Source organism: Ruegeria sp. HKCCA4633 (assembly GCF_013034605.1).
Taxonomy (GTDB): domain Bacteria; phylum Pseudomonadota; class Alphaproteobacteria; order Rhodobacterales; family Rhodobacteraceae; genus Ruegeria.
The window spans coordinates 281,375-339,045 of the sequence record NZ_WQGJ01000005.1; the positions used below are offsets into that span (position 1 = coordinate 281,375).

Genomic DNA, 57,671 nt, shown 5'->3' on the forward strand with positions numbered 1-57,671 from the left:
TCCCGTCACTGGGGGCCATGTGAAGCTGCAATGGAAGCCGGACTTTGGCGCGCGTTGGGCGGCGTTGGGCGTCGATTTTGAGATGTACGGCAAAGAGCATGCGACGAACGAAAAGATCTATGACTCGATCTGCCGTGCGCTGGGTGGTCGTGCGCCCGAGCATTTCAGCTATGAGCTGTTCCTGGATGAAAACGGTCAAAAAATCTCGAAGTCGTCCGGCAACGGCGTGTCGATTGACGAATGGCTGACCTATGCGCCAACCGAGAGCTTGGCGTATTTCATGTACCAAAAGCCCAAAACGGCCAAGCGGATGCATTTTGATGTGATCCCGAAAGCTTACGATGAGTATCATCAGCAGTTGCGGGCCTATCCGGGGCAGGATCTGAAGGCGCAGTTGAACAACCCGGTTTGGCACATCCACGGCGGTGACGTTCCTGAATCGACGTTGATCGTGCCCTTTGCGATGCTGCTGAATCTTGCATCGGTGTCTGGCGCGGAAGACAAAGAGACGCTGTGGGGCTTTATTCGCCGCTATGCGCCAGAAGCGACGGCGGAAAGCCATCCTGATTTGGATCAGGCCGCAGGATTTGCTGTGCGCTACTTCAACGATTTCGTCAAACCGACACGCAAGCATCGCGCGCCTACAGATCAGGAACGTGAGGCGCTGGAGGCACTGAAGGCAGCGCTTGAAGCATATGATGGCCCCACCGAGGATGAGGCGCTGCAGTCGGTGGTCTACTCGATCGGCCGCGAGCGGTTCGACCCGATGCGTGGCTGGTTCACCGCACTCTACGAGGTGCTGTTGGGTGCCTCGCAAGGCCCGCGTTTTGGTGGCTTCATTGCCCTCTATGGCGTGCCGGAAACGATTGCGCTGATCGACAAGGCCCTGGCCGGAGAGCTGGTCTGATTTGACCTGATCCCGCAAGGGGCTACCGTTCCGTCAGGAGGTAGCCCCATGCGTCGTTTACTACTTGCCCTGTCCTTGAGTGCCGGTCTGGCCTCAGGTGCGTTTGCCCAGAGCGCCGAGATCGAGGCAAATATCGCGGCCCAGATGCAGGCCTTCAAGGCGGATGATTTCGCCACGGCCTTTACCTTTGCCAGCCCCAATATCCAGCGTCTCTTCGGAAACCCGGACAATTTCGGAGCGATGGTACGCAATGGGTATCCAATGGTTTGGCGGCCTGCTGATGTACGCTTTCTGGAACTGCGCGAGATTGCCGGGTCATTGTGGCAGAAGGTAATGATCACCGACGGAAACGGGCTGGTTCATATTCTGGACTATCAGATGGTTCCGTTGGAGAGTGGCTGGAAGATCAACGGGGTTCAGCTTTTGAGCAACTCGGATCCTGCGGTCTGACGCAACACCACCGTCACGGTGCGATGAACCGTGATTAATCCCCTTTCGGTATTCAAACTGGCGCGTTCGGGACGGACCTGAACACGAGGTTTGGACGCGTCGCCAAATTGGCGCGGCGCGATTGAGAAAGGGTTTTCTATGAACAAGGCAATCACCGACGGCATCGTGTTCATGCCACCTCAGTTTGCGAATGGCCTGACGGTCTGGTCTGCGGGGGACGGGACGCCCGGTTCGCCTACCTACGGCGGGTCCGGCACCGGCGTATTTGTACCATCAGATGCGGATTTTGGCGGATGTCTTGAGATTCTGAAGGTGAACACCACGCAGCAGCTGCGTTTTATGGGGCAGACGCCGATATTGCCCGGCTGCTATTTGCAGGTCAAAGCCCGAGTGAAAGCAATTAGCGGCCCGTTACCGTCTGTACGGGTCGCAGCATGGGCAGGCGGTGCGGGGGACGCGCACGTTGCGGGCGTTGTCGAGCAAGGACCGGCTACGCAGCTATCGGGCTATGGCTCGGTACATGAGATCACGGCCATTGTGGGCACCGGCCAGCGTCCGGGCGTTGATATGCCCTGGGAGCTTGCTGCGCTTTACGGGCATTTCGGTCTGGACATCGAAGGGGCCAATGGTGCTTTGGTGCGTGTTGATGATCTTGAGATCACCGACGTCACCAGTGTTTTCCTTCGTGAAATGATCAGCCTGGTGGACGTTCGGGATTACGGCGCTGTGGGAGACGGTGTAACCGACGATTCCACCGCATTTGAGGCCGCAGATCAGGCAGCTGGTGGTCGTCGAGTCTATGTGCCGCAAGGTACCTATCATCTTGGGGAAAACACCAGCATGGCCTCTGAGATGGAATTTGAAGGCACAGTCACGATGCCAGATGACAAGATGCTGTTGCTGACCAAAGACTTCCATCTGCCAAGCTATATAGCGGCCTTTGGCGATGAAGAATTGGCTTTCAAAAAGGCGTTTCAGGCGCTGCTGAATAACACCGATCATGAATCACTGGATCTGGGCGGTCGCAAAATTTCGGTGACAGCTCCGATTGACATGGCTGCAACGGTTCCGAACAAACAAGGCGGGTTTTCCACACGCCGCGTGATCCGCAACGGTCAGTTCGATGTCAAAAGCAGTAGCGCTTGGGATACCGAGACATTCACATCGGTGGCAACCTATGATCCTACGGACAAAACACGACTGACCAATGTCGCCAATGTTGCGAATATTCCTGTGGGCTCTTTGGTGCAGGGCAGTGGTGTTGGCCGCGAAATCTACGTGCGGTCAAAAAACGTTGGTGCTGGTGAGATCATCCTGAACGCACCAATCTATGATGCGTCGGGTACGCAAACCTTCACGTTCCACGCGTTCAAATACCTACTGGACTTCAGCGGATTTAACACGTTGCGCAAGTTCGGCATGGAGCAGATTGAATTCCAGTGCAACAGCAGGTGCAGCGCCATCCGTCTTGCGGCGTCGGGCAGCACATTTCAGTTGAAGGATTGTTTTGTCAGTCGCCCCAAAGACCGGGGGATCACCTCGATTGCGACAGGGTGCAAGGGGATGTTGATCGACAATTGTCAGTTCCTGTCAGCGGAAGAATCCTTCGATGTGACGGATCGTTCTTCGATTGGGCTGAACACCAATTCAAATGACGTAAAACTGCGTCACAACCAGGCAGTGCGTTTCAAGCACTTTGCCGTTCTGGGCGGCGACAACAACATGGTTTTGGGCAACCATTTTTTCCAGGGCGATGGCATACCGCAGGGCGTTCGCACGGCTGGGTTGATCATGATCGGCACGTATAACAGTTCCACTATTGCCGAAAACTATGTCGACAATTGTTTCATCGAATGGACCAACGAACGGGATGCCTCACCCGCTTTCACCAGCGGATTCTCGTTCAGCGCAATGAGCATCACCGATAATATCTTTTATTCAAGTCAAGCGCCGTCCTGGTTCAGTTTTTTCATTGTGCGTCCCTATGGGGCCGGGCATTTCCTGAATGGTTTGGCTGTGACTGGAAACAAGTTTAGGGCCACAAGCGGTTCAATAGATCGGGCGGAAAGGATCGACACGTCTTTAGCGGATTTGAACAACAACAAGCACGCGAATGTGACGTTCCAGAACAACACCTATCACGGTGTCACAAAAAAGACCGCGCATCCTCTGAGAGTCCGGCGTCAGCAAAACTCGGCCGCAAGTTTTTGGCCGGTTTTGTCAAATGGCGAACTGCCGTTCAACGGCAAAGCGCGCAGTTGCGATAGTGTTACAGTGCTCGGTGGGCTTACAGGGGTTTTCAATAACCAGGTTTTTGCGGCACCTCACGTTTTACCCGAGCAGGGGTCTCTTGGTGTTAATTTGACCCTTAAATGGCCTGAGCAAGTTAAGGGCGAAGTCACTGCTTTGATTCGGATGGACAAATAAAGACATCAGTGGCCGCCCTGAATAGGGCGGTCAATTCTTAGTGCTATGCCAGGCACAACTGGCGTTGCTTTACTGCGCTGGCAGGAAATAGGCGACCTTTTTGTTGGGTGTGCTAGTCTGAGGAAAACAAACGGAGAATCCCAATGCCGAAAATCGCCAAAAACGCCAGTGTTCAAACCGTAATCACAACCTTTGAAATGACGCCAGGCACCTGTCAGGATCTGTTGGAAGCCCTCACTGAAGCCTATGCCGATTTCATCTCAAAACAGCCGGGCTTTGTGTCTGCAGGGTTGCATGTGAACGATGCTCAAACCCGTATCGCCAATTACTCGCAATGGGAGCGTCGTGACGATTTCCTTGCCATGTTGAGGACGCCGGAGATGCGCGACCGCAATCGCAAGATCAACGAATTGTGCAAAAGCTTTGAGCCGGTCATGTATGACGTGGCCGAGACATTCTGAGATTCCTGACCTGAATCAAAGCCTGCAACAACAATATGTTTCAAAGTGAGCCTGCAAAACGGAGGCTCACGCTATGTATCACAACATTCTTGTCCCGATCTCATTCGACGCTGAAAGAGACACATCCGGGCCTTTGAAACTGGCTCAGCTGTTGGCCACGCCAGACGCCCAGGTGACGTTGTTGCATGTGGTTGAGCATATTCCGAACTATGCGATTTCCTACATGCCACCCGAATACCTGACCGAAGCGCGAAAGGCGATTCAGGCCGAGCTGGATGAATTGGCGTCGCAGGTTCCGAATGCACGCGGATTGGTGATCGAAGGGCATTCTGGTCGGACCATTCTGGACTGGGCCGAAGCCAATAAACCCGACCTGATCATCATGGCGTCGCACCGTCCGGGGATGCAGGATCTTTTGCTGGGCTCGACGGCTTCCCACGTCGTGCGACATGCAAGTTGCGCTGTCCACGTGGTTCGTTGACCATCAGAAATCGACCGTTGTTAGGCGATAGGCTTTGCCAAAACCGCCGTTCAGCAAACCATCCTTGATGGTGAACCTGACAAAACTGAAATCGGCGAAATCGATATACAGCTTTGCCTTGGGCCGCAGGCTTAGATACCGCTCACGCAGCGGAGCATACTCTGGCATGTCCCGGTGTACCCAAAGCGCCACCGCGTGAAGTGTCAGGCGGGGGTGTGTCAGCGGGTCACCCTTTTCTTCGGGCTCTCCGACCAGAAGGGCGCAGTTTGGATTGGCATTCAGGGCTTGAGTATGTTCGGCCAGTGACGAGATCAGCGTGACTGGGCGGCCATCCGTATCCGTAGCCAGCGCGATACGGGACAGTGTTGGCAAACCCGTCTGAGGGTGCAAAACCGCCAACGCAGCAAACCGCGCCTGCTCCAAAAGCTCTCTGGCCTGCGCGCGGACCGTTTCGTCTGGGGTTTGGTAGGGACTGGTCACGGTTTGGCTAGACCTCACAGTCAGGGTTTCGCAGTGACACTAGAGCGTAAGTCGGCGGCCCGCCAACCTTTCGATCCGATTGCCTCGGCTTTGCCACATATCCATCGTAAGACCCAGTCATGCTGTTCAAGAAACCCACGCAGGGCGCGCCTGACCTCAACCCAAGATCAACCCGTCGGCACCAGCGGGCCGAGGCCGCGCGCCGACAGGCACTGTCCCCGGTGCGCATTCTGGTTATGGTACTATTGCTGCCCCTTACGACTGTACTGATCGCGGTGGGCGTTTTCATACGGGTGTCCGAGTATAATAGGGACGAGGCCGTGATACACCTGATCGCGCTGGCGGGGTGCGACGCGACGCAGGCCATGGGAATCGGGCCGTTCCGTGAAGGCCAGCCGGGGTACCACACGCGCAATGACCCGGACGGAGACGGCGTTGCCTGTGGGTTTACCGAGACGCCTGCACCTCAGGCCGCGCAATCAGAAAGCCGCCCAGAGCCGCAACAACGTGCGGTCGGCAATGCCAAGTTTGTGCGTCCTTAGTGGATTTACTCAACGCATTCAGGACAATTGTGCGCCTGCACAGGTGCGAAAGATACGTACCTGCGGCGCTGCATCGTTCAGGGGAAACTCTGCGATCCCGTCTTGCGTGAACGCATAGGCGACCTGATTGTACTCCAGCCCATCCAGCACATTGCCAAAGCCGGTATCTGTCACCGTCAACGCGGACCCTCCGTCGGACAAGACATGGCGTGGGGTGGCGATTTCGATGGGGTTTCGTCCTTCGAACCGCATGGCAAACCACGGGGATTGGGCCCAGACCTGATCTTTCCGAGTGACCGTCAGCGTGTAGAGCGGCGCAGACGGGTCATAGGTCAGGAAAATCGTCGCGGCACCTGTGTCATGCGAAAGCGTGCAGATATCGCCCACCGTCGCCTCCCATGCCAAGGCTGGGGTGGCAAAGATCAGAGAGGTCAGGATTGCACGCATGAGAGGGGACATAGCCGCCGAACAGGGCAAGGCAAGTTCCGCGGGGCTCTAGGTTGCAACCCTGAAGTGTCAGATGCTTGCGCGCAGTGAGGCGCTTGGTTGAAAATGGCCGAAAATCCCACGTATCAATCTGAGATTCCAGTCCCCTGTGCTAGGATGCGCGCGGCGTGGCCGTTCTGGGTGCGCCGCATGACAGTTCTGTCACGTGAGGGAGGAAAGTAATGTTTGCACGTATTACCCAATTCAAAATGAAGCCTGGCACGCGCGAGGCCGCCACGGCAAAAATGAACGAATTGAAATCCGAGATCATGGGCATGCCCGGCATGCATTGCTTTACCAACGTGATGAACGAGGACGGATCGGGCTATGTGATCTCAGTGGTGGAAAGCGAAGAGACCTCGAACGCAAACGCGCCCAAAGTGGCCGAGCTGTGGGGCCATTTCGCCGAATTCATGGAAGGCCCGCCCTCACCGGTCGGATACGATGTGATTGCCCATTGGGATAAGGGGTAAAGGTTAGGGCGGGGAGTTACCCGCCCATTTTTTTGTGTAGTGCAGAATGGGGTTTTAACACATCATGCGTTTGGGTCGCTTCGGAGCAATGGTTTGGAAACCTACCCTACCCTTGGTGCTCCCATATACGTAATTGGTGGAATTTATTGAGTCCTAAATTTAAGCTTGCTCCACAATTTGGAAATAAATTCAGTCTGTGATAAACTTTTTCTTTTTTTAAAGGAGATTATCGTGCCAGTTGATCAGATTTCGGCATTAGAGAGATTTCTTACTTACAGGCCAATTGGACTAGCAGCTCTGATGCTCGTTTTGGTTATCATAGCGCTGACTCTATCGGAACTCACAGAAACTAGAGCGGGGCTATTGAAAATCTTTATGGGTGTGGGCGCCTTGTGTTTCTTTGCTATTTTGGCGGCGCAGTTTTTTGAGAAGGACGGCAAACACAATATGCGTGTGAATGTCTTGCCGGGAAATCTTAACGAAGTTGAGCACAGCGCTCCCCCAGACCTGTTGGTCGACGGTCAGAGTCTTTCTTCGGAAGCAATATACACTGTTGAAGACGACTTTGTGGTTGTGATTGATATGGAGCCGTCAATATCTACTGCAGAGACGGCTTTGGCGAATCTAGAACAAAGATTTGAAGATCAGCTTGAGATCGCTCAGGAGGAGCACAGTATTGCTTTGGAAAGACATAGGCTAGAGTCGCAAAAGTCTCTCCAAGAATTACAGGAGAAAATCTCTATCGTCACAATAGAGTTGGAGAAAGTGAAAGCAATTCAAGGTGCCCTCGCTAAGCTTCAAAGTAATTCAGCAAGTACTGATCAGCTTCGATTAACGAGAGAGTTAGAAAAAGGGTTTGAGACATTTCTTAGAAATGTATCTGGTGTCATGGAGCAATAGAAGAAACAATTTAACAGTTTGAGGAGTGTAAAGATCACGACAACCAGGCATTCTGCAGGGTGAACTGTGTGGCTACTACCGCTTCCGCCTCTTCACATTCCCGCCCCGCTGCCCCGGCCTGCCAGCCGTTGACCGTCCGCGCGACTTCACCGCGTCTTCCGAGGCTTTCTCGACCGCCCATTGCCGTGCCATGGGGTCGTCGGCGACGGCCAGATCGACCGCTTCCAGACGTTTGATCTCGTCCCGGATATTGGCGGCCTCTTCGAATTCCAGGTTTTCGGCGGCCTTACGCATCTTCTCACGCAGCCCGTCCAGGTGCGCTTCCAAATTCGCCCCGTGCATCGGTTTGTCGATGGTGGCGGTGACGCGGTTCATGTCGACGTCGCCTTCGTAGAGACCGGCCAGAACGTCCTCGACATTTTTCTTAACCGTCTCAGGCGTGATGCCGTGTTCTTCGTTATAGGCAAGCTGTTTGGCGCGGCGGCGGTTGGTTTCGTTCAGCGCGCGCTCCATCGAACCGGTGATCTTGTCGGCATACATGATCACCCGACCATCGGCGTTGCGCGCGGCACGACCGATGGTTTGAACCAGAGAAGTCTCGGACCGCAGGAAACCCTCTTTATCCGCGTCCAGAATGGCGACCAGACCGCATTCCGGGATGTCGAGCCCCTCGCGCAGCAGGTTGATGCCGACCAGCACATCGAACGCCCCCAGCCGAAGGTCGCGCAGGATTTCGATGCGTTCCAGAGTGTCGATATCCGAGTGCATGTAACGCACTTTGATGCCCTGTTCGTGCAGGTATTCGGTCAGGTCCTCGGCCATGCGCTTGGTCAGCGTGGTGACCAGCGTGCGGAACCCATTGGCGGCAACTTTGCGCACTTCGTCCAGCAAGTCGTCGACCTGCATGGAGACCGGGCGGATCTCGACCTCGGGGTCCAGCAGGCCGGTGGGGCGGATCACCTGTTCGGTGAAGACGCCGCCGGTCTGTTCGATCTCCCACTTGGCGGGGGTGGCCGAGACGAAGACGGATTGCGGGCGCATGGCGTCCCATTCCTCGAACTTCAGCGGTCGGTTATCCATGCAGGACGGCAGGCGGAACCCGTGTTCAGCCAGCGTGAATTTGCGCCGATAGTCTCCCCGGTACATGCCGCCGATCTGCGGAACGCTGACGTGGGATTCGTCGGCGAAGACGATGGCGTTGTCGGGGATGAATTCGAAAAGGGTCGGGGGCGGTTCACCCGGAGCGCGGCCCGTGAGGTAGCGCGAATAGTTCTCGATCCCGTTGCAGACGCCAGTGGCTTCGAGCATTTCCAGATCGAAATTGGTGCGCTGTTCCAGCCGTTGAGCCTCCAGCAATTTGCCTTCGCCCACCAGTTGGTCCAGCCGGATGCGCAGTTCCTTTTTGATCCCGATGATCGCCTGCTGCATCGTGGGTTTCGGCGTCACGTAGTGCGAGTTCGCGTAGACCCGCACTTGCTCCATCGTGGCAGCGCGTTCTCCGGTCAAAGGGTCGAACTCGGTGATCTGTTCCAGTTCCTCGCCGAAGAACGACAGTTTCCACGCGCGATCCTCAAGGTGGGCGGGCCAGATTTCCAGTGAATCGCCCCGCACCCGGAACGATCCACGCTGAAACGCCTGATCGTTGCGGCGGTATTGCTGGGCGACCAGATCGGCCATCACCTGCCGCTGGTCGTATTCATTGCCGACTTTCAGATCCTGCGTCATCGCCCCATAGGTCTCGACCGAGCCGATACCGTAGATGCAAGACACTGACGCCACGATGATCACATCATCGCGTTCCAGCAGCGCCCGCGTGGCCGAGTGGCGCATCCGGTCGATCTGTTCGTTGATCTGGGATTCTTTCTCAATGTACGTGTCCGAGCGCGGCACATAGGCTTCGGGCTGGTAGTAATCGTAATACGAGACGAAGTATTCCACTGAGTTTTCGGGGAAGAAGCCTTTGAACTCTCCGTAAAGCTGCGCCGCCAGTGTCTTGTTTGGGGCAAGAATGATGGCTGGGCGCTGGGTTTCCTCGATCACCTTGGCCATGGTGAAAGTTTTACCCGTGCCGGTTGCCCCCAGCAGAACCTGATCGCGCTCGCCGTCCAATACGCCGCCAGCCAGTTCCTTGATGGCCGTTGGCTGGTCGCCCGCGGGGTTGAATTCGGTGTGCATCACAAACTGCTTGCCGCCTTCCAGTTTCAGGCGCGCGCGCACATCTTCGGCGGTCAGTTGGGTTTTGTCGGAATGGGCGTAAGGCATCGGCAGGCTCCGCAATCAGGCCCCTACATTTGTTCTTATTTTGTCCGTCTGCAAGGGCTGATCCAGAATCATTGTGCTCTACGCGGCCTGATGTCTTGCGACTGATGATTCATCGAGATGCCTCGCCGTTTGATGTATCTCTGGTTTATCTTAGACTAATGACAATTTCTGACATCAGTGTGGGGGTAAAAGCCGCGACAATTGCAATCTTGCCCCCGGGCACGCTCTGACGCATAAACAGCTCAGCCAAGTGAGTACGGAGAGGCGACATGCGCGCACGGATTTACCAGCCTTCGCGAAACGCGATGACTTCGGGGATGGCCAAGACCCGCAAATGGGTTCTGGAATACGCCCCGGCCTCGGCCCGTGAAGTTGATCCGCTGATGGGCTGGACGTCGTCCAACGATACGCAGACTCAGGTGCGCTTGAAATTCGACACCAAGGAAGAAGCTTTGGATTACGCCAAGGACAACGGCATCGAAGTTCAGGTCAGCGAGCCGCACAAACGTAAGCCAAATCTGCGTGCCCGTGGCTATGGCGAGAACTTTGCTACCGACAGGCGCGGTCCCTGGACTCACTAAATGATCGACATTCGTAAGGCCGACCCGACCTCGGACGCGCTTCGCGCCGTGGTAGATGCGCATTTCTCCCATAGCGAAACGGCAGGCCCTGCCGAAAGCAACCATACAATGGATGCTGAGTCGCTGGCGGGGCCCGGGATTCGGTTTTGGGCGATTTACGAGGGTCAGCAGCCCTTGGGGTGTGGCGCGTTGAAGATGCTGCCGGACGGAACCGCCGAGGTGAAGTCCGTGCACATTCTGGCACAGGCGCGGGGTCGTGGGTTGGCGCGACTGATGATGCAGCACATGGCTGACATTGCGCGCGCCGAGGGGATTGAAGCCCTTGTTCTGGAAACCGGTGCCGCACATCTGGCGGAATATGATGCGGCACGTAAGCTCTACGAGGCTTTGGGTTATTCCTATTGCGAGCCGATCTTTGGGTACGAGGCCGATCCCAACAGCGCATTCATGCGCTTGCCTCTTGAACCCTGCGGGTAAAACCAGCAAGAAGGGCGTAGCGGTCCCTTAGCTCAACTGGATAGAGCAGCTGACTTCTAATCAGCAGGTTGAGGGTTCGAGTCCTTCAGGGATCGCCATTTTCACAAGTTGCGCACTGAAGTACGGCTGCATCTGCGCTTGCAGCCGTGAAAAAGCCCTATAGCAAGGCGGCTCTGACGTTTGCTGGCCTGTGTTCTTGCCAAATCAGAGTTAGCCAAGCCATCAATAGTTTAGGAAGAATAAAGGGGCTGGACGAGGGGGTCATGCCAGCCCCTTTTAAGGGGTCACAGAGTGGTAGTGTGTGTTCCTTAACTGAAACGTACCCTGATTCACCGCGTTCGGAAATTGGGGGATTCCCGTAGATGCGAAAATACGCGGATTTCGGCGTACACGGCATTGCATGAAGACTTCCCCAGGCCCCTTTAGGGCAATCGTTTCGAGAGTTCTGTCGCGAAATCTCAAGTCTGTTGAAAAAAAATATTGCAACCGGTTGCAAAGAGAATCATTGTTACGCCCAATACCAAGATTCGGGAGAGTTGCATGTTGAAGGTAGGTTTGCTGGGCGCTGGGCGCATCGGACGTGTACATGCGCAAGCCATTTCGGCCCATTCAAACAGCAAACTCTGTGCAGTCTCAGACGCTGTACCGGAAGCGGCAGAAAGCCTTGCTAACGAATATGGGGCGCAAGCGCGCGGATCGGATGAGATCATAGCAGACCCCCAAATTGATGCGGTTTTGATCGCAACCCCGACGGATACGCATTCCGACCTGATTGAGACGGCGACCGCTGCTGGCAAGGCGGTTCTGTGTGAAAAGCCAGTTGACCTGAGCCTGGACCGTGCCGTGCAATGTTTAAAAACAGTGTCCGGGCGGGGTAAGCCTGTGATGATTGGGTTTAACCGGCGATTTGACCCGCATTTTTCGGCGCTGAAAGAAAGTTTGGAGGCGGGCGAAGTCGGCACAGCCGAGCTGCTGTCGATTACATCATTTGATCCTGCGCCTCCGCCGGTCAGTTATGTAAAAGTTTCAGGCGGGCTGTTTCGGGACATGATGATTCATGATTTCGACATGGCGAATTTTTTGATGGGGGATGTGCCGCATACCATCTCGGCCGTCGGATCGTCGCTTGTCGACGCCGAGATTGGTGCAGCCGGCGATGTGGATACCGCTGTGGTGACAATGACTTACGCAGATGGTCGTATTGCTGTCATTAAAAACTCGCGCCGCGCGGCCTATGGGTATGATCAACGGGTCGAGTTACTGGGTTCCAAGGGCTTGTTGCAGGTACATAATGCGCTTGAAAATACCGTGGTCAAATCAACGGCCGAGGGCGTTGTTGGGGCGAAGCCAACCTATTTCTTTCTGGAACGCTATATGCCCGCTTACCGGGTAGAATGGGCTGCTTTTGTCAAAGCTGTTGCGAATGGGTCGGACGTGCCGGTTTCGTTGAAGGATGGCGTTGCCGCGCTTGCCATGGCCGAGGCCGCCACCCTGTCAATGCACTCCGGGAAACCGGTTCGGATGGAAGAAGTTTTGAAACCGGTTGCAAAATGATCGAAATTCTTCAAACTTACGTCAGCTCGGTTTTGCGCCGCAGCCAATCAGATTCGGCACAGCCGGATGATCGGGGCTGGTTCCCCGACGGAAGATCAGACTGAAATCATGGGAGGAACCTGAAATGAAGAAATTTGTGAAAGGCGCGCTTGCTGCCGGGGCTCTGGCCCTGGCCACTCCTGCGTTTGCGCAGGAAATCGTGGTTGTGTCACACGGCCAGGCCAACGATGCGTTTTGGAACGTTGTGAAAAACGGGGTCGAGCAGGCCGGTAAGGACGTCGGCGTGAATGTGGAATATCGCGCGCCGGAAACCTTTGACATGGTGGCCATGTCGCAATTGATAGATGCAGCGGTGAACCAGGAGCCTGACGGCCTGATCGTCTCGATCCCGGATGCGGATGCGCTTGGCCCCTCAATTGAACGCGCGGTTGCCGCCGGTATCCCGGTGATCTCGATCAACTCGGGTTCGGATGTCTCGAAAGACCTAGGTGCGCTGCTGCATGTGGGTCAGGACGAATTTGACGCCGGCAAGGCCGCTGGTGAAAAACTGGCAGCTATGGGTGGCAAAACGGCGATCTGTGTGAACCACGAAGTGGGCAACGTTGCGCTGGACCTGCGGTGTGCAGGTTTTGCGGAAGGTTTCGGTGGTGATGTCGAAGTTCTTCCGACCTCGAATGACCCGTCGGAAATCGAGTCGAAAGTTGCCGCTGCTCTGGCTGCAAACGAAGCGGTCGACACTGTGATGGCATTGGGTGCAAGCTCGGCCGGTGAGCCGACCGTTGCAGCCGTCAAAGGCTCGGGCCGGGATGTAAATGTTGCGTCCTTCGACCTGTCGGCCAACTTCCTGCAGTCGATCGCGGACGGCGATGCAGCATTTGCCATCGATCAGCAGCAGTATCTGCAGGGGTACCTGTCGGTGAACTTTATGGGCCTGCACGCGAAATATGGCCTGATGCCCGGCGGCAACGTTCCTTCGGGTCCCAACCTGGTGACTCAGGAGAAGGCCGCTCAGGTGATCGAACTGTCTTCGCAGGGCATTCGCTGACCCATTCCGGAACCTGAACAAATCGGGGCGGCGCAGCAGCGCCGTTCCCACCCAAATGGGAGGAAACGATGAGTGACTCAGCTCAAGTCGCCGGGGACGAAAGGGTCAAAAAAGAACCTTTCATGACCAAACTCATGAAACGGCCCGAACTCGGTGCGATGGCCGGTGTTGTCCTGGTGGTTATCTTTTTTGCCATCACAGCAGACGACTCGATGTTTACCCTGGCCGGGATCATGAACTTCATGACACCTGCGGCGCAGTTGGGAATTCTGGCCATCGGTGCCGCGCTTCTGATGATCGGAGGGGAGTTTGACCTGTCCATCGGCTCGATGGTGGCGTTTGCGGGCCTGTTCTTTGGCGTCTGTGTGGTCACTTGGCAGTTGCCACTGATCGTTGCGATCCCAATGACTTTTATCTTTGCAGCTTTTGTCGGGGCAATAAACGGAAACATCGTGATCCGGTCAGGTCTGCCATCCTTCATCGTGACCCTGGCTTTCCTATTCATTCTGCGCGGTCTGTCGTTGGTTGGCCTGAAGGCCGCCACCGGAGGATCGACGCAGTTGCGTGGCGTTCGTGACGTGGTTGAGAACGACTGGCTGGCTCCGTTCTTTTCAGGCGAGGCTTTCGGCGGCCTGTTTACCTGGCTGGCCGAGAAAGGCATGATCGATACCTTCAAAAGTGGTGCGCCCAAGGTGCCTGGCATCCCGGTTGAAATCCTGTGGTTCATTGTTCTGGCGCTTGCAGCAACTTACGTGCTGCTGCGAACCCCGGCAGGGAACTGGATTTTCGCGTCGGGCGGCGACAGCACGGCGGCGTCAAACTCTGGTGTGCCGGTGAACCGGGTCAAAGTTTCGCTGTTTATGCTGACCGCCTGCTGTGCCGCACTGGTCGCCATCATTACCGTGATCGACGCAGGCTCGACCGACGCACGTCGTGGCTTCCAGAAGGAATTTGAGGCGATCATCGCCGCCGTGATTGGTGGCTGTCTGCTGACAGGCGGTTATGGTTCGGCCATTGGCGCGTTTTTTGGTGCGATCATCTTCGGTATGGTTGTCATCGGTCTGACCTATACAGACTTCGATCAGGACTGGTTCCAGGTTTTCCTTGGCGCGATGCTGTTGATTGCGGTTCTGTTCAACAACGCGATCCGTAAGCGCGTAACCGGGGAGCGCTGATATGACCGAAGATACCAAGTTCCACCACGGCGATGCGGCAGCGGATGTGGCGCCCATCGTCGAAATGAAGAACATCGAAAAGCACTTTGGCAACATCATCGCTTTGGCGGGCGTCAGCTTTGACGTCAAACCGGGAGAATGTCATTGCCTGCTGGGCGACAACGGTGCAGGTAAATCAACCTTCATCAAGACCATGTCGGGCGTGCACAAACCCACCAAGGGCGAGATCTTCTTTGAAGGCAAGCCGCTGCATTTCGACACGCCTCGGGATGCGATGGAGGCGGGCATTGCGACCGTGTTCCAGGATCTGGCCATGATCCCGCTAATGAGTGTCACGCGCAACTTCTTCATGGGTCGCGAACCGACCAAGGGCAAAGGCCTGATGAAGCGGTTCGATGTCGAACAGGCGAATGATGTTTGCATGGAAGAGATGCGCAAAATGGGCATCAACCTGCGTGGGCCGGATCAGGCCGTGGGCACTTTGTCTGGCGGTGAGCGGCAGACCGTCGCCATTGCCCGCGCCGTGTATTTCGGTGCCAAGATTCTGATCTTGGACGAACCGACCTCGGCCCTTGGGGTGCGTCAAACCTCGAATGTTCTGGCAACCATCGACAAGGTGCGCAGCCAGGGGGTTGGTGTGGTCTTCATCAGCCATAACGTGCGCCACGCTTTGGCGGTGGGTGACCGGTTTACCGTGCTGAATCGCGGCAAAACGCTGGGCACGGCGACCCGTGGTGAGATTACCCCCGAACAGTTGCAGGACCTGATGGCCGGTGGTCAGGAAATGGCCGAGCTGGAAGGGTCTTTGGGCGGTACAGTCTAAACTTTGAAAACCTGGATGCCCCTCAGGGGGCATCCGACCGGGCGGTGACACCTGAGCTCACACTCAATTCAGGCTTGAGGCATTGGCCTGACATCTTCGTAAAAAAGCAACCTGTGGGCCGCTGGCAGCGGTTTCAAGTTGAAAGGGATCATGATGAGCAAGACAGTCCGACTGACCGCGGCGCAGGCTCTGGTGCGCTATCTTGGGGCGCAGATGAACGAGGCCGGAGAGCCCTTTATCGCAGGTGTCTGGGCCATTTTCGGCCATGGCAATGTTGCCGGGTTGGGTGAGGCGCTGCATGGTGTGAAAGACAGCCTGCCCACCTATCGTGGCCATAACGAACAGACCATGGCGCATTGCGCGATTGCCTATGCCAAGCAACTGGGCCGCAAACGGGCGATGGCTGTGACCTCGTCGATCGGACCGGGGGCGACCAATATGGTTACCGCTGCCGCTCTGGCCCATGTGAACCGCCTGCCTGTTTTGCTGCTGCCCGGCGACGTGTTTGCAACCCGTGGGCCCGATCCAGTGCTTCAGCAACCCGAAGTATTCTCGGATGGAACCATCAGCGCGAATGATTGTTTCCGACCGGTCAGCCGATATTTCGACCGCGTCACGCGCCCGGAACACCTACTGACGGCCCTGCCGCGTGCCTTTCGTACCATGACAGACCCGGCCGACTGCGGCCCGGCCACCTTGGCCTTTTGCCAAGATGTGCAGGCCGAGGCATATGATTATCCCGAAAGCTTCTTCGAGCCGCGCGTCTGGTATCAGCGTCGCATTCGCCCTGATGAGGGTGAGCTGGCGCGGGCTGTGGCGGCAATCAAGGCGGCCAAACGCCCTGTGATCGTCGCGGGAGGCGGCGTGCATTATTCGGACGCAACCGCCGCGCTACAAAGCTTTGCCGAGGCGCACAACATCCCGGTGGCCGAAACACAGGCGGGCAAATCCGCATTGGCATGGGATCATCCGCTGAACGTCGGACCCATTGGTGTGACCGGTGGCGAACCCGCCAACAACATCTGCGCCGAGGCTGACCTTGTGCTGGGCGTTGGTACCCGTTTTCAGGATTTCACCACCGGGTCTTGGGGCTTGTTTGCCAACCCCGAGCGGGCTCTGATCAGTTTGAACACCGCGGCCTACGACGCCGAAAAGCACGGGGCGATGCCGCTGCAATCTGACGCGCGCGTTGGTCTGAATGAACTGGCCGAAGCGCTGGGTAACCATCGTGCGCCGGACCTGCCTGCGACGTTGAAGTCCGATTGGTTTGGCAAGGTTGATGCGCTTACCGATGCACCAAAGGACAGCAACGCGCTGCCGACGGATATGCAGGTGATCGGCGCGGTACAGCGGGCGGCCGATGCAAACACCGTTGCGATGTGTGCCGCAGGCACAATGCCGGGTGAGTTGCACAAGCTTTGGAAAGCACCGGGCCCTGGGGCTTATCACATGGAATACGGTTTCAGCTGCATGGGCTATGAAATCGCGGGCGCGATGGGGATCAAAATGGCCCACCCGGACCGGGATGTGATCTGCTTTACCGGTGACGGCACCTATATGATGGCGAATTCCGAAATGGCGACGGCGGCGATGATGGGGATTTCCTTCACCGTTGTTGTTACCGACAACCGAGGTTTCGGCTGCATCAACCGCTTGCAGATGGGCACGGGCGGGGCGGAGTTTAACAACCTTCTCGACCACACAGTCCACGAAACGGCTTCTGCCATCGACTTTGCAGCCCATGCGGCAGCGATGGGGGCGACCTCGGTCAAGGTCAGCTCGATTGCCGAGCTTGAGGACGCGCTGGCCAAACGTTCAGACGTCAAAGGCCCATACGTTGTGGTGATCGACACCGACCCGTACCCCTCGACCGAATATGGCGGAACGTGGTGGGAAGTGGCTGTGCCCGAGGTCAGCATCCGACCCGAAGTGAATGAAAAACGCGCGGCTTATGAGGTCGCCATCAAGGAAAGAAACACGAAATGAGCGTGAAGATCGGTATCTCTCCGATTGCTTGGCAGAATGACGACCTGCCTGATCTGACTGCGGCCTATACGATGGAGCAGGCGCTGAAAGAAGCGCGCGAGATTGGCTATACCGGCGTCGAGCGCGGCCAGCGGATGCCCGGCGACACCGAAGGCTTGCGTGCCTATCTGGACGCCAACGACATCGCGCTTTGTGGCGGATGGTGTTCGGGCGCAACCTTAGTCAACGACTTTGATGCAGAGGTTGCGGCTGTTCGTGAGCAAGTTGAGCAGTTTGTTGCGCTGAACAGCCCGTGCATCGTTTATGCCGAATGCTCCAATACCGTTCAGGGGCAGATTGGAACGCCGGTTAATGCCCGCCCCAGATTGTCCAAAGACGAGGTTCTGGCCTATGCGGCCAAGCTGAGCGAGTTGGCCAAGTGGACGGCAGATCAGGGTATGCCGATGGCGTATCACCATCACATGGGCACGATCATCGAAAGCGAGGATGAGGTAAACTGGCTGATGGAAGGCTCGGGTCCCGAACTGAAGCTGTGTTTCGATACCGGCCATTTGCTGTTTGGCGGTGGCGACGTGATGGCTACGCTGAACCGCTGGGGTGACCGGGTGCATCACGTTCACTTCAAAGACATCCGCCCTGACGTTGTGCAGGACACGCGTGAGAACAACCGCAGCTTCCTTGATGCAGTGATCGCAGGTGCCTTTACGGTACCCGGCGATGGCTGCATCGATTTTCAGGCTGTGGCCAATGCATTGAAAGCGATGGATTACAACGGTTGGATCGTGGTCGAGGCAGAACAAGACCCCGCCAAGGCGCCGCCCTACGAGTACTCCAAAATGGGATACGATCACATCGTCGAGGTTTGCGGCAAAGCAGGTTTGGAAATCAGCGCTTAAATCATCGCCCCACGGGGCAACACCGAAGCCATGAGAGAGGAGTATGTCATGGTCCATCAAGAACTTGGGTATGTCGGCTATTTCGACCGGGAATCCTGCGATCTGGATGAATTCAAGGTGTTGACCTCACAAAACCTGACAGCCGATGCGGTCCCACACACGGCGTCGGTGGAAAAGAACGTGCCAGTCTACGATATGCACGCTCTGCGTCCTGCGTTGGAGAGGGCGGATGAAAGAAGATCTCTGCTGGCAGAATGGGCGCGCGTGCTGGACAAGTCGGCGGGCGTAGTTGTTCTTAAGGGCGCTTTTGCGGACACGTCCGTGATCGATCGGGCGACTGACGTTTTCCAACAGATTATTGAAGAAGAACGTCAGGGCGCGGGTGGGGAAGGTGACCATTTTGCGGCCTCGGGCGCAAATGACCGAATTTGGAATGCGCTGCAAAAACAGTGCTTTCGCGACCCCGAAGGCTTTGCACTTTATTTCGGGAATGTGGCCATTGCTGCGGCCTGTGAAGCATGGCTGGGGCCAAATTACCAAGTGACCGCGCAGGTCAATCAGGTGCGCCCGGGCGGTAAAGCACAGCAGGCGCATCGGGATTACCATTTGGGCTTCCAAACGGCCGAGAGCGCTGCGCGGTATCCGGCGCATGCCCATCTGGTGACAGCGTCGCTGACCTTGCAGGGGGCAGTTGCGCATTGTGACATGCCAGTGGAAAGCGGACCAACCAAACTGTTGCCGTTCTCTCAGCTTTACCCACCGGGATACCTGGCTTTTCACGACGCAGCTCACCGCGCATATTTCGAGGAAAACTACATTCAGTTGCCGCTTGAAAAGGGTGACGCCGTTTTCTTCAACCCGGCGTTGTTTCATGCGGCGGGTGAGAACAGCAGCGCGGATATTCAGCGGATGGCGAACCTTCTGCAGATATCATCCCCTTTCGGGCGCGCGATGGAGATGATTGATCGGCATGCCATGTCGCTGGCAGTGTTCTCGTCCCTTGCCGCTCTGAAGCAACGTGGAGAGCTGGGCACGGCAGAGTTGGATGCAGCGATTGCCGCAACTGCTGAGGGCTATCCGTTTCCGACCAACCTGGACACGGACCCACCGGTTGGCGGCAACGCGCCCGACAGTCAGGCTGATATTTTGCACCAAGCTGTATCGGATGGCTGGACCAAGGCACAGCTGTCTGACGCGCTGTCCGCCTTGCAATCACGACAGGCCGCCTAAGGCCTAAACGGGCGGGCCTGAAAGCCCGCCCCAATAAGGAGAAAAAGAATGGCTGACCTGCTCAAGAAACCTTTCGGAACCCGTGGCAAGGTGCATGACATCACGCCTGCCAGCGCCGGATGGCGGTACGTAGGTTTTGGGTTGTATCACCTAAAGGCCGGGGACCGGGCAGCCGAGGTCACGGGGGACCGCGAAGTCATTCTGGTGATGGTCGAAGGCAAGGCGAAAATCACCGGGGCAGGTCAGGATTGGGGTGTGTTGGGCGAGCGGATGAACGTATTCGAAAAGACGCCACCGCATTGTCTGTACCTGCCCAACGGCACCGAATGGGAAGCTGTCGCCGAGACCGATTGCGTTTTGGCCGTCTGCTCAGCGCCGGGCAAGGGCGGTCATCAAGCGCGCCGGATCGGGCCTGATGGCATCACGCTCACCGAACGTGGCAAGGGTGTGAACACGCGATATATCAACAACATCGCGATGGAGAACGAGGACTATACCGATAGCCTGCTGGTGACAGAGGTCTTCACACCAAACGGGCACTGGTCTTCGTACCCCAGTCATCGCCATGACGAGGATGATTTCCCCAGGATCACCTATCTGGAAGAGACCTACTACCATCGGCTCAACCCTGCGAACGGGTTCGGGATACAGCGCGTTTATACCGATGACGGTCAGCTGGATGAAACGATGGCCGTATCCGATGGCGATGTTGTGACCGTCCCGCGCGGTCATCACCCTTGCGGCGCACCCTATGGGTTTGAGATGTACTATCTGAACGTCATGGCGGGACCTCTGCGGAAATGGCGATTTGTACCGGCCCCCGAGGTCGAATGGATCATGGAGCGTGACGGATGAGCAAAGATTTCGCCAATTACCCATGCCTTGCAGGAAAGACGGTTTTCATTACAGGAGGGGCCGGGGGGATTGGTGCGGAAACTGTTCGGGCCTTTGCCGAACAAGGGGCAAAGGTCGGGTTTCTGGACCTCAATGCGGATGCCGGACTTGCCTTGTTGTCGGATCTAGAGGGCGAGCACGCGTTTGCCCAATGCGATTTGCGCGACATTGAGGCGATGAACGCCGCGATGGGGCAATTGGTTGAAGAGTTGGGCGAAGCGGATGTGTTGGTCAACAATGCCGCCCATGATGACCGCCACGACTGGCGCGATGTGACGCCCGAGTATTGGGATGAGCGTATGGCGACCAATATTCGCCACATGTTTTTTGCCATTCAGTCGGTGGCTCCCAGCATGATTGCGAAGGGTGCGGGTTCGATCATAAATATCGGGTCGAATTCATGGTGGGAGGCCGGAGCGGGTTTTCCCGCTTATGCCACCGCCAAATCCGCAGTCCACGGCCTGACACGGACCATGGCGCGCGAGTTGGGGGATCACCGCATTCGCGTGAATGCGGTCGTGCCCGGCTGGATCATGACCGACCGTCAGAAAGACCTGTGGGTCACGCCCGAAGCGCTGGCCAAGCAGGTGGACCGGCAGTGCCTGCCGGACCCGATTGAACCGGTTTATGTCGCCCGAATGGTTCTGTTTTTAGCTTCAGACGACGCAGCCATGTGCAGCGCCGGGAACTTCATGGTCGAGGGCGGTTCGATCTGAACCTTTTGGGAAATTGGAGCGTTCACATGTCTCAACCCTTTCAGCTTGCGGCATGTGCCGAGATGCTGTGGCCGGACAAACCCATGGACTGGCGTGCCGCGCGCCTGACCGAGATGGGGTTTGGTGTGGGGCTTTGGAACTGGCCAGATTGGGATCTGGGCAAGCTGGAACGCGTTGGTGCGAACTATACGATCATGAACGGGTATCTTCAGGGTCGCCTTGCGGACCAAGAAGGCGCTGACATGTTGCTGCGATCCGCGCGCGAGACAGCTCAGATCGGTAAGCGCCTGGGCGTGGATCGTCTGAACCTGCACGGTACAGGCTTGGGAGATGGTGGAATTCCAATCCGGCAGTACGAGGTCGTGACCGGAGACATGTGGCTGAAGGCACGGGACACATTGCAACGCATCTGTGATCTGGCAGAGCAGGAAGATGTTGTTTTTACGTTGGAAAATCTGAACCCGCTGGACCATCCCGGCTGTCCTTTTGGGTCGACCGGGGATGTTCTGGCGCTTGTGTCCTCGGTCAATCATTCACACCTGCGCATCAATCTGGATCTATACCATACGCAGATCGGTGAAGGGGATCTTGTCCGTTGGTGCAAGAAATGCCTGCCATGGATCGGTGAAGTTCAGGTTGCTGACAATCCCGGCCGGTGTGAACCCGGAACTGGAGAGATCAATTATGCCGCCGTTGCACGGGCGTTGGATGACATGGGGTATCGCGGACCTGTCGGCCTAGAGGCTTTTGCGGCGGGCGACCCGGAAACGGCGCTTGAGGCCTTCCGGGCTGCCTTTACAATTTAAGCATGTTTGGGCGCTTTATCTTTGAGGTGGCGCGCCAAAGGCACGGATCACGGTGCGGGCAGCGGCCTCGACCGGGTCGTGGGTTTCCTTCAGTATGGTGACCCGATCAAACCTTTCAGGATCACGATTGACGGCGTCACGCATGGCGTGACCAAACGCCATGCGCAGTTCCGTTCCGATGTTGAACTTGCAAATCGAGGTCTCTCGCGCCAGTTTCATGCGCTGTTCCACCGGCACGCCTGACCCGCCGTGAATGACCAAAGGCACCTCGGTCAAGGCATCAATCTCGGCGATGCGCGCCTCATCCAAGCCCCCTTCTTTGTTCTGCTGCAAGTGAACATTGCCGACTGAAATCGCCATCGCGTCCACCCCGCTTTCACGAGCAAATATAGCGGCTTCCTCGGGGTCCGTTCCGTTCGATCCTTCGCCGCCAGAATATCCGACAAAGCCGATTTCGCCCTCGCAGGAAATCCCCGCTGCGTGGGCCATTTCGGCAATCGCGGCGGTCTCGTCGATGTTCTGTTGAAGCGGCTTGCGCGACCCATCGAACATCAGGGACGTAAACCCACTGTCCAGCGCGATCTTGCAGTCTTCATATGTGTAACCATGGTCCAGATGCGCAACGACTGGAACCGAAGCGTTTTCGGCCAGATAGCGGAACATTTTGCCCAGAATGGGCAGTGGTGTGTATTCGCGACAGCTGGGTCCGGCTTGCAGGATCACTGGCGCATTCTCGGCTTCGGCAGCGGCCACGTAAGCGCGCATGTCCTCCCAACCGAGTGTAACCAGCCCGCCAACGGCGTAACCCTGTTCATAGGCAGGTTGCAGGACGTCTTTCAGTGTGACCAGGGTCATTTGAACTTCGCGATCATGTCTTTGATGCCTGGGATTGTTTCGATCTGATAGGCATGTGTGGGTTGGAAATACTGCACCAGCGAGCGTTGGCTCAGCCCGCCGAGGATGGTGAAGTAATACATCTCATACCCCGGCAGAACGCAGCAGGGATGGTAGCCCTTGTCGATGCAGATCGTGGAGCCATCGACGATGTGATAGGCGTCGCCGGTCTCGTTGTCCTCGCGTTGCAGCATCTGTAGCCCCGAACCCCAGTTGGGTTTGAAACGGAAATTATAGGTCTCGTCGTGTCGCGTTTCGTCCGGCAGGCGGTTGGTGTCGTGCTTGTGGCTGGGAAACCCCGACCAGCCGCCCTGACCGACGGTAAACAGCTCACTCACCAACAGGCGACCGACTTTGTCGTGTTGCTTTTGGCCTAGTATGTGCTTGATCTTACGGTGTGTTTTGGTGTCGTCGCTGCCGTATTGTACAAGGTCATGATCACGCACATCGAACGGGTCCAGAACCTTGTCGTATTTGGCGCCGGCAATGAACACTTCGGTTTCATCCGACACGCAGGCCATCTGCACTTTCGCACCGACGGGCACATAAACGCCCTCGGGTTCTCCATCCCAGACATCTTCGCCCCGGTTGCCCAGCTTCGGGAAGGCAACGCCTTCGACGTCCACATCGACGCTGCCGGTGGCTGGCACGATGCAGGTCTCGTAGCCGGGAACCTGATATTCGAACGCCTCGCTCTTTTTCAGTTTGACGATGTTGAAATAGTTCAGCGGGACCGCTGGGTCATCGATGTCAACGATGGGTTTGTTCTGATTGTCAAAGGGCGCGATGTGCATGGGAGTCTCCTATGTGGTCGGGCCGGGGTGTGAGGCAAGGAACGCGTCCAGTTCAGCGGTCGTGGGCATGGCGGGCGCACAGCCCGGTTGAGACACCACAATCGATGCGCAGGCTGAGCCGCGCATGACAGCATCCTTCAGGTCATGGCCCGCGGCAATAGAGGCCAGCAGTCCCGCCATAAAACTGTCGCCTGCCCCATTGGGTTTGACAGCGGTGACCGGATAGATGCCGGTTTCAATCTCTTGCCCGTCCACCAACGTGACGGCACCTTTTTCGCCCATTTTGTAGATGACGATCCGACCGGGTTTTTCCGCCAGCTCTTTGGCCTTGGCAAAGCCCTTGTCGATACCGCCAGCCATGAACCCGAACTCTTCGTCATTGCCGACGATCAGATCGCTGGCTTCACCGGCCCGTGACAGGACCTCGGCGGCCACCTCGGGCGAAGGCCAGCTATAGGGGCGGTAGTCGATATCGAAGATGATTGGCAGGTCAACGGCTCGGGCGTTTTCGAACGCACGGAATGTGGCGCTGCGCGATGGTTCGGAGGCAAAGACTGTGCCTGCCGATATGACTGCCGAAAAGGACGAATAATCAACCTTGTCCATGTCCTCTTCAGTGACCTGAAAATCGACAGCCCCATTGCGGTAGATGACATTCTGAAAGTTCTCGATCCGGCTTTCGTAGACGGCCAAAGACATGCGGTATTCGCCGCCCAAAACGCGGATATAGGTGGTGTCTACGCCATAGTGGCGCAGACGGTTCAGGCAGAAGCGACCGACCGCATCGTCTGAGACTGACGTGATCAGAGAGGCCTGACTGCCCAGTTTAACCAATCCGGCGCAAATGTTCGCGGATGAACCACCCAGATCGGCATGGAACGTGTCGGCATCCTCGCTTTTGACGCCGATCGGATCTGCATACAGGTCCATTCCTGCGCGTCCCAGAACGGCAAAGCGGTTTCCTTTGATACCGTCTATCAGAGCGCTCAAGTCATGTCCTCCGGTAAAGTGGGTCGGCAAAGTTTGGACCTTGCGTTGAATCGATTCACACGATACTCATTTTGCAACCGGTTGCAAATAATATGTTCGGAGCCGTTGCAGATGCCTGAAATCGGAATTGGAATTGTGGGTGGCGGCTATATGGGCAAGGCTCATTCCGTTGCCATGTCGGCCGTTGGCGCGGTTTTTAACACCGCATTGAGGCCCCGGCTTGAGGTCATTTGTGCATCCAGCCCCGAAAGCGCCGAACGTTACCGGACGGCCTATTGTTTTGCGCGCGCGACCGACGATTGGCGCGTTTTGGTGGAAGACCCGAGGGTCGAGGCCATTGTGATCGCTTCACCGCAATCCACGCATCGTCAGATCGCCGAAGCAGCCTTTAGTCTGGGCAAGCCCGTGTTGTGTGAAAAGCCTTTGGGTGCATCACTTGAAGACAGTCAGGCCATGGTAGCAGCGGCCGATGCTGCAGGCGCTGTGAACATGGTAGGGTTCAACTATATTCGCACACCCGCCAGCCAGTATGCCCGCCAGCTTATAGTCGATGGAGAGATCGGCGACATCACGTGGTTCCGGGGTGAGCACACCGAAGACTTTTACGCCGATCCTCAGGCACCAGCCACGTGGCGGACAACGGGCATGGCCAATGGCACAATAGGAGATCTTGCGCCGCATATGGTGAACGGAGCGATGGCCCTGGTTGGTCCGATTGCGCAGGTGATGGCCGATGTGGAAACCGTGCATAAAACTCGGCCAGGTGGTGAGGTCACAAATGACGACCATGCCCAGATGATGTGCCGGTTCGAAAACGGCGTTATGGGCAACCTGTATTTCAGCCGCGTCGCGACGGGCCGTAAAATGGGCTATGCTTATGAAATATCAGGCACAAAAGGCGCAATCCGGTTCGATCAGGAAGACCAGAACGCGCTTTGGCTGTATAAGCGAGAGGGGCCCGAAGCTGCGCGCGGGTTCACTAAGATCCTGACAGGTCCTGCGCACCCGGACTACGAACCTTTCTGTCAGGGCCCTGGTCATGGCACCGGCTATCAGGACCAGATCATCATCGAGGCTAAGGACTTCCTTCAGGCTATCCATACCGGAGAAGCGATTTGGCCAACCTTCCGTGATGGGCATGAGGTAAACCGCGTTCTGGCCGCCGCCTTGGCGTCGTCAGACCAGCGGCAATGGAAAGACATCAGCGATTTCTGATCGCTCAATCTATGAAATTCTAAAGAGAGACGATGACCATGGCTAAGTTGAGATGGGGCATGATCGGGGGCGGTGAAGGCAGCCAGATTGGGCCTGCCCATCGCTTGGGTGCTCAGGCTGACGGACTGTTTGAATTTGCTGCTGGCGCGCTGGATCACCGGCCCGAAGCGGGCCGCGAGTATGCGCAACGACTGGGCGTTGCTGCCGATCGCGCCTATGGCAACTGGCAAGAGATGCTGGCGAGCGAGAAAGACCGGGATGATCGAATTGATCTGGTGACCATCGCCACGCCAAACTCGACCCATTTCGAGATCGCCAAGGCGTATCTCGAGGCGGGCTTCAACGTGTTGTGCGAAAAGCCGATGACCATGACGGTAGAAGAGGGCGAAGAGATCGTCCGCGTCGCTGAAGCTTCGGGCAAGATCTGCGCGGTGAACTACTGCTATTCCGCGTACCCAATGGTACGTCAGGCCCGCGCGATGGTGCGTGCAGGCGACATCGGTAAGGTGCGTCTGGTCGTTACCAATTTCAGCCATGGTCATCATGGCGATGCGACCGACGCAGACAACCCGCGTGTTCGCTGGCGCTATGATCCTGCGATGGCAGGTGTCTCGGGGCAGTTTGCCGATTGCGGTATCCATGCACTGCACATGGCCAGCTTTATCTGCGATGACGAGGTGAAGACCCTTTCCGCCGATCTGACCTCGACCATCGCCAGTCGTGAACTGGAAGACGATGCAATGATCAACTTCCGGATGGAAGGCGGCACAGTCGGGCGTCTCTGGACGTCATCGGTGGCAATCGGGCGGCAACATGGCTTTGATATTCAGGTTTTTGGGGAAACCGGCGGGCTGCGCTGGGCATCCGAGCAACCTAATCAGTTGATCTATACCCCGGTGGGTGGGCGTACCCAGATCATCGAAAAGGGCGAGGGCGGTCTTCACGACGAGGTTCAGCGATTGTCTCGGGTCGCAATCGCGCACCCAGAAGGGTTCCCTTTGGCCGTAGCCAACATCTATTGCGATCTGGCCGATGCAATTCGCGGTGAAAGCCGGGATGGCTTGCCCGGAGCCGCAGATGGTGTCAGGTCCATCGCAGCTGTCCATGCGGCTGTTGCTTCGGGCAAAGCGGATGGTGCGTGGCAGGATGCCCGTCCACCAATGTTTCGCTGATCAGGGGCGGGGCCGCAACGTGCCCCGCTCAATCACCCGGCAAGGGAAAATACGGGCCTCGGGATAGCGCTGGGGCTCTTTCAACATCTCGACAACCAGATCGACGGATGAGGTAATGATCTGCTTGATCGGCTGGTGAATCGTCGTCAGATCGATGCTTTCCCAGCGCGACATTTCCATGTCGTTCAGGCCGATGATTCCGACATCTTTGCCCGGCCGCAAACTGTGATCTTTCAACGCTGACAGTGCGCCAATCGACAGGATGTCGTCGCCACAGAAATAAGCTTGGGCCGGATTATTGGCCAACAGCCCCAGCATCTCGGTCCGCCCTGCCTCGAAAGAGTAAGCCCCTGCGAAGCAATAGCTTACTTCAATCTCCGGGTGGTCTGCCAGTTCCTCCATGAAACCGCGATGCCGATCCAGGGCCGATGTTGCATCCTCAGGTCCGCCCAGATAACCGACACGCGTGTACCCACGCGCCACAAATTCGCGGGCGGCCATACGTCCGCATTCCACGTTGTCGATGCCCACGACATGCACTTCGGGCGAAGTGGCCGAGCGTCCAAATGTATGCACCACCGGCACGCCGGCATCATGAAACGCCTTGGCAAAGCTAGGTGGCAGCGTCGACGACGCCACGATGGCCGCATCCACCGAATATTGCCGCAGCATTCGGACCGAATTGGCGGGCTCGGTCTCGTCCGTCAGGTTCACGATCAACGGACGCAGGCCGCGTTCCTGCAAGGCACGCGTGAACTGATCGAAGACTTCAAGAAAAATGGGGTTGTGAAAGTTGTTCGAAATCAACCCGATCAGTTTAGTGCGCCCGGTGGTCAGCGACGAGGCAAGTGCATTCGGGCTGTAGCCAAGTTCGCGGGCTGCTTTTTCGACCTTGCTGCGTGTTTTTGCCGAGACCGAAGCGCCTTCGGTGAACGTGCGCGAGACAGCAGATCGCGATACGCCTGCAAGGGCAGCGACGTCTTTTAAGGTCACGCTCACGGGTGGCGTCTCCAACGGCAAAAGGAAAGGGATTTTGAGGTGGTTTTCATTGCCAGATCATTATGCAGTTTCGGTCAACTCCCGCAACCGGTTGCAAAGCAGCGCAGAGCGGACCCGAAATGAGTAAATCTTTTGATGGAACTTGAACACCTTGATCTGAACCAGTGCAGACAATCATATCCCATTGTCTGTTCGTTTGCGTCGGCTCAATTTGCCATCAACGCCTTCACATTTGCGGTGGCCTACCCGATTGGCGGAGAATCCGCATGCCAGAGCTTAGCCATTGGTTCTAAGGGTTCATATGAAGAAACAACCGCAAAACAGGGCCGATAAGTTACAGCATAACTCTTTCAGCTGGCTAATGTTAAAACTGTAGTGCAACAAGACCGCTCTGCATGCGGCAGGCCTTATCGTTCCAACAACGTTGATTGAGGTGGAAGAGGCGGCACGTGCGCTAAAAGCCAGCGATATTGAAAAGCCGTTTCCTTCGGCTGGCTGTTGGGTGATACCCGCGGCGATTGCGTATCCCATTCTGGAGATCTGGGCCGATGCCCTTCATCAGATTTCAGAACGGTACACCTGACCTGCGTTTTCTAGACACTGCGATGAAAAAAGGCCCGCGTTCGTCGGGCCTTTTCTTTTAGTTATGCCCGCAGCTTACTGCGGAATTTCGCCTTCCAGCCCTTCGACATAGAAGTTCATGCCGGCCAGCGTGCCATCATCAGCCACTTCACCTTCAGCCAGCCAGTCGCTGCCGTCCTGCCTTTTCAGCGGACCGGTAAAGGGGTGGTACTCGCCCGCCGCCATGGCGGCTTTCAGTGCCAGGGCTTCTTCCTTCACATCAGCCGGTACGGCGTCTGAAATCTCGCCGATTGCAACCATGCCTTCGCGGATGCCATCCCAAGTGTTGGCGCTTTCCCATGTGCCATCCATGACGGCTTGGGTCCGGGCAATGTAGTAGGGGGCCCAATCATCGATGATCGACGAGACGCGCGGGAACGGGGCGTATTCGCTCATGTCCGACGCCTGACCAAAGGTGACAACATTGCCAGCCTCTTGTGCAGCCGCCTGCGGCGCGGTCGAGTCGGTGTGTTGCAGGATCACGTCTGCACCCTGTTCGATCAGAACAGTGGCGGCGTCAGCTTCTTTCGCAGGATCAAACCAAGTGTAGGCCCAAACGATCTTGAACTCGACATCCGGGTTCACCTTCTTGGCGTGGATATAGGCCGAGTTGATGCCGCGGATCACTTCGGGGATCGGATACGAACCGATATAGCCGATGATGTTCGACTTGGTCATATTGCCCGCGATGTGGCCCTGAACAGCGCGGCCCTCGTAGAAACGTGCTGAATAGACCGAGACGTTGTCGGCTGTTTTATAGCCGGTCGCGTGCTCGAATTTTACGTTCGGGAACTTCTTAGCCACGTTGATGGTCGGATCCATATAGCCGAACGACGTGGTAAAGATCAGATCAGCGCCTTCCAGCGCCATCTGGGTCATTACACGCTCAGCATCGGGACCTTCGGGAACCGATTCAACAAAGACGGTTTCAACCTTGTCGCCAAAGTGATCCTCGACGGCCAGACGGCCCTTGTTGTGCTCATAGGTCCAGCCGCCGTCGCCCACCGGACCGACATAGACGAAGCCGACCTTGGTTTTGTCTTCGGCCATAGCGCCTGTGGCTAGGCCCAGTGCCATGGCGGCACTTGCCAGAAGTGTAGTGAATTTCATGTGTTACTCCCCAAGTTGGTTCAGTTGGCCCCTAGTGCGAGGCATGGAAGGTCCGGCCCAGTGAGGCAGGTGCGCTGCTCTTGTCGGCCGAAAGGATCACAAGCACAAGGATCGTGATGATATAAGGCGACATTGCCAGATACTCGACAGGAATGGCAACGCCCGCTGCCTGCAAATTAAGCTGCAACACAGTGATGCCGCCAAACAAGTAAGCCCCCAGCAAGGCGCGCCATGGTTTCCAGCTGGCAAACACCACAAGCGCCAGAGCGATCCAGCCCACACCCGCGGTCATTCCTTCGGTCCACTGAGGCACGCGGATCAAGCTGATATAGGCGCCACCCAGACCCGCACAGGCCCCGCCGAAAAGGATCGCCATGATGCGGATCTTGATGACCTTATAGCCAAGTGCGTGTGCGGCATCGTGATTTTCGCCGACCGCGCGCAGAATCAGACCGACGCGGGTGTATTTCAGCGTCGCCCAGACCGCTGCGGTCAAAGCGATACCGACATAAAGGATCGGGTCATGCTGGAACAGGATTGGGCCGATGACCGGGATATCGCTGATCACCGGGATATGAATGTCGCCCATACTCGGGGGTTTGACGCCTACATAGCTCTGCCCCATCAGTGCGCTGAATCCCAGCCCGAACAGGGTCAGTGCAAGGCCACTTGCCACCTGATTGGCCAAGGCCACCTGTGTCAACAAAACAAACAGCAAAGACAGAACCGCGCCGCCAATGGCCGCCGCGACAAAGCCCAGCCAGGGCGACCCGGTCTCGACCGAGATCGCAAAGCCACTGATCGCGCCTACGATCATCATGCCCTCGACGCCAAGGTTCAGAACACCTGCTTTCTCAACGACCAGTTCTCCGATCGCGGCCAGCAGCAGGGGAGTTGCGGCCACCATCAGCGAAGCGACCAGAAGGACGGGGTTGATTTCACCAAGGTCCATTATGCTACCTCGCTACGCGCCGCACGGATGCGGTAGTTGGTCAGAAGATCGAAAGCCAGAAGGAAGAACAGCAGCATCCCCTGGAACACCTGAATGGCAGCGGCTGGCAGGCCCAGCTGCGATTGCGCGATTTCCCCGCCGATATAAGTCAGCGCCATCAGGCCACCGGCCAGCAGGATACCCACCGGATGCAGGCGGCCCAGAAAAGCAACGATAATCGCGGTGAAGCCATAGCCAACGTTGAAATCGATGCTGACCACGCCCGAAGGCCCTGAGACCTCGAACATCCCTGCCAGCCCGGCCAGTGCCCCGGAGAGGCCCAGACAGAACAGAATCAGCCGCGCCGGATTCACACCCGCGAATTTCGCCGCACGAGGTGCCTCACCAGTCAAACGGATGTGAAAACCCAGCATGTGCCGGTTCAGCAGGATATAGGCAAAGATCACGGCAATCAGTGCAGTGACGACGCCCCAATGCATACCTGACCCGGCGATCAACTCGGCGTTGTGCGCACTGTCATATTGCTGCAGGTTGCGCGAACCGGGAAAGCCAAAGCCCTCTGGGTTCTTCAGCAGACCCAGTGAGACCGAGGCAAGCATCTGCTCGGCCACATAGACCAGCATAAGCGACACCAGGATTTCATTGGTGCCAAAGCGCACTTTCAAAAAGGCCGGGATCATCGCCCAAAGCCAGCCGCCGAACGCGCCTGCGATTACCATGATCGGGAAGATGAAAAACGCATCCATAGGAAAAAAGGCCAGCCCAGCACCAGCGCCGAAAATGGCACCCATGATGTACTGACCTTCGGCCCCAATGTTCCAGATGCCAGCCCGAAAGCCCAGCGAAAGACCAATGGCGATCAAAACCAACGGCGCGCCTTTCACCAACAATTGGGGACGGTAGTAGAAGGCGAACTCGCCAAACAGTGGTTCCCAGAAAATGGTGCCAATGGCTTCAATTGGGTTCTTGCCCAGAATGGCGAACAAGATGCCGCCAAACACCATCGTCGCCAACACCGCAACCAAAGGGGTGGCATAAGACCACGCCTTGGACGGCTGTGGCCGTTTCTCCAACACAATCATCTGCTCACACCCCCAACTCTTCTTCTTGTTGCAAATACGGCCGCCGGAGGCGGTTCAACGCGTCACACATGCGCCACCTCCATGCCGTGGGCTCCACCCATCATCAGCCCGATCTCGTCCACCGTCAGACCCGTTGTTGGGCGCGGTGCGCTTAGCCGTCCTTCATTCAACGCCGCAAAGCTGTCCGAGATTTCCATCAGCTCATCCAGATCCTGGCTGATGCAGACCACGGCAGTCCCTTTGGCGGCCAGATCCAGAATGGCCTGCCGGATAGATGCCGCAGCAGCAGCATCCACGCCCCAGGTGGGCTGGTTTACAACCAGAACATCGGGGTTTTGCAGCACTTCACGACCGATCACGAATTTCTGCAGGTTCCCGCCAGACAAAGACCGGGCGGCATTTTCAGGACCCGGCGTGCGGACGTCAAAAGCGCTGATGATCTTTTCGGCAAAGCTCTTGGTTTCGGCCCACTTGAGGAAACCGTTGCTTTCCAGCCCTTCCCGCACCGATCCGGTCAGCAAGGCGTTTTCCGTCAGGCTCATATCCGGGGCTGCCGCATGACCCAGCCGCTCTTCGGGGGCCGTCAGCACACCCAGCTTGCGCCGCGCGGTGGGGCCGAGCTTGCCGATCCGCTGGCCGTTGAACTTGATCGCATCCGCGGCGGTCAGGATTTCACCGGACAACACGCCCAGCAATTCATCCTGCCCATTCCCGGCAACGCCACCGATGCCCAAAACCTCACCCTTGCGGACGGTCATGTGAATGTTCTTCAACGCAGTGCCGAATTCCGAGGGCGACGGGACGGACAGTCCACTGACATCCAGCGCAACTTCACCAAATTCACGCCCCGACCGTTCAGGCGTTTGCAGGGTTGATCCCACCATCATCTCGGCCATGTCCCGCGCGGAAGTTTCAGCAGGCACGCATTCGCCCACATTCTTGCCCAGCCGCAGGATCGTCGCGTGATCACACAGCGTGCGGATTTCTTCCAGCTTGTGCGAGATGTACAGGATCGACGTCCCTTCGGATCGCAGTTTGTTCAGCGTTTCAAACAGAATATCAACCTCTTGCGGGGTCAGCACGCTCGTCGGTTCGTCCATGATCAGCAGTTTAGGGTCCTGCAACAGGCAACGGATGATCTCGACGCGCTGCCGCTCACCCGCCGACAGATCGCCAACCGTGCGGTATGGGTCCAAAGGCAATCCGTAGGTCTCGGACACTTCGCGGATTCGCGAGGCCAGATCGCCCATCGGCGGCGGGTTCTCCATCCCCAACGCAATATTCTCGGCCACGTTCAAAGCGTCGAACAACGAGAAGTGCTGGAACACCATCGCGATCCCGTCCGCCCGCGCGGAGCGCGGCTCGGGCGGCGCAAAAGGCTGACCGCGCAGCAGCATCGTGCCGCTGTCGGGCTTCACCAACCCATAGATAATCTTGACCAGCGTGGATTTGCCCGCGCCGTTTTCCCCCAGCAGGGCGTGAACTTCGCCCTCGCCGATGTCAAAAGACACCTGATCATTGGCCACGACACCGGGATAGGCTTTGGTCAGCCCTTGCAGGCTCAGAAGTGGAGTGGTCACGCGCTCAGGTCCTTCTTCAACTCGTTCTGCCGGGCCGGGCGCAACAGCTGCGCGGCGACGCCGACGGCGATCATCTGCGGGTGTTTGCCCAGGTTCGGATCACCAATTGGACAGGTGATCCGGCTGATCCGCTCGGGCGAGTGCCCAAGGGCCGCCAGCCGCGACCGGAATCGCGCCCATTTCGTAGCCGAGCCGATCAGTCCCGCAAAGCGGAAATCATGTAAAAGCAGCCTGTTGCACAGCTCCAGGTCCAAATTGTGTGAATAGGTCAGCACAAGATGCTCGGCATCGGTCGGTGCGTGTCGAACCAGTTCGGCCGGTTTGGTAGCTGGAACCGAGGTAACTCCGGCGGCAATCGTGTCGGGAAACCGATCCAAGCCGGTGTCGATCCAGGTGATCGCAAGGTCGGGCAGCGGTGAGAGAACATCCACCAAAGCCCGTCCGACATGACCGGCACCCCAAATCCAAAGGTTCCGGTTTGGTTTGTGCACTGGCTCAATCATCCAGCCGTCAACCATCTGGGGTTCAGGTGTGATCCCCTGACCACGCGCGGTTGCCAGCACTCGTTTGACCGACAGCGGCATCTCTTCGCCAGATGTGGCACGTGCGATGAGTGTTTCATCCAGCGTTTCCAGCGCCGCGCGGTCATAGACCTCGCTGAGCAGCGAAACCGCGCCACCGCAACATTGTCCCATCCCAGGCCCAAGCGCGTGATGGGTTAGACGCGAAGACCGGGTTTGCGCCCGCGCCGCTTCGGCCGCCTGATATTCCAGCGTCCCTCCGCCGATGGTGCCGGACTGTCCGTCCTTCCAGACAAGCATGGCTGCGCCAACCTCGCGCGGGGACGATCCTTTGATGCCGGCAATAACCACCCGGACCACTCGTCCATGGGTTTCGACCGCCTCCCTCAAAGCCTCCAGGTCAAATCCCATCAGATGCCTCCCTTCATCCTTTGGACACCGCGCCAGACTTCTTCAGCCGTGGCAGGTGCGTCGAGCGCGGGGTAGGTATCGCCACATGCCGCAACCGCGTTGGACAGGGCCAACCATGCTGAGATGCCCAACATGAAGGGCGGTTCGCCAACCGCTTTCGAGCGATAGATCGTGTCTTCGCGGTTCTCGCCATCCCAAAGCGCGACATTGAAAATGTCAGGCCGGTCAGAGCAGGCAGGAATCTTGTAGGTCGAAGGCGCATGTGTGCGCAGGTTGCCCTTGTCATCCCAGACCAGTTCCTCGGTCGTCAGCCAACCCGCGCCTTGCACGTAACCGCCTTCGACCTGCCCGATATCCAGCGCCGGGTTCAGCGATGCGCCCGCGTCATGCAGGATATCCGTGCGTAGAATGCGGTTTTCACCGGTCAGAGTATCGACGGCTACCTCGGTGACCGACGCGCCATAGGCGAAGTAGAAAAACGGGCGTCCGCGCCCTGCGATTCGGTCCCATTCGATCTTGGGCGTTTTGTAAAAACCGGTTGCCGACAAGCTTATCCGGCCCTGATAGGCCAGCGCTGCGGCTTCGGCAAAAGTGTACTTTTCTTCCCCAACCATTACGTGACCATCGGAGAAACTGACCGTCGACGGATCAGCCTGATGCCGTTCCGCCAGATAGTCTGCCATCCGGTCGCGGATCGTATCACAAGCGGCTTTCACTGCCATGCCGTTCAGATCACTGCCCGAGGACGCCGCCGTGGCCGAGGTATTGGGCACCTTGGCTGTATCCGTGGCGGTGATTTTCACCATCTCCAATGGGATGCCAAAGCGCGAGGCTGCGACTTGCGCCACTTTCTGGAACAGTCCCTGACCCATTTCGGTGCCGCCATGGTTTAGGTGGACCGAGCCGTCCTGATATACATGCACCAGCGCACCCGCCTGATTGAGGTGAGTCAGAGTGAAGGAAATCCCGAACTTGACCGGAGAGAAGGCGATGCCTTTTTTGATAACGCTGTTTTTGGCGTTCCACTCTCCAATAGCCGCCTTGCGCGCGGAGTAGTCGCTGGATTTCAGCAGTGCATCGGTCATTTCGTGCAGTTCGAAATCGCTGACCTCCATGCCGTAGGGCGTCGTGTTGCCACCAGCAGGAAGGGGACGCACCGGCGCGTTCCCGGTTTCAACCGCGCCGCGGCTGGTCAGGTCCTCATGCGGGTCGGGATGGCCCAGAAGCTTCTCTGTTGGTGCGACCTCAGCAACCGCATGCGCGGGTTCATAGTAGTTCCGGCGGCGCAGCTCGACCGGGTCCAGCCCCAGTTTATGCGCGGCGTGGTCCATCACCCGCTCGATCCCGACCATCCCCTGCGGGCCGCCAAAGCCGCGATAGGCGGTGGCGGATTGGGTGTTGGTTTTCAACCGGTGGCTTTCGATCCTTGCGTTGGGCAGCAGATAGGCATTGTCCGAATGCAGCATGGCGCGGTCGGCGACGGGCAGAGACAGGTCCTGCGCCCATCCGCAGATGGCGTAATGAAGGAACGATACGCCCTGAATATGCCCATGCTCATCGAACCCGGCCTTATAGGAAATGCGGAAGGCATGGCGCTTGCCGGTGATGATCATGTCATCGTCGCGGTCATAGCGCATCTTGCAGGCTTTGCCTGTGGCGCGCGCGGCTATGGCGCAAGCGACAGCCAGCGCGTTGCCTTGGCTTTCCTTGCCGCCAAAGCCGCCGCCCATCCGGCGGGTTTCAACCCGGACAGCGTGCATGGGGACACCCAAAGCGTCCGCTACTTTGTGCTGAATTTCGGTCGGGTGTTGTGTGGAACTGTGCACCAACATATCCGCGCCTTCATTTGGCACGGCCAGTGCAGCCTGGCCTTCGAGGTAGAAGTGCTCCTGCCCGCCAAGTTCGAACGTGCCTTCGATCACATGTGCTGCACCTGCGATGGCGGCATCCGCATCGCCTTTGGCGTAAACACGTGGGCCATCCTCGAACCGGCTATCCGCGGCCAGCGCCTCTTCAACCGTCAGGATCGGTGTGTCCTCGGCATAGTCGATCTTGCCCAGGCGCGCGGCCTTGCGCGCGGCCAGATGGCTGGTGGCGACGACCAGAAATACGGGCTGGCCGATATAGTGAACCGTGCCGTCCGACAGCAGTGGTTCATCATGGATCGAGGGCGAGACGTCGTTGGCGAAAGGCAGGTCCTCGGCCGTCATCACCATCACAACACCTTCGGCGGCCTTTACTCCCGACAGATCCATTGCGGTGATATTACCCTTGGCAATCGGGCTGATACCAAATGCCAGATGCAGCGTGCCTTTGGGTGTCGGGATGTCATCCACATATCGCGCCGAGCCGGACACATGCAGCGGCGCCGCGTCGTGGGGGAGGGGTTTGGTCACGCTCATGCCGACACCTCCAGCACGTTGGTGATCTCGCCCTGGTCTTCGAGGAAATAGCGTTCCAGCATCGCTTTGGCCGTTTCCAGACGATAGATGGCCGAGGCGCGCATGTCCGTGAGTGGTGAATAGTCCTCGGCAAAATATGGCAGCGCGGCCGCAACGGTCTCGCGTGTCCAGGGTTTGCCGATCAGTGCGGCCTCGACATGGGTTGCCCGTTTCGGAATACCGGCCATGCCGCCAAACGCGATACGCGCCTGTGTGACGGTGCCGTCCGAAACAGTGATATTGAAACAGCCGCAAACGGCCGAGATATCCTGATCGAACCGTTTGCTGAGCTTGTATGCCTTCAGCCTGTCAGGCTGACGTGGGAAGCTGACGGATTCGACGAATTCACCCGGGGCACGATCCTGCTTGCCATAGTCAATGAAGAACTCTTCCAAGGGGATCGAGCGCCGCTCATCGCCTTTGCGCAGGTGTAGGTTTGCACCCAGCGCAATAAGCGCAGGTGGATTGTCCCCTATGGGCGAACCATTTGCGATGTTGCCGCCGACGGTCGCTGCATGGCGCACCTGAACGCTGGCGTAGCGTCGGATCATTTCGGCATAGGACGGGTGAAGGTCGGCCAGGGCCTCTCCCATGCGGTTCATGTCGACCATTGCACCGAAGCGGGCTTCGGTATCGGTGATCGTGATTTCTTTCAAGTCATCACAACGGTTGAGGAATATGACCGGGTCCAGATCACGCAGCTGCTTGGTGACCCAAAGACCTACATCGGTTGCGCCGGCAACCAGGGTGGCGCTAGGGTGCTCGGCAAACAGAGACGCCAGTTCGTCAGCGCTGTTGGGGAGGAAGGGGGGCTCTGCCCCCTGGCCTGCGGCCTCCCCCCGAGGTATTTGTGAACAAGAGAAGGACCGGTCGTCAGTGATCCATTTTGGGGTTGGTTCAGCCTCGGCGGTTTTGGCAGCGCGGATGATTGGGGCGTAACCGGTGCAGCGGCACAGGTTCCCTGCAAGCTGGGTGTCGTGATCTGTTGCGCCATTTGCATGACTGGCGACCATCGACATTACAAAGCCGGGGGTGCAGAACCCGCATTGAGATCCGTGCAGGTCCACCATCGCCTGTTGTACCGGGTGGGCTTCGCCATTCGGGCCCCTGGCACCTTCGACGGTGCGGACGGCTTTGCCGTGCAATTGCGGAAGAAACAGAATGCAGGAATTCAGGGCCTTATGGCCGTCTACATCCGTGACCATGACGGTGCAGGCCCCGCAATCGCCTTCGTTGCAGCCTTCCTTGGTGCCGGTCAGGCCGCGATCCTCGCGTAGCCAATCCAGCAGGGTCGCCGTTGGATCGATATCCGCCAGCTCCACTGTCTCTCCGTTCAGAAGAAACGTGATATTCATTCGAGAAACCCGTCGCGTTACCCTGTTGCGCCCATTGGACCCTCCTTCGATGCGACGTAGAAAGAGCGGCGGGCGAAGTGCTTGCCGTAAGATGTTAGAAACTGCGCGGCTTATCTGGCAAGAAAAACTGCCTATATGATGTACCATTTGGAACGCGCAGCATGCTTTTCCTGCTTTTGTGTAAAAGGCAGGCGCTTGTAAATAAAGTGCTTTTTGAATGCGACGGGCACTCAATCCCGAAGCACCTTCTGAAAAAGCCGAATAATCAGCGCCGATTTTTTATGCATTCCAAAGCCACGGTTCCCGCTTTTGCAGCGCGCCTGGCTGAGATAGCGTAGGCGGCATGAGCAGCAATCCTCGATTCATTCACCTCCGCGTTCACACCGAATACTCCCTTTTGGAGGGCGCCGTGCGGCTGAAAAAGCTACCTGCCCTTTGCGAGAAGATGGAGATGCCCGCCGTCGCTGTGACAGACACCAATTCGATGTTCTCGGCCTTGGAGTTCTCGGTCACGGCAAGCGGAGCGGGTGTTCAGCCGATCATGGGTTGTCAGGTTGACTTGACTTACGTGCAGGCTCAGCCCGGCGAAAAGCCCAAAGTACCCGCGCCTTTGGTTTTGCTGGCGCAGTCCGAGGCTGGGTATGAAAACCTGATGAAGCTGAGTTCCTGCCTTTACGTGGACAAAGGTGGACAGCTGCCGCAGGTCACTTTGGACGAGCTTGCGGATCGGTCGGACGGTTTGATTTGCTTGACCGGCGGTCCAGACGGACCGGTTGGGATGCTGCTGCAACAGGGTCAACGTCCGGCGGCTGAGGCGCTGGTGGATCGGTTGGCGGGCATGTTCCCGGATCGCCTTTATATCGAACTTCAGCGTCATCCGGGTGAAGATGGCCAGCCGGAAGCAGAACGGCTGACCGAGCGTGGCCATGTTGAGATGGCTTATACCAAAAACCTGCCGTTGGTTGCTACCAATGACGTCTATTTCCCAACCTCGGATATGTATGAAGCGCATGATGCGCTGATCTGTATCGCCGAAGGGGCTTATGTCGATCAGCAAGAAGGCCGCCGCCGACTGACCGCGCAGCACTATTTCAAGTCGCAGCAAGAGATGGTGACTCTGTTCGCAGACTTGCCGGAAGCGATCGAGAACACGGTTGAGATCGCCAAACGCTGCGCCTTTATGGCCTATCGCCGGGATCCGATCCTGCCAAAATTTGCAGATGACGAGGTGGCCGAACTGCGCCGTATCGCCAACGAGGGGTTGCAGAAACGTCTGGCTGTGATCCCGCACGCTGTGACGCCAGAGGAATATCAGGAACGTTTGGAATTCGAACTTGGCATTATCGAAGGAATGGGCTTTCCCGGCTACTTCCTGATCGTTGCGGACTTTATTCAATGGGCAAAGGATCACGACATTCCGGTTGGTCCGGGGCGGGGCTCGGGTGCGGGCTCATTGGTGGCCTATGCGCTCACAATCACCGACCTTGACCCGTTGCGCTATTCGCTGCTGTTCGAACGCTTCCTGAACCCCGAGCGGGTGTCGATGCCGGATTTCGATATCGACTTCTGCATGGACCGCCGAGAAGAGGTGATCCGTTACGTGCAGCAGAAATACGGGCGCGACAAGGTGGGGCAGATCATCACCTTTGGTGCGCTATTGTCGAAGGCCGCCGTGCGCGATATCGGGCGGGTTTTGCAGATGCCTTACGGGCAGGTGGACCGTTTGTCCAAGATGATCCCAGTTGAGGGCGTCAAACCTGTTTCCATTGAAAAAGCGCTGAAAGACGAGCCACGCCTGCGGGAAGAGGCGCGGAACGAAGAGGTGGTAGATCGCCTTCTGACCTACGGCCAACAGGTCGAAGGATTGCTACGCAACGCGTCGACCCACGCAGCGGGCGTTGTAATCGGGGATCGGCCTTTGGACGCGCTGGTGCCTTTGTATCAGGACCCGCGCTCGGACATGCCGGCGACCCAGTTCAACATGAAATGGGTGGAACAGGCCGGTTTGGTGAAGTTCGACTTTCTGGGTCTGAAAACGCTGACCGTGATCCAGAACGCCATGGACCTGATCTTCAAGTCCGGTCGCCCACTGCACATTGCTGCTGATGGCACCGAGCTTTACGAACCCGCTGAAGGGGCTGAGAACCAGATCAACGCTATCCCGCTGGACGATGAGGCGACGTATAAGCTCTACTCGGCAGCCAAGACGGTGGCAGTGTTCCAGGTGGAATCCTCGGGCATGATGGACGCGCTCAAGCGTATGAAGCCCACATGTATCGAGGATATCGTGGCCCTGGTGGCGCTGTACCGTCCGGGTCCGATGGAAAACATCCCGACCTATTGCGAAGTTAAGAACGGTCTTCGCAAAATCACTTCGGTTCACCCACTGATCGACCATATCCTTGAGGAAACGCAGGGCATCATCGTTTATCAGGAACAGGTGATGCAGATCGCACAGGTCATGGCGGGATACAGCCTAGGCGGTGCTGATCTGTTGCGTCGTGCGATGGGTAAGAAGATCAAGGAGGCGATGGACGCTGAGCGCCCCAAGTTTGAAAAAGGCGCGGGCGAGAATGGCGTGGATGCCAAGAAGGCCAGCGAGGTTTTCGACCTGCTGGAGAAATTCGCCAACTACGGCTTCAACAAGTCCCACGCGGCCGCGTATGCGGTGGTCAGTTATCAGACCGGCTGGCTGAAGGCGAACCACCCGGTCGAGTTCATGGCGGGTGTCATGAACTGCGATATCCATCTGACCGACAAGCTGGCGGTTTACTTCGAAGAAGTTCGCAAGGGGCTGGAACTGCCCTACGTGCCGCCATGTGTGAATCGTTCCATCGCGACGTTCGATGTAGTGAACGGTGAATTGGTTTATGCGCTGGGCGCGCTGAAAAACGTGGGCGTCGAGGCGATGAACCTTGTGGTCGAGGGGCGTCGCGCCGGAGGCGCGCAGGATGAAAAGAGCGAAAAACCGTTCGTCAACCTGTTCGACTTTGCGCGGCGTGTGGATCTGAAGAAAGTCGGCAAACGCCCGTTGGAAATGTTGGCGCGGGCCGGGGCGTTTGACGAGCTCGACAAAAACCGCCGCCGTGTGTTCGAAAGCCTTGATCGTCTGGTGCAGTATTCGGCGGCGATTCATGAACAAAAGAACTCGAACCAGGTGTCTCTGTTTGGTGAAGCCGGTGATGACCTGCCTGAACCTCGCCTTTCGCCGACGCCGGACTGGCTGCCTGCTGAACGGTTGAGCGAGGAATTTAAGGCGATTGGATTCTACCTATCGGGACACCCGTTGGACGATTATATGCCCGCGCTGAAGCGAAAACAGGTCCTGACGTTGGATGAGGTGATGGAAAAGGCCCGCTCTGGCCCACTGATCGCCAAGATGGCCGGTGTTGTCGCCGGACGGCAGGAACGGAAATCGGCCAAGGGCAACCGCTTTGCTTTTGCGCAGCTCTCGGACCCAACTGGCGCTTATGAGGTCACGCTGTTTTCAGACACCTTGGAGAAATGTCGCGAGTTTCTGGAAACCGGCGCTCAAGTGGTGCTGACCGCCGAGGCAACGATGGAAGCTGATCAGCTTAAGCTGCTGGGGCGTTCGGTGGGACCTGCGGATTCTCTTGTGGCCGAGGCTGGGGCAACCGGGTTGCGTATCTTTGTCGACGAAGCGCAGGCTGTACCAACCGTCGCCAAGGTGTTGGAAGACGCAGCCGCCGCTACCAAAGGTGCTGCGCGGGGCCCAATCCAGTTGCTTTTGATGGATCCAAGCCTGCCGGGTGAAGTTGAAATGGATCTGGGGCGCGCGTTCCCGATCAACCCACAGATCAAGGGCGCGATCAAATCCCTGGAAGGCGTTATGACCGTCGAAGAGATCTGACGCCGTTTTGTTGCCAGATAGTTGGCGTCTGGGTAGGCTGAACTGACAGAGATGTCTTTAAGTCATGCTACGGGAGGGCGTTGATATGGCGATTGCAGGTCTCACGTTAAGAAAAGTTGTATTTGGTGCCGCTGCGTCGCTGGCTTTGGTTTCAGCCTCAGCCAGCTTGGCGGATGACAAGAAAAAAGAAAACACGATCAAGGGCGCTGTAATCGGCGCGGGTGTCGGTGCCTTGATTGGTGACGGCAAGGGCGCCGCCGCAGGCGCGGTGGCTGGTGCGCTGATTGGCGCAAATTCCAAGTGAGTGGAGGAGCAAAAAGATGCGTTTTAACTCGCTTAAAGTGATTGTCGCCGCCGGAATCTTCACAATCCCCGGGATGGCTTTCGCCGACGAAGAGGCTGAACAGATGATGCAAGAAGCGCTGCCGCTTATGTATCACACTTGTACCTCGGTCATTGAAGAAGCCGACGGGAACGAAGAATACATTCTGGAGGTTGTTGGTAAAATGACGGCCCTGTCGCTGTACAACCGTCAGGTCGATATCGAGGCACATGCCGCGTCGGATGAGGATAAGGCCGCGCTGCGCGAAACTTTTTTGGCAGCTTTGAAAGACGGCTGCGCCGGTGATGAAAACGCGCTTTTGGGTGGTGTCGTGGACAACGCCGTCAAGACGACGCTGGGACTGTAGGATTTTAGTAGTGCGGCGGTCGTTCGTCACCAAAGACAACGCCGCCTGAACCTTCTTGCGCGCGCTCTGCTTCGCGTTGCAACAGCATTTCGACCCGACGCGTCAGGCGATCGATCTCGGACTGTTGCGTGGTCACAACCGTGTTCAGTTCTTCCACGGTACGGGTCAGATGGGCGATCTGCTCTTCCAGATGCTGCATGGGGCTCTCCTTGATGCGCCGGTCATAGCGACCCTGTGCCGCCATGGCCAGAGAAAGCGCGCCTTGCCCCGATGCGGGCCATGGGATAGACCGCGCGCGGAACAAGGACACTCCCGAGGACGCCCCACATGGCCAAGCCCAAGAAACAGCCCCGCCCCAAGGCCGTAACGCCAAAAGGGTTCCGCGACTATTTCGGCGAGGAAGTCACGCAGCGCACCGAGATGCTGCGGACAATTGCGGGTGTCTATCATCGTTACGGGTTTGACGCCTTGGAAAGCAGCGCGGTTGAGACAGTCGAGGCGCTGGGCAAGTTCCTGCCCGACGTGGATCGCCCAAACGAAGGCGTCTTTGCCTGGCAGGAGTTTGACGAGGGCGGCAATGGCGATTGGATGGCCCTGCGCTACGACCTGACCGCTCCGTTGGCCCGCGTCTACGCACAACACCGCAACGATCTGCCGACGCCCTATCGCCGTTATGCGATGGGTCCGGTCTGGCGCAACGAAAAGCCGGGGCCGGGGCGCTATCGTCAGTTTTATCAGTGCGACGCGGATACGGTCGGCACGGCCTCGATGGCTGCAGACGCTGAAATCTGTGCGATGCTGTCGGACACGCTCGAGACTGTAGGTATTCCGCGTGGCGACTATCTGGTCCGGGTCAACAACCGCAAGGTTCTGAACGGCGTGTTGGAGGCGATGGGTCTGGGCGAGGACGCCGCCGCGCGCGACAACGTTCTGCGCACCATCGACAAGTTCGATAAGGTGGGTCAGGCTGGTGTGCGTGAGTTGCTGACCAAGGGCCGGTTGGATGCCTCAGGTGCGTTTATCGACGGCGTGGGTCTGAGCGACGATCAGGCCGAGCCCGTGATTGCGTTTTTGACCTCAAAGGCTGCGGATACTGCTGGGACGCTGGCCAACCTGCGCGCCGCTGTGGGCAACAGCAAGATCGGCGCGGATGGCATCGCCGAGTTGGAACAGATTGGCGCGCTGCTGGATGCAGGTGGCTATGGTTCGGACCGGATCGAGATTGACCCTTCGGTCGTGCGTGGTCTGGGTTATTACACTGGGCCGGTCTATGAGGCTGAACTCACCTTTGAGATTTTCGACGAGAAAGGCCGCAAGCGACAATTCGGGTCTGTCTCTGGCGGTGGTCGCTATGACGATCTGGTCAAACGCTTCACCGGGCAGGAAGTACCTGCGACCGGTATCTCGATAGGCGTTGACCGTCTGCTGGCCGCGTTGCGCGAAAAAGGCCGGATCGGCGCGCAGGCTCAGGGGCCTGTGGTTGTCACCGTGATGGATCGCGACCGTATGGCCGACTATCAGGCCATGGTGGCGGAACTGCGCAATGCTGGCATTCGCGCCGAGGTCTACCTGGGCAATCCCAAGAACTTCGGCAATCAGCTGAAATACGCGGACAAGCGGAACTCTCCGATTGCGGTGATCGAAGGCGGTGACGAAAAAGCCAATGGCATCGTGCAGATCAAGGACTTGATCCTTGGTGCCAAAATCGCCGAAAGCGCGACGCTGGAGGAATGGAAAGAACGCCCCAGTCAGTTCGAAGTGCCGCGCGGTGATCTTGTCGCGAAGGTGCGCGAAATTCTGGACAGTCAGGACTGACCCATGCCCAACCGTTCCCAGATACAGGCCCGCGCCGCAATGATGCGTGTCCGGTTTGAGGCGGCTGGCGCTCAGGTCGTGGACACGCCCCTGTTGCAGCCGGCAGAAACACTGCTGGATCTGTACGGCGAAGACATTCGCGCGCGCGCCTATGTGACGTCGGACGCCCTGCGTGGTGAACAGATGCTGCGCCCGGATTTCACTTTGCCAGTGGTGCAGATGCACATGAGCGATGGGGCCGAGCCCGCGCGCTATACCTATTCGGGTGAGGTTTTCAGGCGGCAGGAACACGACCCGGACCGGGCCAATGAATACATTCAGGTTGGCTATGAGGTGTTCGACCGGAACGATCCTGCCGGGGCCGATGCCGAGGTCTTCTCGCTTTTTGCGCTGCAACTGCGCGGCTTGCCGTTGCGTGCGGCCACCGGGGATATTGGTATCCTGACGGCCGCTGTGGCCGGGTTGCGCACGACCGAACGTCGCAAGGCCGCGCTGATGCGCCATCTGTGGCGGCCACGCCGGTTCCGTGTTTTGCTGGACCGCTATGCGGGCCGAACGCCAGAGCCCGAGTTGCGGTCTGATCTGCTGAACGCCACCGAACCGATGGTGTTTGACGCACCTATGATCGGAAAACGTCGGGCCTCGGAAATCGAGGCGCGTATCGAAGCTTTGCGCGAGGATCGTGAGACCCCGCCGATTTCTGATAGTGAGCTTGTCGGCCTGGAAACGCTGCTGAATGTACGCGAGACCATGCCCTTTGCGTTGGAACAACTGCGCGACGTGGCTGTGGATTTGCCGCAGATCACGCCGGCGCTGGACCGGCTGGAGGCCCGCGTGGCTGCGTTGCAGGCGCGTGGTGTCGACGTCGCGCGCTTGGATTTCGAGGCCGCCTATGGCCGGACCTCGATGGAATATTACGACGGGTTCGTTTTCGGTTTTTACGCCGAAGGCCGACCCGATCTGCCTCCGATCGCGACCGGCGGGCGTTATGATGCGCTGACCCGGCAACTGGGCAACGGGGCCGAAATCCCGGCCGTTGGGGGCGTGCTGCGGCCCGACTTGATGCTGGAGATCGAGGAGGGCGCGCAATGAGCCTTAAACTGGGCGTGCCCTCGAAGGGGCGGTTGATGGAAAAGACCTTCTCGTGGTTCGAAAAGCGCGGCATTGCTTTGTCCCGCAGCGGATCAGACCGGGAATATGCAGGCAAGGTCGAAGGGATCGATGGGGTCTCGCTGGTTCTGCTGTCTGCCGGAGAAATCCCGCGCGAACTGGCGGCGGGGCGGATTCATCTGGGTGTCACCGGTATTGATCTGGTGCACGAGAAACTGCCGCGTTGGGAACAGCAGTTGGAAGAGATCTCGCAGCTGGGCTTCGGCAAGGCGGATCTGATCATTGCAACGCCGGCCTGCTGGGTGGACGTTGATACGCTTGATGATCTTGATGCTGCGGCGGCGGCGTTTCGCAAAACCCATGGCCACCGCCTTCGGATTGCGACCAAGTATCACCGGCTGGTGCGCGAGTTCCTGACCGATTCAGGCGTCGCGGATTACACGCTGGTCGATAGCCAGGGCGCGACAGAAGGCACGGTGATGAACGAAACCGCAGAGGCGATCGCCGATATCACCTCGACCGGCGAAACGCTGCGGGCCAACCACCTGAAGATCCTGTCTGACGGTCTGATCCTGCAATCGCAGGCCACGCTGTGGCGTAGCCGGGTTGCGAAGTACGACGCTGCAGAGAAGGCGGTTCTGTCTGACCTGCTGGATCGGCTGCGTTAAAGCACGCCTATCTCTGCCAGCGCGCGGTTCAAATCATCGGGCAGGGCATCGTCCTGCTCGCGGTTTTTGGGCAAATCAGCTGGTGTGTCCTCAGGCTTGAGATAACGCCATCCCTGAAACGGGCGCTTCAGGGCGTTCTGAGTCCGATGGACCTCGGGGTCTAGCACAATGGCACACCGGCGGATGCCGTCCTCTCCGATCACCTCATCCAATCGCAGGATGCGCTGACGACACTGGATCACGCCTTTGATCACCCAATAGATCGAGCCGCCATTTAGAATCTCTGCCTCACGCTTGGGCCACATGCGGGTCACATGACGCGGACAGCCGTCCTGATACAGGGGCTTTCTGCTGTCTTGCCAGGCCATCAGTGTGTCGACGTTTTCCGATCCGACCGACAGTTTTATGAGGTTTACGTACTTATCCACAGTTTTCCCACAGAGTCGTCCCAAGGCCGATCTTTATATTGTAGCTCGTCGTACGCAGTCATCAAGGTGTTGTGGTCTGGGTGTGATTTAGGGTACTCTGGATACCTCTTTCAGAACAGGGAATCACCAATGAGCCGCTTTGCCGCCCCCATCGCCGAGCAGATCTGGGACATGAAATACCGCTTTAAACAAGCGGACGGCACACCCATCGATCAGACGGTCGAAGACAGTTGGCGGCGTGTTGCCCGCGATCTGGCGCGGGTCGAAAAGGACCCTGCTCATTGGGAAGAAGAGTTCTATCAGGCGCTAGAGGACTTCAAATACCTGCCTGCGGGGCGGATCACGGCGGGCGCGGGTACCGCGCGGCAGGTGACTCTGTTCAACTGCTTCGTCATGGGCACAGTGCCCGACAGCATGGGCGGTATTTTCGACATGTTGAAAGAGGCCGCGCTGACCATGCAGCAGGGCGGTGGGATCGGGTATGATTTCTCGACCATCCGACCACGTGGTGCCGACGTCAAAGGCGTTGCAGCGGATGCCTCGGGCCCGCTGAGTTTCATGGATGTGTGGGATGCGATGTGCCGCACGATCATGTCCGCAGGATCACGCCGCGGGGCGATGATGGCGACCATGCGCTGCGACCATCCCGATATCGAACAGTTCATCACCGCAAAGTCCGATCCGGCCCGTCTGCGCATGTTCAACATGTCTGTCTTGGTGACGGACCCGTTTATGGAGGCCGTCAAGGCCGATGGCCCGTGGGAGCTGGTGTTTGACGACAAGGTCTATCACACCGTTCAGGCGCGTGATCTGTGGAACAAGATCATGCAGGCGACCTATGACTATGCCGAGCCGGGCGTGATTTTCATCGACCGCATCAATCAGGCCAACAACCTCAGCTACGTTGAGACCATCGCCGCCACCAACCCGTGTGGCGAGCAACCTCTGCCACCTTATGGCGCGTGTCTGTTGGGCTCGATCAACTTGGCGCGGCTGGTCGCGGACCCGTTTGAGGACGCAGCCCATCTGGACGAGGAGGCTTTGCAAAAGCTTGTCGCCACCGCTGTTCGGATGATGGACAACGTGGTGGATGCCTCGAAATTTCCGCTGGTCGAGCAAGAGGCCGAGGCCCAGGACAAGCGTCGCATCGGTCTTGGCGTAACCGGTCTGGCGGATGCACTGCTGATGCTGGGCTTGCGCTATGGCTCGGACGAGGCGGCGCGTCAGACCGAGCGCTGGTTGCACGCAATCGCCCGCGCCGCGTATCTGGCGTCGGTCGACTTGGCGAAGGAAAAAGGGGCGTTCCCCCTGTTCAACGCCGAGAAATATCTGGCCAGCGGCACGATGCTTCAGATGGACGAGGATGTGCGTGATGCGATCCGCGAACACGGCATCCGCAACGCGCTTCTGACCTCGATTGCGCCGACTGGGACGATCTCTTTGTACGCGGGCAATGTGTCGTCGGGAATCGAACCGGTCTTTGCCTATGCCTACACGCGCAAGGTGTTGCAGAAAGACGGTTCGCGGACCGAAGAAGAGGTCGTGGATTACGCGGTGCAGATGTGGCGCGACAAGTTCGGTGACACAGAACTGCCGGACTATTTCGTCAACGCGCAAACTTTGTCTCCGTCCGATCACGTCAAGATGCAGGCGGCGGCGCAGAAATGGATCGACAGTTCGATTTCCAAGACGATCAACTGCCCCGAGGATATCAGCTTTGATGCCTTTAAAGGCGTCTACATGCAGGCTTGGGATCAGGGCTGTAAAGGCTGCACAACCTATCGCCCGAATGATGTGACCGGCTCGGTCCTGACCGTTTCGGAAAGCGACGACAAAGCGCCCGGAGAAAGCGCAGATGCACCGCATGAGGTTGATGGCGGAGACGTGATTTACATGTCTGAACCGCTGGACCGTCCGCAGGCGTTGGAAGGGTCCACATACAAACTGAAATGGCCCGACAGCGAGCACGCGATTTATCTGACCATCAACGATATCGTCATCGGAGGTCGCCGCCGCCCCTTCGAGGTGTTCATCAACTCGAAGAACATGGAGCATTATGCCTGGACGCTTGCACTGACGCGGATGATCTCGGCCGTGTTCCGTCGCGGTGGGGATGTGTCCTTTGTGGTTGAAGAGCTGAAAGCCGTGTTCGACCCGCGTGGCGGGGCCTGGGTGCAAGGGAAATACATCCCGTCCATTTTGGCGGCGATTGGCGGTGTGATCGAGCAGCACATGATCAATATTGGCTTCCTCGAAGGTGAGGGCATGGGATTGAAATCAGACCCTCAGGCGCAGGTCGTCAACATGGATGCACCACGCGGCAAGGCCTGCCCGTCCTGTGGCCAGTATGACATGGTGATGATCGAGGGTTGCATGACCTGCCGCAGTTGCGGGCATTCCAAGTGCGGATAGCCCAAGCCGTTCGTGGTTTTTTGTGTGTGGGTGGGTATAAATAGCCCGTAGGGTTGATTTTGCGCCCATTTGAACGGTCTTTAATGCCCACAGATTCTTAAGGCTTTGAAAAAAATAAATAAGATTCCTGTAGAGTTTTGAGATTGTTCTGCGTTGGGCGACCATCGATAACATTCACGCTATTGACCAAGACCAGAAAATCTCAAGACTGTGGCCATGGAACTAAATCGTCTCATACGCGTCACACGCAAAAGCTGACCAGATTGTTGTACTTGCCCAGCAAAACCGCTCGGGCAGTTCCATGGCTATCGGATACCGAACTGATGAAAAACAAATCGCCTATCGAGGAGTCCCCTCAATACTCTGAATTGAACGCTCGTTTTTCCCGTTTTCTGCTGGACTTCCGAAAGGAAAAACTCGCGCAGCAACTTGCCGGAGAAGACAAAAACCGTGACGAGATTACTCACGGAGACTTTCAATCATTCAAAGCGCGGATGACTGAGGGGTTAGAACTGACCGATTACGATCTACATCGTATTCACCGCCGAGTATTGACTGTACTTCTCCGCTCCGATGCGGGCTAGGCGCTACAAGACGAATGAGGCCGGAAGGTGTGAAACTGGCGTGTAGACCGATCCGCTCTGGCAATGAGGCAATCAGACATCGCACGAAAAAGTGCACGGCCACGTCACTGACCACCCTACGTTCAAAAAACAAAAGCTATACTCTGACCTTGACGCCCAAATGACCCGCAACGAGCATCTCATACCAGAATTGATATCTACCTGATCATTCACATGGTCCCAATTCACCTGGGAGGTTGATGGTTCGCAGTCGAGTCTTACACCCAGTTTTAGCTCCAGATTAGAGTGGTCCATGTCTTCGATGGCGTGAATGAGCAGCGCATGGAAAACGCCAGTGTTCTGGTCGAAGGTAACCTGATCAAGTCCGTTTCAACTGACGCGATCGATGCTCCTAATGCTACGGTTATTGACGGTGGAGGACGGACACTGACGCCCGGATTTATTGAGCTGCATGCGCATCTCATGCTTATGGGGCCTACGCTGCCGGCGATGGAAGCCAACACGACGTGGGAAGATTTCGCCATTCACGGTGCACGGATGGCTGAGATGTATCTCATGCAGGGGTTCACCACTGTGAGGGATGCGGGTGGTGCCAATGGTGGGCTGCGAAGGGCCATTGACGCAGGGCAAATCGACGGCCCCCGGTACTATCCTTCCGGAGCATTTATCGGAACACGGGGTGGCCACGCAGACTTCGCCAATTTCACTGCACCACCGGGCTCTGAAACGAACATGAGCCGTCTGAACTTGGCGCAAGAGATTAGCGGTGTCGATGACGTTTATAAATACGCGCGCAACAACTTTCGAATGGGTGCAACGCAGTTGAAATTCATGCAATCCGGTGGCGTGGTTTCGGCTTTTGATCCATGGCAACTGCTGGCTGGATCACCAGAGGAAATCAAAGCAGCTGTTCAAGTCGCAAATGAATACGGCAGCTATGTCATGGCGCATTCGTATCGGAAAGAAGCAATCCTGAATGCGCTTGATGCAGGCGTGATGTCGATCGAACATGGTTTCTCGTTCGATTGTGAAATCGCTCAGGTCATGAACGAAAAAGGGGCCTACATAACCACGAACCTGACGGCCTTCGATCCCGGTTTGCTTGATATTCCTGCGGTGGCAAACGTCCCGTCCAGCCTTGCCAAAGCAAAATCCGCCTCGGCCACATTTGCGGGCTACATCGACAATATGAAGGAATGCCCGGTGAAGCGAGGGTTCCAGACGGACTGTGTTGGCTCGGTGGAAGCATGTAACATCCAGATTGCCTACGAGAAACACCTGAACAATGAGTTTTTCGGTCCGTATACTTCGATGGTGACGCTGACCTCGACAGGTGGTGAAGTCGTTGCTTTGTCGGGCGATTTCATGAACCCTTATACGACAGGAAAGCTTGGAGTGATCGAAGAAGGCGCTTATGCTGATATCCTGTTGATCGACGGAAACCCGCTAGAGGATTTTTCGGTCGTTGGAACCGGTGATCAGTGGTTTGGAGCGGACCCGAGACCGGACAGCCCTGAAACGATCCGTCTGATTATGAAGGATGGTGTGATATACAAGAACACGCTGGAATAGTTAAAAGCGCAGCCGGAGAGTATTCATGCGTCATTGGTTTTGCATCGCGGTCATCGCAGGGTTGGTGTGGTGTGCCCCGCCCACTTTTGCAGCGCCTGGGGTTGCGTTGGATTGGGCGGATCTTCCAGACCCGTCCGCGCAGATCTTTGAAGACCCTTATCGCGATCTCAGCCCTGAACAGTTCGACGATGTTCTGTTTGTTGTACGACTGCGCGGCAGGCTGCAGCAGGATCATGGCAGCGAAGAAGAACGGCAGAAATGGCAAGAACTGCTGGCTGAGACCGAGGACGCTTTGGCCGCAGATGAAATTGATATCGACTGGCTGCTCGATCAGCGTGAAGTTGTGATGGAGCGTCGAAGAAAGGCCGGGACGAACGGAAATCCGCAGTTAGACGGCCAGACAATCACTGTCGCGGGCTTTGCTATTCCAGCCCCCAGCGATCCCGACGGGCGACCTGTGGCGTATCTGGTGCCGGAACGCGGGATGTGCAGTCACATGCCTCCGCCGCCTCCCAACCAGATGATCCGCGTGCGTTTAAATGAGGATTGGACCCCCAGCTATTTCCATGAACCCGTACGATTGACGGGAACGCTGACCATTGATCCGTCTGTTCAAAACATGATGGTCGTGGACGGCGTTATGCCCATGAACGCGACCTTCCAGCTTGAAACGGACAGTGTTGAAACGCTGGAAACCGAGACAGACAGGCTGGAGTGGAAACAGCGTGCTGCTGATCGCATTCGCGCGGCGGGCAATCGCAAGACGGGCGGGGCAAGAGCGTCCGAATGATAAGAAACCTGCTTGCTGCATCGGTAATTGCATCTGCTGGCGCGGTATCGGCGCAAGGGCTTTCCGGACCTTCTTCTGTTGGGGCTGATCTTGAGCCCGGCGACGGCCTGACCGATCCGCAATACAGATCGGATTTTCCGCGTAACATCGCGCCAGGTTGGTTCGGGTGGAAGGACCGACTGGCTGAGGGCGGGTTTCGTTTCAACATTGATTACTTGGCGTTGGGCCAAACCACGAATGCTGATCTGGGCACCGGCGAAGCGGCCAGCGGAATTGCTCGGTTCTACGGCAACTGGCAGGCAACTGAACTGGGTTCTCTGACATTCAAGATTGAATACCGGCACAGCTATACCGATGTGGCCCCGCAGTTCCTTGGGCTGGATGGTGGAGCGCTTTCGATCACGGGCACAGCCTTTAATGATAATGGACTACTGCTGACAAACCTGTTCTGGACCCAAAGGGCTGCGAACGGCGCGTGGACGCTGCAAGTCGGGCAGATTGACGTCACGGACTTCGTGGACATCTATGGGCTGGTCAGTCCCTACAGCGGATTCCAGAACCTGTCATTCAACACCAACCCGACGATCAATACACCCAATCAAGGATTGGGAATTGCGGGTGGTTTGAAGCTTAGCGAGACTGTCTATGCCGTAGCGAGCGTTTCAGACGCGAACGCCGACCCGTCTGACCCTAATTTCGATGTGTTCAGCGACGGCAATCTCTTCAAATCACTCGAACTTGGGTACACTTCCGGCTTTGATCGTATCTATTTCGACAATGTCCATCTGACCCTCTGGCATGCAGATGCGGCTGACGATGGCAGCCGAGCGGAAGACTATGGCGCGGCGTTTTCTGCGGCCTGGTTTGTCGACAACAAGTGGATGCCGTTCTTTCGGGCGGGGGCCTCAAAAGGAACGGCAGCTCTTTACGATCGGTCGATATCTGTCGGTCTGGGGTATTATGGTCGCAATACCGATCTGGCCGGTCTTGGCCTGAACTGGGCCGAAGCCAGGGGCATCGACGGGACACAGTTCACGCTTGAAGCTTTCTACCGTTTTTCAATCTCACCGGGGTTTCAGATCACACCATCGGTGCAGTTCATTTCCAACCCGCTGCTGAACCCCACTCAGGACAGCATCACGCTGTTCGGCCTCAGAACCCGGATCGTTTTCTGAGGGGTGTTCATGCGGCGGCAAAACAAATCAACTGAGGAGGCTCTGTCATGAAGACCCTATTGGCCGTAAGCGCCATAGCGATCACTTTTGCCGGCGCGTTACATGCGAGCGAGGAAAGCAAGACGTGGGAGGCGTCAGAAGAGGCGAAGCAGTTTGTGCAGGACACAATTGTCCTCGGCATGTTGGCCAGCCCCTATGGCACTGGCTGGACCGAAGACGAGCAGCTTCACACTTACTTCGCGCGTGCGCGGGAAAACGGCATCACTGGGCATGAGATGACGCTGGCTGCTGCGGATATGTCTTTCGACACCTTTCTTGATCAACATTACCACTTCCGTGCTGCAATGGCCCAGCAACCGGAAAACTACCTCATCGTGAATGAAACCCGCGACATTGAAGCTGCCCACATACAGGGCAAAACAGCGGTTATTTGGAACAGCCAAACGGCCACGATTCTGGACGGCGACCTGAGGAAGATGGCAGTGCTCAAGGATATGGGGATCAAAAGTATGATCCTGGCTTACAATGACATTTTCCGGACTGGTTCTGGGCAGTTGGCGGCCTATAACGGTCGCGACATTGGTCTGACCCCGTGGGGGAAGTCAGTTATTGATGAAATGGTCAGGTTTGGCATACTGCTCGACCTAAGCCATACGGGTTCGAAAACGGCCAATGACGCCATGGATTACATGGATGAGAACTACCCCGGGGTGCCCTATGTCTACACGCACTCGGTTCCTGCAGGGTTGTATGCGAATGGGCCCAATGCGACGCCAAAAGGGTGTTATCGCGCCATTCCCGATGATGAGGCGCTGCGCGCGGCCAAGTCTGGTGGCTACGTTTCCCCGACGTTCACAGAATGGATGATGGACGGCGTTTGGCCCGAGGATATCTCACCCGAGCAGGCCGCTGATATGATTGATTACTATGTCCAGCTTGTCGGCGTCGACCATGTTGGAATCGCAACGGACGACATGTTTTCGCTGGAATTAGTCGTACAGTTCGCAACTGCAAACGCGAGCATGTACGATGACGGCGGCTATATGATCGACGCCTTCAACAAAGGGGCAACTGGTAACGGTGAACTTGCCAAAATCCTTGCGGCGATAACGGACGATCTTTGGGCGCGCGGCTATTCAAATGAAGATCTTGCAAAGATCTACGGCGGAAACAAGATGCGGGTTTACGCGCAAGTTTGGGAAGGCAAACCACCCGAACAGTTTTTGAAGGAATACCCCGAGCGTTTGCGCTTGCGGCAAGAGCTTCGTGAAGGGTTTTATTCGCGATAGATGCGCTGGGTAATTGCCAACTTTCTTTAGGCCGGGTTTGGTCAGGCTGGCATTTCTGCTTGAGTTTGAAGGGTAGATGACGGGCGATGAGAGTTTCGAACTCCCGACACATCTGTGGTGCAAACGCAGCGCTTTGCACCACCAATTCGACTAATCAAAGCACTGAATTCCACTGCCACTAAGCGCGTTCAATCACATGAAATACGTGTGTTGCCGTTGAGTCGACTATCGAAAGATGCACCAAAAGGCACAACGCAACACAGCGTGCGTTGCTATGCAGCGAGATCAAGATCTGACACCCAAATAGCCACCGAGTTCAGTGAGGATTGCGGCACACAATCCAATCCATTTCCAAGTCGACTTTGGGTCACTATTTTTGCCGGAAACGCAATTTTGCGGCGTGCTTGAAATACACCCAAGGGTGCCTTCTTGCTTGGTCACGCTCGGAAATAGCCTTGTCCCGCTCGGAAATAGCCTTGTCCCGCTCCTGCTGAAGCTCCTGAGTTTTTTTCGCGAGGCAAACTAACCATTCCGCTGAAAGACTTTCCAGTTCCGAGGCAGTTTCCGGCAGATCTTTGTCGGATTCGTTTTCTAGTGGCTGCTTTGTTCTACGCCAGTTTTCAGACAGCCCTTCCGGCAAAAATTCACTTTCAATTTCGTCACAAGCCTTTGAGAATCTATCTAATACCCCAACTGGTATGGGGTGACTCAGCTCAACGTTTTCTCTATCCGGCCTGACCTTTCTCAATATTGCTCTCGTAGTATTACTCTTTCGCCAAGATGCCATATCTTCGGCAGGCGTTGGCAAGAAAAAATTACAACGACGCAATATTTCCAAGTGATCTAGAGAAAGAGCAGTATTAAGCCGATCTGGAATTGCAAAATCTTGAGAGTCGACACCGATCAATTCACAAAAATCAGAGCAAATATCTCCGCCGACCAATTTGCTAGGCAGGTATTCCCGTACAGTTACATTTTCTTTTCCAAAAACCTCGGCCCACCTACGAAGCCGGTGAACTGGATTAAAGTACTCATTCTGCGGGTCTACGCGATCCCAGTTTAGTTTGTCGCGCTTACTGACTTTGACTGCCGTAGAATGCGATGATTTGGCTAAACTCACCGGATCACGAATATAGCAAACAACTTTTACCTCGTAGCCCGTGGCATCAATGCTATCTTTCAACAGCTTAATTTCATTCTCAGAGCCCACTCTGCTGGAGAGATGCTCGCAAGAAATCACTGTGGTTTTATTGACAACTTTTAGATGAGAAGCAAAATCGGAAAGTATAACTTGTCCATCAATTTTCTTATGTTCCGCGATGAATTCCCTTTGTTTGTTCTGGTTCGTCAGAGCTCCGGCCAGCGGGAAATGCCCATTGCCTTGAACAAATGTCAAGTGGCGGTCATTAGGGTAGTGGACTCCAACGTTTTCAAGTTTGTCACAATTATTGCTCATAAAGGCTTGAAGTGATGTTGTACCCGTTTTTTCCCAACCAATATGTACTATCAAACGTTTCAATTTTTGGCCTTTCCGAAGGTCGGAACTTTCATTCACTAATTGTGCACAAGCAACATCACTGAATACACTCTGGAACCCAGGCTTTCAGTGTATCTTACGCCGCTCACATCTAACGGGACATACCCAGAACACGTAGCTTTACTCAAGCTATCGTAGCCACCCAATGCAATACGAGGAAACAATCTACCGATATTCTCTGGACAACTTGGTTCTACTATCGTTGCCATTTTGGTAGCTTCCCGGAGTAGTTGACAATCCTCAGCGCCAACGATCATGACATCCCTTATTCCGGCTTCTGTCTTGCTTTGAGGGATGCTGATTTTGATGTGGTCTCCTCTGTCCTCAATGTCCTTCAAATACCTCGAGCAGATTTCATTGAGTCTGCATCCAGTAACCCAAAGCAGTCTTACTGTGACATACATCTCGAACTGATATTTGAGGCCATTATTGCCAGCGATGTACTGCAGCAGCTTTTGAGCTTCACCTCTAGTGACAGGCCTCAGTTTCTTAATCCGTGGGTCCTTCTTCTTTCTTTGACCGGCTACACGTCTCAGGAGAGAGCCAAAGGGATTCCGCATATCGGGATCAACCAACCCCCAGTGGTCCAGCACACGCCAATAGGAAGCTAAGCAAGATTGGCATGATTGAAGAGAGCGGCTCGAGAGTGGTTGCCCAGTTCGCTTTGAGGGAGTGGCCTTAAGGTGCTCAATGAAGCCCAGTGCCAGAGAGCGGTTAATGTCTGTGACCAGTATGTTCCCAGAGTACGCCTCAAATGTCCTAAGGTGTTGGCGGTATCTAACCTTTGTGCTGTTATTTATCCCGTCCGATTCAACTAACCACCTGTCGGCGGTATCTCTCACAGTATTCCCCTGTTTTGGAATGTTCGGGCGAATTGCTTGAGACGGTGTTTGTCCTTCGGTGATCGCTTCAAGGATTTCCTCAAGCACTCTTGGACGGCGCTTCAATGCTTCGGCTAGGTCCTGAGTTCCTAAGCCTCGGACGATCTCTCGTTTGCCAACAATGTCTTGGTACTCAGTCGGTACAGCGACCCTAAGAGCATACCCTTTACCTCTGAGGAACAATCCTCCGGGTAGTCCAACACGGTTTTGAGGTTTCGATTCCCTTACATTCATCCTCAAATGGTCTCCAAGTTCTCGTTACAAGACCCTGAGTAAACCATTGAAAATGAAGAGAATGGTGGGTGATGAGAGACTCGAACTCCCGACATCTTCGGTGTAAACGAAGCGCTCTACCAACTGAGCTAATCACCCGTGACGCTGCATGTAGCCAAGCCTGCGGGCGGGTGCAAGAGGGTCTGAGTGATTTTCTTGAATTCTATTCTTTGGCCAACCCGTGTTGCCTTGCCCGTCTGGATATCTGAACACGGTTTAATCCCGTTCCGTCGCATATCCGGATATGTGCGGCGTGATGATGGTCATGTCCAATGGACGCCTTGACCCTTTTGGACTTTCTGCAACGCAGCGGCATCGATCTCGGTAATTTCTCAAATGCGCTTGCGCGGGGCCTGCGCCCTCCGATATTCCCGAAGGGACTGCAATT

General features: G+C 56.8%; 52 protein-coding genes and 2 tRNA genes (1 of these 54 cut by a window edge). 35 read left to right on the forward strand and 19 right to left on the reverse strand.

Annotated elements, in window-relative coordinates; all coding sequences use genetic code 11:
- The 5 genes from GOV85_RS14435 to GOV85_RS14455 form a co-directional block, all read left to right on the forward strand.
- A protein-coding gene (locus GOV85_RS14435) for a lysine--tRNA ligase (protein WP_171179450.1) crosses the window boundary here: on the forward strand, nt 1-907 show its 3' portion. 668 nt of this gene lie to the left of the window's left edge; 907 of the gene's 1,575 nt are visible here — the last part of the coding sequence; its start codon lies off the left edge, out of view; it ends in the stop codon at nt 905-907.
- Between the two features lie 48 nt (nt 908-955).
- Entirely contained in the window at nt 956-1,357 is a 402-nt protein-coding gene (locus GOV85_RS14440; protein WP_171179302.1) for a DUF4864 domain-containing protein, read from the forward strand.
- 138 nt (nt 1,358-1,495) lie between these two features.
- Nucleotides 1,496-3,784, forward strand: coding sequence for a glycosyl hydrolase family 28-related protein (locus GOV85_RS14445; protein ID WP_171179305.1), 2,289 nt, complete (start codon nt 1,496-1,498; stop codon nt 3,782-3,784).
- A 143-nt stretch (nt 3,785-3,927) separates the two neighbouring features.
- A complete protein-coding gene (locus GOV85_RS14450) occupies nt 3,928-4,245 on the forward strand; it encodes an antibiotic biosynthesis monooxygenase (protein WP_171179307.1) in 318 nt (105 codons plus the stop codon).
- A gap of 73 nt (nt 4,246-4,318) precedes the next feature.
- On the forward strand, nt 4,319-4,726 hold the full coding sequence (locus GOV85_RS14455; RefSeq protein WP_171179308.1) for a universal stress protein: 408 nt from the start codon (nt 4,319-4,321) through the stop codon (nt 4,724-4,726).
- Nucleotides 4,727-4,729: 3 nt separating this feature from the next.
- On the opposite strand, the gene GOV85_RS14460 is transcribed toward GOV85_RS14455, so the two are convergent.
- A complete protein-coding gene (locus GOV85_RS14460) occupies nt 4,730-5,206 on the reverse strand; it encodes a pyridoxamine 5'-phosphate oxidase family protein (protein WP_171179310.1) in 477 nt (158 codons plus the stop codon).
- Between the two features lie 119 nt (nt 5,207-5,325).
- Between GOV85_RS14460 and GOV85_RS14465 the strand changes: the two genes are divergently transcribed.
- Nucleotides 5,326-5,748, forward strand: a complete 423-nt coding sequence (locus GOV85_RS14465) for an excalibur calcium-binding domain-containing protein (protein WP_171179312.1) — start codon at nt 5,326-5,328, stop codon at nt 5,746-5,748.
- Nucleotides 5,749-5,766: 18 nt separating this feature from the next.
- Here GOV85_RS14465 and GOV85_RS14470 read toward each other — a convergent pair whose 3' ends face one another.
- Nucleotides 5,767-6,207 (reverse strand): excinuclease ABC subunit B, encoded by a 441-nt coding sequence (locus tag GOV85_RS14470; protein WP_171179314.1) that lies wholly within the window; start codon nt 6,205-6,207, stop codon nt 5,767-5,769.
- Nucleotides 6,208-6,416: 209 nt separating this feature from the next.
- Between GOV85_RS14470 and GOV85_RS14475 the strand changes: the two genes are divergently transcribed.
- Both GOV85_RS14475 and GOV85_RS14480 read left to right on the forward strand, forming a co-directional pair.
- Nucleotides 6,417-6,707, forward strand: a complete 291-nt coding sequence (locus tag GOV85_RS14475; protein WP_171093500.1) for a hypothetical protein — start codon at nt 6,417-6,419, stop codon at nt 6,705-6,707.
- Nucleotides 6,708-6,938: 231 nt separating this feature from the next.
- Nucleotides 6,939-7,607, forward strand: a complete 669-nt coding sequence (locus tag GOV85_RS14480; RefSeq protein WP_171179316.1) for a hypothetical protein — start codon at nt 6,939-6,941, stop codon at nt 7,605-7,607.
- 75 nt (nt 7,608-7,682) lie between these two features.
- On the opposite strand, the gene uvrB is transcribed toward GOV85_RS14480, so the two are convergent.
- Nucleotides 7,683-9,869, reverse strand: a complete 2,187-nt coding sequence (uvrB, locus tag GOV85_RS14485; RefSeq protein ID WP_171179317.1) for an excinuclease ABC subunit UvrB — start codon at nt 9,867-9,869, stop codon at nt 7,683-7,685.
- 269 nt (nt 9,870-10,138) lie between these two features.
- On the opposite strand from uvrB, the gene GOV85_RS14490 reads away from it, so the two are divergent.
- The 13 genes from GOV85_RS14490 (at nt 10,139) to GOV85_RS14550 (ending at nt 22,052) form a co-directional block, all read left to right on the forward strand.
- Nucleotides 10,139-10,450 carry an ETC complex I subunit gene (locus GOV85_RS14490; RefSeq protein WP_171105518.1) on the forward strand — a complete coding sequence of 104 codons (312 nt, stop codon included), beginning with the start codon at nt 10,139-10,141 and terminating at the stop codon, nt 10,448-10,450.
- Complete coding sequence (locus tag GOV85_RS14495) at nt 10,451-10,927, forward strand: GNAT family N-acetyltransferase (RefSeq protein WP_171179319.1); 477 nt, start codon at nt 10,451-10,453, stop codon at nt 10,925-10,927.
- A 21-nt stretch (nt 10,928-10,948) separates the two neighbouring features.
- Nucleotides 10,949-11,025, forward strand: a tRNA-Arg gene (locus tag GOV85_RS14500).
- Between the two features lie 442 nt (nt 11,026-11,467).
- Nucleotides 11,468-12,481 (forward strand): inositol 2-dehydrogenase, encoded by a 1,014-nt coding sequence (gene iolG, locus GOV85_RS14505; protein WP_171179321.1) that lies wholly within the window; start codon nt 11,468-11,470, stop codon nt 12,479-12,481.
- A gap of 124 nt (nt 12,482-12,605) precedes the next feature.
- A complete protein-coding gene (locus GOV85_RS14510; protein WP_171179323.1) occupies nt 12,606-13,526 on the forward strand; it encodes a sugar ABC transporter substrate-binding protein in 921 nt (306 codons plus the stop codon).
- A 68-nt stretch (nt 13,527-13,594) separates the two neighbouring features.
- Entirely contained in the window at nt 13,595-14,701 is a 1,107-nt protein-coding gene (locus tag GOV85_RS14515; protein ID WP_171179325.1) for an ABC transporter permease, read from the forward strand.
- A 1-nt stretch (nt 14,702) separates the two neighbouring features.
- Nucleotides 14,703-15,524: an ATP-binding cassette domain-containing protein gene (locus GOV85_RS14520; RefSeq protein WP_171179327.1), complete on the forward strand. Its 822-nt coding sequence runs from the start codon at nt 14,703-14,705 to the stop codon at nt 15,522-15,524.
- Nucleotides 15,525-15,677: 153 nt separating this feature from the next.
- The gene (gene iolD, locus GOV85_RS14525) at nt 15,678-17,510 is read left to right on the forward strand and encodes a 3D-(3,5/4)-trihydroxycyclohexane-1,2-dione acylhydrolase (decyclizing) (protein WP_171179329.1); all 1,833 of its coding nucleotides are present in this window, start codon (nt 15,678-15,680) and stop codon (nt 17,508-17,510) included.
- On the forward strand, nt 17,507-18,406 hold the full coding sequence (gene iolE / locus GOV85_RS14530) for a myo-inosose-2 dehydratase (protein ID WP_171179331.1): 900 nt from the start codon (nt 17,507-17,509) through the stop codon (nt 18,404-18,406). Before iolD ends, iolE begins: the two co-directional genes overlap by 4 nt.
- Nucleotides 18,407-18,454: 48 nt before the next feature.
- Nucleotides 18,455-19,636, forward strand: coding sequence for a phytanoyl-CoA dioxygenase family protein (locus GOV85_RS14535; protein ID WP_171179332.1), 1,182 nt, complete (start codon nt 18,455-18,457; stop codon nt 19,634-19,636).
- Nucleotides 19,637-19,684: 48 nt separating this feature from the next.
- Nucleotides 19,685-20,491 (forward strand): 5-deoxy-glucuronate isomerase, encoded by an 807-nt coding sequence (gene iolB, locus GOV85_RS14540; RefSeq protein WP_171179334.1) that lies wholly within the window; start codon nt 19,685-19,687, stop codon nt 20,489-20,491.
- Nucleotides 20,488-21,246, forward strand: coding sequence for an SDR family NAD(P)-dependent oxidoreductase (locus tag GOV85_RS14545; RefSeq protein ID WP_171179336.1), 759 nt, complete (start codon nt 20,488-20,490; stop codon nt 21,244-21,246). Before iolB ends, GOV85_RS14545 begins: the two co-directional genes overlap by 4 nt.
- A 26-nt stretch (nt 21,247-21,272) precedes the next feature.
- Nucleotides 21,273-22,052: a TIM barrel protein gene (locus tag GOV85_RS14550; protein ID WP_171179338.1), complete on the forward strand. Its 780-nt coding sequence runs from the start codon at nt 21,273-21,275 to the stop codon at nt 22,050-22,052.
- A gap of 15 nt (nt 22,053-22,067) precedes the next feature.
- On the opposite strand, the gene GOV85_RS14555 is transcribed toward GOV85_RS14550, so the two are convergent.
- The 3 genes from GOV85_RS14555 to iolC are packed head-to-tail and all read right to left on the reverse strand — an operon-like array spanning nt 22,068 to nt 24,730.
- Nucleotides 22,068-22,907 (reverse strand): class II fructose-bisphosphate aldolase, encoded by an 840-nt coding sequence (locus tag GOV85_RS14555; RefSeq protein WP_171179340.1) that lies wholly within the window; start codon nt 22,905-22,907, stop codon nt 22,068-22,070.
- The gene (locus tag GOV85_RS14560; RefSeq protein ID WP_171179343.1) at nt 22,904-23,740 is read right to left on the reverse strand and encodes a 5-deoxy-glucuronate isomerase; all 837 of its coding nucleotides are present in this window, start codon (nt 23,738-23,740) and stop codon (nt 22,904-22,906) included. The genes GOV85_RS14555 and GOV85_RS14560 overlap by 4 nt, the downstream gene beginning before the upstream one ends.
- Nucleotides 23,741-23,749: 9 nt before the next feature.
- The gene (gene iolC, locus GOV85_RS14565; RefSeq protein ID WP_171179345.1) at nt 23,750-24,730 is read right to left on the reverse strand and encodes a 5-dehydro-2-deoxygluconokinase; all 981 of its coding nucleotides are present in this window, start codon (nt 24,728-24,730) and stop codon (nt 23,750-23,752) included.
- 111 nt (nt 24,731-24,841) lie between these two features.
- On the opposite strand from iolC, the gene GOV85_RS14570 reads away from it, so the two are divergent.
- Both GOV85_RS14570 and GOV85_RS14575 read left to right on the forward strand, forming a co-directional pair.
- Nucleotides 24,842-25,945 carry a Gfo/Idh/MocA family protein gene (locus GOV85_RS14570; RefSeq protein WP_171179347.1) on the forward strand — a complete coding sequence of 368 codons (1,104 nt, stop codon included), beginning with the start codon at nt 24,842-24,844 and terminating at the stop codon, nt 25,943-25,945.
- A gap of 38 nt (nt 25,946-25,983) precedes the next feature.
- Nucleotides 25,984-27,117 (forward strand): Gfo/Idh/MocA family protein, encoded by a 1,134-nt coding sequence (locus GOV85_RS14575; protein ID WP_171179349.1) that lies wholly within the window; start codon nt 25,984-25,986, stop codon nt 27,115-27,117.
- On the opposite strand, the gene GOV85_RS14580 is transcribed toward GOV85_RS14575, so the two are convergent.
- From GOV85_RS14580 to xdhA, 8 genes are all read right to left on the reverse strand, one after another.
- Nucleotides 27,118-28,116 (reverse strand): LacI family DNA-binding transcriptional regulator, encoded by a 999-nt coding sequence (locus tag GOV85_RS14580; RefSeq protein WP_171179351.1) that lies wholly within the window; start codon nt 28,114-28,116, stop codon nt 27,118-27,120.
- Between the two features lie 657 nt (nt 28,117-28,773).
- Nucleotides 28,774-29,847: a BMP family ABC transporter substrate-binding protein gene (locus GOV85_RS14585; protein ID WP_171179353.1), complete on the reverse strand. Its 1,074-nt coding sequence runs from the start codon at nt 29,845-29,847 to the stop codon at nt 28,774-28,776.
- Nucleotides 29,848-29,878: 31 nt separating this feature from the next.
- The gene (locus tag GOV85_RS14590; protein WP_171093445.1) at nt 29,879-30,799 is read right to left on the reverse strand and encodes an ABC transporter permease; all 921 of its coding nucleotides are present in this window, start codon (nt 30,797-30,799) and stop codon (nt 29,879-29,881) included.
- On the reverse strand, nt 30,799-31,881 hold the full coding sequence (locus GOV85_RS14595) for an ABC transporter permease (protein WP_171179355.1): 1,083 nt from the start codon (nt 31,879-31,881) through the stop codon (nt 30,799-30,801). Before GOV85_RS14595 ends, GOV85_RS14590 begins: the two co-directional genes overlap by 1 nt.
- A 62-nt stretch (nt 31,882-31,943) precedes the next feature.
- On the reverse strand, nt 31,944-33,461 hold the full coding sequence (locus tag GOV85_RS14600) for an ABC transporter ATP-binding protein (RefSeq protein ID WP_171179358.1): 1,518 nt from the start codon (nt 33,459-33,461) through the stop codon (nt 31,944-31,946).
- The gene (gene xdhC, locus GOV85_RS14605; RefSeq protein ID WP_171179360.1) at nt 33,458-34,393 is read right to left on the reverse strand and encodes a xanthine dehydrogenase accessory protein XdhC; all 936 of its coding nucleotides are present in this window, start codon (nt 34,391-34,393) and stop codon (nt 33,458-33,460) included. Before xdhC ends, GOV85_RS14600 begins: the two co-directional genes overlap by 4 nt.
- Nucleotides 34,393-36,795 carry a xanthine dehydrogenase molybdopterin binding subunit gene (gene xdhB / locus GOV85_RS14610; RefSeq protein WP_171179362.1) on the reverse strand — a complete coding sequence of 801 codons (2,403 nt, stop codon included), beginning with the start codon at nt 36,793-36,795 and terminating at the stop codon, nt 34,393-34,395. Before xdhB ends, xdhC begins: the two co-directional genes overlap by 1 nt.
- Nucleotides 36,792-38,189: a xanthine dehydrogenase small subunit gene (gene xdhA, locus GOV85_RS14615; RefSeq protein WP_171179364.1), complete on the reverse strand. Its 1,398-nt coding sequence runs from the start codon at nt 38,187-38,189 to the stop codon at nt 36,792-36,794. Before xdhA ends, xdhB begins: the two co-directional genes overlap by 4 nt.
- A 343-nt stretch (nt 38,190-38,532) precedes the next feature.
- Here xdhA and dnaE point away from each other — a divergent pair, with 343 nt between their 5' ends.
- The 3 genes from dnaE to GOV85_RS14630 all read left to right on the forward strand — a co-directional run bounded on the left by dnaE (nt 38,533) and on the right by GOV85_RS14630 (nt 42,749).
- Nucleotides 38,533-42,060, forward strand: a complete 3,528-nt coding sequence (gene dnaE, locus GOV85_RS14620; RefSeq protein ID WP_171179366.1) for a DNA polymerase III subunit alpha — start codon at nt 38,533-38,535, stop codon at nt 42,058-42,060.
- A 64-nt stretch (nt 42,061-42,124) separates the two neighbouring features.
- Nucleotides 42,125-42,364, forward strand: a complete 240-nt coding sequence (locus GOV85_RS14625; RefSeq protein ID WP_253282894.1) for a hypothetical protein — start codon at nt 42,125-42,127, stop codon at nt 42,362-42,364.
- Between the two features lie 16 nt (nt 42,365-42,380).
- On the forward strand, nt 42,381-42,749 hold the full coding sequence (locus GOV85_RS14630) for a hypothetical protein (protein WP_171179368.1): 369 nt from the start codon (nt 42,381-42,383) through the stop codon (nt 42,747-42,749).
- A gap of 4 nt (nt 42,750-42,753) precedes the next feature.
- On the opposite strand, the gene GOV85_RS14635 is transcribed toward GOV85_RS14630, so the two are convergent.
- The gene (locus tag GOV85_RS14635; protein WP_170352274.1) at nt 42,754-42,948 is read right to left on the reverse strand and encodes a SlyX family protein; all 195 of its coding nucleotides are present in this window, start codon (nt 42,946-42,948) and stop codon (nt 42,754-42,756) included.
- A 128-nt stretch (nt 42,949-43,076) separates the two neighbouring features.
- Between GOV85_RS14635 and hisS the strand changes: the two genes are divergently transcribed.
- Genes hisS through hisG form a run of 3 tightly spaced genes read left to right on the forward strand, consistent with a single transcriptional unit; the run spans nt 43,077 to nt 46,342 of the window.
- Complete coding sequence (gene hisS, locus GOV85_RS14640; protein WP_171179370.1) at nt 43,077-44,564, forward strand: histidine--tRNA ligase; 1,488 nt, start codon at nt 43,077-43,079, stop codon at nt 44,562-44,564.
- Nucleotides 44,565-44,567: 3 nt separating this feature from the next.
- Entirely contained in the window at nt 44,568-45,656 is a 1,089-nt protein-coding gene (locus GOV85_RS14645; RefSeq protein ID WP_171179373.1) for an ATP phosphoribosyltransferase regulatory subunit, read from the forward strand.
- Entirely contained in the window at nt 45,653-46,342 is a 690-nt protein-coding gene (gene hisG, locus GOV85_RS14650; protein WP_171179375.1) for an ATP phosphoribosyltransferase, read from the forward strand. Before GOV85_RS14645 ends, hisG begins: the two co-directional genes overlap by 4 nt.
- On the opposite strand, the gene GOV85_RS14655 is transcribed toward hisG, so the two are convergent.
- The gene (locus GOV85_RS14655) at nt 46,339-46,770 is read right to left on the reverse strand and encodes a DUF1489 domain-containing protein (protein WP_171179377.1); all 432 of its coding nucleotides are present in this window, start codon (nt 46,768-46,770) and stop codon (nt 46,339-46,341) included. The genes hisG and GOV85_RS14655 overlap by 4 nt on opposite strands.
- Before the next feature lie 129 nt (nt 46,771-46,899).
- Here GOV85_RS14655 and GOV85_RS14660 point away from each other — a divergent pair, with 129 nt between their 5' ends.
- From GOV85_RS14660 to GOV85_RS14685, 6 genes are all read left to right on the forward strand, one after another.
- Nucleotides 46,900-49,182 (forward strand): adenosylcobalamin-dependent ribonucleoside-diphosphate reductase, encoded by a 2,283-nt coding sequence (locus GOV85_RS14660; protein ID WP_171179379.1) that lies wholly within the window; start codon nt 46,900-46,902, stop codon nt 49,180-49,182.
- A 323-nt stretch (nt 49,183-49,505) separates the two neighbouring features.
- Nucleotides 49,506-49,766, forward strand: coding sequence for a hypothetical protein (locus tag GOV85_RS14665; RefSeq protein WP_171179382.1), 261 nt, complete (start codon nt 49,506-49,508; stop codon nt 49,764-49,766).
- Nucleotides 49,767-50,087: 321 nt separating this feature from the next.
- Nucleotides 50,088-51,338: an amidohydrolase family protein gene (locus tag GOV85_RS14670; RefSeq protein WP_171179384.1), complete on the forward strand. Its 1,251-nt coding sequence runs from the start codon at nt 50,088-50,090 to the stop codon at nt 51,336-51,338.
- A 25-nt stretch (nt 51,339-51,363) separates the two neighbouring features.
- Nucleotides 51,364-52,128: a DUF3299 domain-containing protein gene (locus GOV85_RS14675; protein WP_171179386.1), complete on the forward strand. Its 765-nt coding sequence runs from the start codon at nt 51,364-51,366 to the stop codon at nt 52,126-52,128.
- Nucleotides 52,125-53,303, forward strand: a complete 1,179-nt coding sequence (locus GOV85_RS14680) for a carbohydrate porin (RefSeq protein ID WP_171179388.1) — start codon at nt 52,125-52,127, stop codon at nt 53,301-53,303. Before GOV85_RS14675 ends, GOV85_RS14680 begins: the two co-directional genes overlap by 4 nt.
- 47 nt (nt 53,304-53,350) lie before the next feature.
- Nucleotides 53,351-54,592, forward strand: coding sequence for a membrane dipeptidase (locus GOV85_RS14685; protein ID WP_171179390.1), 1,242 nt, complete (start codon nt 53,351-53,353; stop codon nt 54,590-54,592).
- A gap of 370 nt (nt 54,593-54,962) precedes the next feature.
- On the opposite strand, the gene GOV85_RS14690 is transcribed toward GOV85_RS14685, so the two are convergent.
- From GOV85_RS14690 to GOV85_RS14695, 3 genes are all read right to left on the reverse strand, one after another.
- Nucleotides 54,963-56,111 (reverse strand): hypothetical protein, encoded by a 1,149-nt coding sequence (locus GOV85_RS14690; protein ID WP_171179392.1) that lies wholly within the window; start codon nt 56,109-56,111, stop codon nt 54,963-54,965.
- A gap of 35 nt (nt 56,112-56,146) precedes the next feature.
- Entirely contained in the window at nt 56,147-57,244 is a 1,098-nt protein-coding gene (locus GOV85_RS21790) for a DUF6538 domain-containing protein (protein ID WP_371813600.1), read from the reverse strand.
- Between the two features lie 62 nt (nt 57,245-57,306).
- Nucleotides 57,307-57,382, reverse strand: a tRNA-Val gene (locus tag GOV85_RS14695).
- Between the last annotated feature and the right edge of the window lie 289 nt (nt 57,383-57,671).

Coding starts and splice junctions, on each gene's coding strand:
- GOV85_RS14440 (WP_171179302.1), top strand. CDS start 956: ATGCGTCGTTTACTACTTGCCCTGTCCTTGAGTGCCGGTCTGGCCTCA.
- GOV85_RS14445 (WP_171179305.1), top strand. CDS start 1,496: ATGAACAAGGCAATCACCGACGGCATCGTGTTCATGCCACCTCAGTTT.
- GOV85_RS14450 (WP_171179307.1), top strand. CDS start 3,928: ATGCCGAAAATCGCCAAAAACGCCAGTGTTCAAACCGTAATCACAACC.
- GOV85_RS14455 (WP_171179308.1), top strand. CDS start 4,319: ATGTATCACAACATTCTTGTCCCGATCTCATTCGACGCTGAAAGAGAC.
- GOV85_RS14465 (WP_171179312.1), top strand. CDS start 5,326: ATGCTGTTCAAGAAACCCACGCAGGGCGCGCCTGACCTCAACCCAAGA.
- GOV85_RS14470 (WP_171179314.1), bottom strand. CDS start 6,207: ATGTCCCCTCTCATGCGTGCAATCCTGACCTCTCTGATCTTTGCCACC.
- GOV85_RS14475 (WP_171093500.1), top strand. CDS start 6,417: ATGTTTGCACGTATTACCCAATTCAAAATGAAGCCTGGCACGCGCGAG.
- uvrB (WP_171179317.1), bottom strand. CDS start 9,869: ATGCCTTACGCCCATTCCGACAAAACCCAACTGACCGCCGAAGATGTG.
- GOV85_RS14490 (WP_171105518.1), top strand. CDS start 10,139: ATGCGCGCACGGATTTACCAGCCTTCGCGAAACGCGATGACTTCGGGG.
- GOV85_RS14495 (WP_171179319.1), top strand. CDS start 10,451: ATGATCGACATTCGTAAGGCCGACCCGACCTCGGACGCGCTTCGCGCC.
- iolG (WP_171179321.1), top strand. CDS start 11,468: ATGTTGAAGGTAGGTTTGCTGGGCGCTGGGCGCATCGGACGTGTACAT.
- GOV85_RS14510 (WP_171179323.1), top strand. CDS start 12,606: ATGAAGAAATTTGTGAAAGGCGCGCTTGCTGCCGGGGCTCTGGCCCTG.
- GOV85_RS14515 (WP_171179325.1), top strand. CDS start 13,595: ATGAGTGACTCAGCTCAAGTCGCCGGGGACGAAAGGGTCAAAAAAGAA.
- GOV85_RS14520 (WP_171179327.1), top strand. CDS start 14,703: ATGACCGAAGATACCAAGTTCCACCACGGCGATGCGGCAGCGGATGTG.
- iolD (WP_171179329.1), top strand. CDS start 15,678: ATGAGCAAGACAGTCCGACTGACCGCGGCGCAGGCTCTGGTGCGCTAT.
- iolE (WP_171179331.1), top strand. CDS start 17,507: ATGAGCGTGAAGATCGGTATCTCTCCGATTGCTTGGCAGAATGACGAC.
- GOV85_RS14535 (WP_171179332.1), top strand. CDS start 18,455: ATGGTCCATCAAGAACTTGGGTATGTCGGCTATTTCGACCGGGAATCC.
- iolB (WP_171179334.1), top strand. CDS start 19,685: ATGGCTGACCTGCTCAAGAAACCTTTCGGAACCCGTGGCAAGGTGCAT.
- GOV85_RS14545 (WP_171179336.1), top strand. CDS start 20,488: ATGAGCAAAGATTTCGCCAATTACCCATGCCTTGCAGGAAAGACGGTT.
- GOV85_RS14550 (WP_171179338.1), top strand. CDS start 21,273: ATGTCTCAACCCTTTCAGCTTGCGGCATGTGCCGAGATGCTGTGGCCG.
- GOV85_RS14555 (WP_171179340.1), bottom strand. CDS start 22,907: ATGACCCTGGTCACACTGAAAGACGTCCTGCAACCTGCCTATGAACAG.
- GOV85_RS14560 (WP_171179343.1), bottom strand. CDS start 23,740: ATGCACATCGCGCCCTTTGACAATCAGAACAAACCCATCGTTGACATC.
- GOV85_RS14570 (WP_171179347.1), top strand. CDS start 24,842: ATGCCTGAAATCGGAATTGGAATTGTGGGTGGCGGCTATATGGGCAAG.
- GOV85_RS14575 (WP_171179349.1), top strand. CDS start 25,984: ATGGCTAAGTTGAGATGGGGCATGATCGGGGGCGGTGAAGGCAGCCAG.
- GOV85_RS14585 (WP_171179353.1), bottom strand. CDS start 29,847: ATGAAATTCACTACACTTCTGGCAAGTGCCGCCATGGCACTGGGCCTA.
- GOV85_RS14590 (WP_171093445.1), bottom strand. CDS start 30,799: ATGGACCTTGGTGAAATCAACCCCGTCCTTCTGGTCGCTTCGCTGATG.
- GOV85_RS14595 (WP_171179355.1), bottom strand. CDS start 31,881: ATGATTGTGTTGGAGAAACGGCCACAGCCGTCCAAGGCGTGGTCTTAT.
- xdhC (WP_171179360.1), bottom strand. CDS start 34,393: ATGGGATTTGACCTGGAGGCTTTGAGGGAGGCGGTCGAAACCCATGGA.
- xdhB (WP_171179362.1), bottom strand. CDS start 36,795: ATGAGCGTGACCAAACCCCTCCCCCACGACGCGGCGCCGCTGCATGTG.
- xdhA (WP_171179364.1), bottom strand. CDS start 38,189: ATGAATATCACGTTTCTTCTGAACGGAGAGACAGTGGAGCTGGCGGAT.
- dnaE (WP_171179366.1), top strand. CDS start 38,533: ATGAGCAGCAATCCTCGATTCATTCACCTCCGCGTTCACACCGAATAC.
- GOV85_RS14625 (WP_253282894.1), top strand. CDS start 42,125: ATGCTACGGGAGGGCGTTGATATGGCGATTGCAGGTCTCACGTTAAGA.
- GOV85_RS14630 (WP_171179368.1), top strand. CDS start 42,381: ATGCGTTTTAACTCGCTTAAAGTGATTGTCGCCGCCGGAATCTTCACA.
- GOV85_RS14635 (WP_170352274.1), bottom strand. CDS start 42,948: ATGCAGCATCTGGAAGAGCAGATCGCCCATCTGACCCGTACCGTGGAA.
- hisS (WP_171179370.1), top strand. CDS start 43,077: ATGGCCAAGCCCAAGAAACAGCCCCGCCCCAAGGCCGTAACGCCAAAA.
- GOV85_RS14645 (WP_171179373.1), top strand. CDS start 44,568: ATGCCCAACCGTTCCCAGATACAGGCCCGCGCCGCAATGATGCGTGTC.
- hisG (WP_171179375.1), top strand. CDS start 45,653: ATGAGCCTTAAACTGGGCGTGCCCTCGAAGGGGCGGTTGATGGAAAAG.
- GOV85_RS14660 (WP_171179379.1), top strand. CDS start 46,900: ATGAGCCGCTTTGCCGCCCCCATCGCCGAGCAGATCTGGGACATGAAA.
- GOV85_RS14665 (WP_171179382.1), top strand. CDS start 49,506: ATGAAAAACAAATCGCCTATCGAGGAGTCCCCTCAATACTCTGAATTG.
- GOV85_RS14670 (WP_171179384.1), top strand. CDS start 50,088: ATGGAAAACGCCAGTGTTCTGGTCGAAGGTAACCTGATCAAGTCCGTT.
- GOV85_RS14675 (WP_171179386.1), top strand. CDS start 51,364: ATGCGTCATTGGTTTTGCATCGCGGTCATCGCAGGGTTGGTGTGGTGT.
- GOV85_RS14680 (WP_171179388.1), top strand. CDS start 52,125: ATGATAAGAAACCTGCTTGCTGCATCGGTAATTGCATCTGCTGGCGCG.
- GOV85_RS14685 (WP_171179390.1), top strand. CDS start 53,351: ATGAAGACCCTATTGGCCGTAAGCGCCATAGCGATCACTTTTGCCGGC.
- GOV85_RS21790 (WP_371813600.1), bottom strand. CDS start 57,244: ATGAATGTAAGGGAATCGAAACCTCAAAACCGTGTTGGACTACCCGGA.